The organism is Thiemannella venezuelensis, assembly GCF_014203605.1.
GTDB classification, from domain to species: domain Bacteria; phylum Actinomycetota; class Actinomycetes; order Streptosporangiales; family Streptosporangiaceae; genus Planomonospora_A; species Planomonospora_A venezuelensis.
In genome coordinates, this window is the sequence record NZ_JACHJJ010000017.1 from 113126 (window position 1) to 170796 (window position 57671).

The following is a 57671-nucleotide window of genomic DNA, read 5'->3' on the forward strand; positions in this document are numbered from 1 at the left end:
GAGTTCCCCGGCAGGGACGCGCTGTTCCTCGTGGTGGTCGCCCTGCTGGTGGTGCCGATCCAGATCGCGCTCATCCCGATCGCGAAGCTGTACGGCGCTCTCGGCATCTTCGGCTCCATCCCCGGCGTGGTGCTCTTCCACGTCGCCTTCGGACTCCCCTTCGCCATCTTCCTGCTCCGCAACTTCTTCGCGGGCATCCCCGCCTCGCTGCTGGAGGCGGCCCGGATGGACGGCGCGGGAGAGTGGAAGATCTTCTCGACCGTGGTGTTCCCGCTGGCCAAGCCGGCGGTCGCCTCGCTGGGGATCTTCCAGTTCCTCTGGGTCTGGAACGACCTGCTCGTCGCCCTGGTCTTCGCCAACACCGAGAACCAGCCGATGACCAAGGCCCTCCAGTCCCAGATGCGGCAGTTCGGCACCAACGTCGACATCCTCGCGCCCGGCGCCTTCCTGTCGCTGATCATCCCGCTGATCCTGTTCTTCGCCTTCCAGCGCTACTTCGTGCAGGGAATGATGGCGGGCTCCGTGAAGTGACCCGGTGGGCGAGGGAGGCGAGACGTGCCCGGCGGCGGGAACCGCACCCCCGCCGCCGGGCCTCCGCGGGGGCGGTTCCGGTACGGCGTGCCCGGCCCCGGCCGCGCACGCCGTACCGGAACCTCGGGTCTCCGCGCCCCGGGACGACCGGCCCGGCCGCCTGCCCGTTTCGGACGCGGACGCATCGGCGTCCGGTACATGATCCGGGGGGCGGACAGTCTGCGGAACCTTCGGTTAATGTCGGTAGATCCCGATAGGGTGCCGGGCATGGCCGCACGACCGCTGAACGAACTCGTGGAATCCGGGTGGGCCGAGGCCCTGGAACCCGTCGCAGGCAAGATCGCCGAGCTGGGCGACTTCCTCCGGAAGGAGGTGGCCGAGGGCAGGCAGTACCTCCCCGCCGGGGACAACGTGCTGCGTGCCTTCAAGCAGCCCTTCGACCAGGTCAAGGTGCTGATCGTCGGCCAGGACCCCTATCCGACGCCGGGGCACCCGATCGGGCTGAGCTTCTCCGTCGCCGCCGACGTGCGGCCGATCCCGGGCAGCCTGCGCAACATCTACAAGGAGCTCACCGAGGACCTCGGCCTGCCGATGCCGAGCAACGGCGACCTGACTCCGTGGGCCGAGCACGGCGTGCTGCTGCTCAACCGGGTGCTCACCGTCATGCCGGGCAAGCCCGCCTCGCACCGCGGCAAGGGCTGGGAGGTCGTCACCGAGCAGGCCATCAAGGCGCTGGTGGCCCGCGACAAGCCGCTGGTGGCGATCCTGTGGGGCAAGGACGCCCGTTCCCTCGTGCCGATGCTCGGCGACGTGCCGACCGTCGAGTCGGCCCACCCGAGCCCGCTCTCGGCGCGCAGCGGGTTCTTCGGCTCGCGCCCGTTCAGCCGCGCCAACCAGTTGCTGGAGAAGCAGGGCGCGACTCCGGTCGACTGGAAGCTGCCGTAGTCTGATCGCACTCGCCCGTGGCACTAGGATCCTTGACCATGAGCGATGAATTGGGCACCGAACGCTATCTCCGTCTCACGGTCGAGCTGACCGTGGAGGTCCAGGACATCGGCGCCCTCCAGGCCGCCGCGCTGAAGGAGATCGAGCACCCCGACGCCGATCTGGACGACGACGAGCGCAGGGAGCAGGCGGAGATGGTCTCCGCCGACGAGACCGGCGCGACGGCGCTGCAGTGGCTGATCGAGCCGGACCACGTGCTGGGCCTGATCGAGCACGTGGACCAGGTGGAGCCCCGGGAGGCCGTGCTGGGCGTGGAGCCTTCCGACGGCCCCTCGGACGAGGACGACGAGCATGAGCACGACCACGGGCACGGCCACGGACACGACCACTGACGCACCGCCGCTGGCACACAGCCACTGGCACACAGCGCTGACGCGCGTGCCCGGCCGCCGGCGTGGGCACGAAGGGCCGGAACCCGGACTCCCGGGTTCCGGCCCTCGCCGTTCCCGCGGCCGGGGAGCCGCGCATCGGTTCGCCCCGGCCGCCGCGCCTCGGGCCGGAGGCCGCGCCTCGGGCCCGAGGCCGGGGACGCCGCCCCGTGCCGGGGCGTGAGGACGGCTCCCGGCACGCTCAGTGCTTGCGGCCGACCCCGCCCCAGCCGAGGATCGCCATGCGCTCCAGCGCGCTGGGGGAGATGAAGACGCCGTTGTCCAGGATCTCGAAGTCGCCGAAGAACATCTTGATCTCTTCCACCGTCCGCGGGACCACGCCGGAGCTCGCCCGGGAGTAGACGCGCTTCACCGCGTCGGTGTCGCCGGCCCGCCGCTCGGCCATCGACAGGTGGGTGACCACCAGGAAACTGCCCGGCGCCAGCATCTCCCGGAGCTTGGCGACCTCGGCGTAGGGGTCGTCGAGGAAGTGCAGGAGCGCGACCATGAGCACGCCGACCGGTTCCTCGGGGTCGATCAGGCCGGTCCCCGTCACCCTGGCCCAGATCTCCTCCGGAGCGCGCAGGTCGCCCTCGACCATGGCGACCGTCGGGGCGCCGGCGAGCAGGGCCCTGCCGTGCACGCACACGATCGGGTCGTTGTCGACGTAGACCGTGCGGGCCTCCGGATCGACCTCGTGCGCGATCTGGTGCACGTTCTTCTGGGTGGGAAGACCCGCCCCGACGTCGACGAACTGGCGGATCCCCGCCTCCGCCGCGAGGTACCGGACCGCGTTGCCGAGGAACTCGCGGTTGAGCCGCACACCCTCGCGCGACTCGGGGAACGCCTTGAGGATCTGCTCGGCGGCCTCGCGGTCGGCGGCGAAGTTGTCCTTCCCGCCGAGCATGTAGTCGTAGATGCGCGCGACGTTGGCCGTGCTCACGTCGAGGCCGTAGGGGTTCCGCTCGCTCACTGCCGCCACCTCACCCTGACACCGCCCGTTCCCGCAGACCGGCCCGGTAGATCGTCCGTGCCGTGATCGTAGCCGACGGAGCGTCTCTCCGAACCCCATTCGGACGCCCCGTCCCCGGCCGGCGGAGAACCGCCCGCGGCTTGCGTACGGCGGCCGCCTGCGGTTGCATCCGCCGGCGGGCCCGTTCCGAAAGAATGTCCGGGGGGCGCACGCCCGCCCCGGACAGGCCCCGGCACCCCCGGCGCGGAGGACGAGAGCGGATGGACGAGCGACCGACCACGCAGGACGAACCGGGCTACGGCATCGGCGCCGTCGCACGGCGGCTCGGCGTGCCCGCCCCGACCCTCCGCACCTGGAACCTCCGGTACGGCCTCGGCCCGAGCCGCCGCAGTCCCGGCGGGCACCGCCGCTACGACGCGGGTGACCTGCGGCGCCTGGAGGAGATGAACCGGCTGATCAGGAGCGGCGTTCCGGCCGCCGACGCCGCGAAACTGGTCCTGGGCCCCGGCTTCGCCCGGAATGCGGCCGCCGCGCCCGCCCGGGAGGAGCCCGCCCACGAGGCGCCCGCCGAGGACACACCGGCCGCAGGGACAGCAGGGGAGGACGGACCTGCCGCAGGAGCGCCCGCCGAGGACACACCGGCCGCAGGAGCGTCCGGCCGGGGGGCGGAGGAGCACGGCGCACTCTCCCGGCACGCGCCCGGCCGGTTCCCCGTACCGGAGCCGCGGCACGAGGTCCCGAGCGCGGCGATGCTGGCCCGGTCCGCGATCGCCCTGGACAGTCCCGCCCTGTCCGGCTGGATCGGCGCCGCGCTGGACAGGCACGGGGTCGTGTGGACCTGGGAGCGCCTGGTGCTGCCGGTGTTCGAGACGATCTGCAGGCGCCAGGCCGCGACCGGCGCCGCCGTCGAGGTCGAGCACGTGTTCTCCGACCGGGTGCTGGCGGCTCTCATCCAGTTGGCCAGGCCGCCCCGGGCACCGGTCAACGACCGGCCGGTGCTGCTGGCCTGCGCCGAGGACGAACAGCACAGCCTGCCGATCTACGCGCTGGCCGCGGCGCTGACCGCCGACCACCGGATCGAGACCCGCGTCCTGGGCGCCCGGACGCCCTTCTCCGCACTGTCCGGGGCGATGCGCCGCCTCGGACCGGCGGTCGTGTTCGTCTGGTCCCAGCGGCCGGAGACCGGCGATCCCGGACCGCTCACCCGGCTGCCCGTCTCGCGCCCGGCGAGCCGCGTCATGGCGGGCGGTCCCGGATGGCAGGACGGGCTGCCGCCGTCGGTGCCGCACGTCACGTCGTTCCGCGACGCCCTCGACCTGATCTCCTCCGCCGTGCGCTGAGGGCCTCACCGGTCCCTTGTGATCATGAGCATGGACGGGTATGAATAAGTTTTGAATAGATTTCTGATCGAGGGGTCATCATGGCCGGGGGAACCCTGAACGAGCGGCTCGCCGCCGGGGACGAGGCCGCGCTCGCGGAGTGCCTGCGCGCCCACTCGGCTCTCATCCGCTCCTACCTGCGCCGTTTCGTGCCCGCGCAGGAGGTCGAGGACGTACAGCAGGTGGTCTTCACCGAGGTCTGGCGCTCCCGGCACCGCTTCGACGCGGGCAGGAGCCTGCCCGCGTGGCTGCTCGGCATCGCGCACAACCGGGCGGTCGACCACCTGCGCGGGCGCACGCCGCCGACCGTGCCGCTGGACGCGGTGGCCGACCCGGCCGGCGCGGACGGCCGCGCCGACGGCGAGGGCATCGCGGACCGGGACCGGATCCGCCGGGCGCTGGCCGAACTGCCCGCGCCGCAGCGCCAGGCCATCGAGCTGGCCTACTACGGCGAGCTGACCCAGCGGGAGATCGCCGAGCGGTTGCGCGTCCCCCTCGGCACCGTCAAGGCCCGCACCGCCCGCGGCCTGCGCCGGCTGTCGGGCATCCTGGCCCCCGCCGCATGAAGGAGGACGTGAGCGGTATGGACAGTCATATGAAAGCTGATGCGAACGACGAGGTCAGGCCCTGTGTCGCGGTCTCCGGCTGCCTGATCGGCGAGCTGGTGCGCTTCAACGGCGGGCACAGCCGCGACCGCTTCGTCAGCGGGGAGCTGGACCCCTACGTCGACTGGGTTCCGGTCTGCCCTGAGGTGGAGATCGGTCTCGGCGCACCCCGCGAGAGCCTCCATCTGGAGCGCTCGTCCGACGGCCCCCACCTGATCGGCCGGAAGACGCGGGCGGACCACACCGCCAGGATGGCGGCCCTCGCCGCCGAGCGGGCGCGCGGCCTCGACGTGGACGGCTACGTCTTCAAGGCCAAGAGTCCCAGCTGCGGGATCCACGGCGTCCCGCTCTACGACGGGCAGGCCCTCGTCGACCGGAAGAACCGGGGCCTGTTCGCGGCCCAGATCATGGACGCCCACCCGCTGCTGCCGGTGGAGGACGAGGGGCGGCTGAACGACCCGCTGCTGCGCGAGACCTTCGTCGAGCGGATCTTCGCCCACGCCCGGCTGCGCGCCTTCCTGGCGAGCGGCTGGAGCCCGCGGGACCTGGTCGCCTTCCACGCCCGCCACAAGATGCAGCTGCTCTCCCACGACCCCGTCGCCTACGCCGAGGCGGGCCGCGTGGTGGCCCTGGCCGGCGTCCTCGACCGCCGGGAGCTGGCCGACCGGTACGGCCGCGCGTTCCGCACGGCCCTCAGCAGCAAACCCAGCATCGGCCGCCACGTCAACGCGCTCCAGCACTGCGCCGGCATGATCGGCGACTCGCTGGACGCCGTCCGGCGGGCCGACCTGGCGGAGGCCATCGCCTCCTACCAGGCCGGCCTGGTGTCGCTCAGCGTGCCGGCCGCCCTGCTCCGCCATGACGCGCGGGGCGAGGGAGCGGACTGGGTGCGGGAGCAGACCTACCTCGCTCCGTATCCCGAGGCTCTCCGTCTCCGCAACCACGTTCCCGCGTGAGCCGCCGGTTCGGCCACCACATCCACCGCCCCGCGTCCAGAGTCAGGGCGGTGAGCAGGACCGAGCGGACCACGAAGGTGTCCAGCAGGACCCCGAAGGCGACGATGAACCCGAGCTCGGCCAGGACCACCAGGGGCAGCACCCCGAGGACGGCGAAGGTCGCCGCGAGCACCACGCCCGCCGAGGTGATCACACCTCCGGTCGCGGAGAGCCCGATGACCGCGGCCCGGCGGGTGCCGTGGGTCACGGCCTCCTCCTGGATCCTGGTGATCAGGAAGATGTTGTAGTCGACACCGACCGCGACCAGGAAGACGAAGGCCAGCAGCGGTACCCCGGTGTCCACGGCGGCGAAGCCGAACACCTCCGTGAAGATCACACCGCTCACGCCCAGCGCCGCCGCGAAGGAGAGCACGACGGTGGCCATCAGCAGCAGCGGCGCGACCAGCGCGCGGAGCAGGATCACCAGGATCACGAAGACGACCGCCAGGATCAGCGGGACGACCACCCGCAGGTCGCGTTCGGAGGCCAGCTTCCCGTCCAGGTTGACCGCCGCGGCACCGCCGACCAGCGCGTCCGGGATCTCCCGCAGCCGCTCGACCGTCTCGTAGGCGGCGGGGCTGTCCGGCGCGTCCTTCAGCGCCCCGCGCAGCAGGACGCGGCCGTCCACGGTCTCCGGCTGCCCGCCGCCCGGCCGGCCGGCTCCCGCGCCCCGCTCCCCGATCCGGTCCACGCCCCGGTCGGCGGCCACCGCCGCGGCGACCCGGTCGGCCTGGCCTGCGGGGGCGAGCACCACCAGCGACCCCTCCTGCCCGGTGTCGAAGGCCCGGTCCAGGATCTCCGCGCCGCGCACGGACTCCGGCGCGGTCCGGTAGGCGTCGGCGTCGGCCAGCGGGCCGACGGTCGTGAGCGGCAGCGTCAGCGCCATGGCGCCCAGGACCGCCGCCGTGCCGATCCAGACGATCCGGGGGCGGACGGCGACCGCCCGGCCGATCCGGTCCCACAGGCCGGAGCCGCTTCCCACCGCGCCGCCGTACACCGGGATCTTCGGCCAGAACACCCCGCGCGGGAAGACCACGAGCAGCGCGGGCAGCAGGGTCAGCATGGCGGCGAGCGCGCAGACGACGCCCACCGCGCAGACCGGGCCGAGACCGCGGGTGGCGTTCTGGTCGGCCACCAGCAGGCAGCAGAGACCGGCCACCACGGTGGCGGCGCTCGCCGCGATCGCCGGGGTGGCCCGGCGCAGCGCGACGGCCATCGCCTCGTGCCGGTCCTCGTGCACGGCCAGTTCCTCGCGGTAGCGGGCGACCAGCAGCAGCGCGTAGTCGGTGGCGATGCCGAACACCAGCACCAGCAGGATGCCGCCGCTCTGCCCGCTCACGGTCAGGCCGGCGTACTCGGCCAGCAGGTAGTTGCCCGCCCGCGAGCAGACCAGCGCCACACCCGCCGCGAAGAACGGGATCAGCCAGAGCAGCGGACTGCGGTAGGTGATGAGCAGCACCAGGACGACCACGGCGGAGGTCGCCGCCAGGAGGGTCGCGTCGATCGACCCGAAGACCTCGATCGCGTCGGCGCTCTGCCCCGCCGGGCCGGTCACCAGCGCCCGGTCCCCGGTGATCTCGCGGATCCGCTCGACCGCCGCGGTCAGCACGTCGTAGTCGCTCCCGTCGAGCGGCACGACCACCTGCACGGCCCCGCCGCCGGGGGCCGGGACCGGCGGCGGCACCTGGCCGGCGACGCCCTCCACCTCGGCGAACCGCTTCGCGTCGGCGGCCGCCTCCGCGACCGGCCGGCCCTCGTAGACCACGATCGCCGGGATCCGGTCACCGGCCGCGGAGCCGCGCTGCGCGTTCTGCACCACCGTGGACTCGGCCCCGGCGGGCAGGAACGACGACGGGTCGTTGCGCTGGACCTCCTCCAGTTTTCCGCCCAGCATCCCGGCCCCGGCGGCGACCAGCAGCCAGACCGCCACCACCACCCAGGCGCCCACCCGCCCGCACACCGCGGCGCTCAACGATCGCCTCATCGCCCGATTCCCCGCCTTCCCGGAGGCCTGCCTCTGCCTGTCGGGCATTCCTTCGGGCCTTCCCCGCCCTCCGGTTGCACGTCCATCGGAGAGATCTTCCGGCAGGGACGGGAACGGTCCGTGCTCCGGTCACCCTCGTCGAGGGCCATCAGAACGGCTGCCGCACTCATCTCCAACCAGACGAGCAGAAAGCAGTACGAACTGCCCTAAATCCGGCCCATCCCGAGAATCGGAAGGGTTCCCCGTCTCCGCTCCGTAAACCACAGTTCCCCCGGGAAGCAGCCCCAGGTGTCCTGGAAATCCTTTATAAAGATCAAAAAATCCTCGTATGTCATCTAGCATCGCCAGCAGAGCGATCAAGCAGTGCCCGAGGGAGAGCGTCATGGATGACGAGCAGGCGCCCGCGGGAATCGATCCGTCGATCCCCAGCGTGGCCCGGATGTACGACTACTACCTGGGCGGCAAGGACAACTTCGCCTCCGACCGCGAAGCCGCCGAGAAGATCATCGAACTCGCCCCCTACACCCGGGCCCTGACCCGGGCCAACCGCGACTTCCTCTCCCGAGCGATCACCGAGCTCGCCGGCCGGGGCGTGCGGCAGTTCCTCGACATCGGCTCCGGCCTGCCCACCCGGGAGAACGTCCACCAGGTCGCCCACCGGACCATCCCCGACGCGCGGGTCGTCTACGTCGACAACGACCCGATCGTCCTGGCGCACGGACGGGCCCTGCTGGCGGACAACCCGCACACCACCGTCGTCCAGGCCGACATGCGCGAACCCAAGGCCCTGCTCGACCACCCCGAGATCCGTGCGAACATCGACTTCGACCGGCCCGTGGGAATCCTCCTGCTGGCGATGCTGCACTTCATCCCGGACGACACCGACGCCTCGGCCATCGTCGCGGCGGTCCGCGAGGTGATGGTCCCCGGCAGCTACCTGGTGATCTCGCACGGCCATGTCGGAACTCTCACGGCAGAGTCCTACGCCAAGGCGACGGATGTCTACCGTTCCACCTCCGCCGGATCCGCCGTGCCCCGCACCCCCGCCCACCTGGCCGCCTACACCGAGGGCCTGGAGGTGCTCGACCCGGGGATCGTCCCGGTCCAGGCGTGGCGCCCGGAGTTCGAGGAGGACGCCGCGTACGACCTCAGCAAGCCCGGCATGCTCGGCGTGGTGGCCAGGATGCCGTAAGACCCCCGACGCTCATGCCTTCCGGTTCTCCGAGCGAGCCCAGGCTCTTCGGTCGGGCGCAGAGTGCCCGACCGGCTCACCTGGGCCGTTGCCGGTCACAGCAGATGCCCTGCTTCAGCGGCTCGCCGGAGCCATGCCCGCAATGTTCCGGTCAGCGATCCTGCTCGCCTGTCTCACCGAACAGATCATGCACGCTCTGGACGGTCGCCGCACGGGCCGCCCAGGACTCCAGCCGGGCCAGGTCGGTGCAGGCGGTGATCCGGTCACGGATCTCCTCCGGTACTTCCAGACCGCGGGCGGTCAGCACCAGCAGCACCATCCGGGCCGCTTCCTCGGCCTTGCCCTCAGCCTTGCCCTCTTCCAGGCCGCGGCCGAAGTGCTCGCGGGCGAAGGGGCTGTAGACGGGCCAGTCGGTGGACGTCATGATCTCCTCCAGGAGTCGCCGCACGTCGGGCGCGGACATGCTGTAGGCGTGTTCATAGTACTTCGGAGCGTGGTCGGCGGGCAGGTCCGCCAGCGCCGCGGCGAACGCCTCGACGACCTTGCGCTCACGGCCGTGGACCATGACCGCCAACGCCGCCAGCTCGGGCTGGGCGGCGGCCTGCCGGGGGTCGGTGATGGCCGGGATGTCGGCCGGTCCGAGCACGCACGCCTGCAGCCGGTAGCCGCTCAGGCCCGACTCGATCGGGCGGGCGTAGTGGGCGGCGGTGCGGGCGTCGGGGCAGACGACCAGGACGGTCGCGTCGCAGCGCAGCTGCAGCCACAGGGCGGCGGCGTAGCGGGCGAGCGATGAACGGCGCGAGCGTTTCATCCACCTACTGCGGCTGAGCCGGGGCCTGCTGCCGGTGGACCTGCCGGCGACCGCGTGGGGCCACCGCGGGGGCGACGGAGCGGACGGGACCGGCCGGGAGGTGCCCGCACCATCACCGTCAGGAGTCGATGAGGAGCCGTCGCCCGATCTCCCGGGGCACCGGGTAGAGGCGTTCCGGGGGCAGCAACCGCTGGGTCTTCGCCGGCTGCCCCGCCCGCACCAGGTCGGCGATCTTCCGGACCTGCGGGGTGATGTCGGTCAGGCCGACGACCCACTCCTCGGCGAACGCGCGGATCAGCCCGCGGCCGATGCCGGCCTGGATGCTGTAGTGGTTGAGCGCCGCTCCGCGCAACGAGCGCTCGGGGTCCCACTGGACATGGACCGCGGCCCGGTCGACGGCCCGGGGGTCGGCGGTCGTCAGCACCGCCCGGCAGAGGGCCTCGTGCCATCCTTCGCGGGTGACCCGTACCGCCAGGACGCGTTCCTGCCCGGACTTCTGCGCCCAGTTGCTGCGGTGCATGAGCCAGAGGAACGAGGGCTTGATCCAGGTCATCCGGTTGAAGGAGAAGGGCGGCACGAACCGTCCGGCGCGCAGCGCCGCCTCGGCCACAGCCACCGGGTAGGCCTGGTACATCACGATCGTCTCGGCGTCGTAGTCGGCACGCACCTGGTACTGGGATGGCACGCCGGACACCCTGACATCCCGCCGCTCTTCGACACAAAGCGTTTTCCCGCCCGGCTTCCCGGGTTCGTCTGAGCGATCCAGACGTCCCGGACGCCGTTCACGAGCGATCTCGTCGGTGGCGGCGCCTACACTCCCCGATCATGAGCACCGATGAGATCCGGACTGTACGCCTGACCGTCGAAGTGGAGGACTGCGGCGTCGCCGGGCTGGCAGATGAAGACCTCACCGGATCCGCCGGAACACCGGCCCAGTCCGCTGGGATCATCAAAGTCGAGGACGGCTTCGTCACCCTCGACATCACCCACCAGTGGGGACCGGCCGACTTCGCCGTGACGGTCGCCGACCGGGACCCGGGAGCGGATCTCGCTGCCTATGAGGACATCGTCGAGATCAGCTATGTGTCGACGTCAGGCCGCGTGGCGATCGCCGGGTTCAGCCACTACGGGGATGGGCTGTGCCCCCTTCCTCCTCTCCCCGCTGGGGCCGGGACCTACCGCATCCGGTACCACGTCAAAGGCATGGATTCCGAGGGCACGCAGGATGCCGTCGCCGACCATTACCTTCAGATCTGGCCCGCACCTCTCGGAGACCCCGTCTTCGTCAAGACGACGACTGAATATTTCCGGTACTCGCTCGACCCCAAGAACCACAAGTGGAGCCGCGGAGAACGGTGACCGCCGGTGACGGGGCCGATCCGGCTAACCGGCCAGTCTGAGCACGGCCAGGGAGCGGGCGGGCAGGGTGAGGTCGTCGCCGTCGAGGTGGGCGCCGGGGTCGGAGGCGAGGACGATCTCGGCGGGCTGGACCCGGAGCGCGACCGGCGAGCGGCCGAGGTTCGCGGCCACCCGGAAGGCGCCCCGGTGGACGACCAGCCACGCCCCCTCGTGCTCCACCCGGACCCGGTCGAGCCGGGGATCCGACAGGTCGGGGTTGTCGCGGCGCAGCGCGATCAGTGCCCGGTACCAGTCGAGGTGGGCGCGGTGGGCGTCGTCCTCCAGCTCGCTCCAGTCGAGCTTGGAGCGCAGGAACGTCATCTCCTCGCCCGGGTCGGGCGCCTTCTCCGCCCAGTCGTCGTAGCCGAAGCCGACGAACTCGCGCCGCCGCCGGTCGGCCTCGCCGTCGCGCAGCGCCGGTTCGACGTGGTCGGTGAAGAACAGGAACGGCGTGCGCGCCCCCCACTCCTCTCCCATGAACAGCATGGGCGTGAACGGCGAGGTCAGCAGGAGTCCGGCGGCCAGCCGGAGCGCCTCGGGGTCCATCCGGTCGCCCTCGGCGCGGTTGCCGATCTGGTCGTGGTTCTGCGCGCAGACGACGAACCGGTGGCCGGGGACGTGCCGGGCCGGGCGGCCGTGGCCGCGGCGGCGGAAGGCCGAGTAGGTCCCGTCGTGGTAGTAGGCCGAGGTCAGCACCTTGGCCAGGGTCGCGGCCGGGTCTCCGGCGAAGTCGTCGTAGTAGCCGTGCCGCTCGCCGGTCACCGCCGTGTGCAGCGCGTGGTGCACGTCGTCGTCCCAGGCGGCGGCCAGGCCGTACCCGCCGGCCTCCCGCGGGGTCATCAGCCGGGGGTCGTTCAGGTCGGACTCGGCGATGAGCGCCAGCGGGCGGCCGACGGCGGCCGACAGCGCGTCCACCTCGGCGGCCAGCTCCTCCAGGAAGTGCACGGCGCGCTTGTCGTGCAGCGCGTGCACGGCGTCCAGCCGGAGGCCGTCGACGTGGTAGTCGCGCAGCCACTGCAGCGCGTTGCCGATGAAGTAGCGGCGCACCTCGTCGGAGCCGGGGCCGTCCAGGTTGACCGCCTGCCCCCAGAAGGACGAGGCGGAGGAGTGGAAGTAGGGGCCGAAGGGGGCCAGGAAGTTGCCCGAGGGGCCGAGGTGGTTGTAGACGACGTCGAGGATCACACCGAGCCCCTGGCGGTGGCAGGCGTCCACGAAGCGCTTGAGCCCGTCGGGGCCGCCGTAGTTGTCGGTGACCGCCCACAGGTCGACCCCGTCGTAGCCCCAGTTGCGCCCGCCGGGCACCGGCGGCACCGGCATGATCTCCACGAAACCGACACCCAGCGCGACCAGGTGGTCCAGCTTCTCGACCGCCGCCTCGAAGGTCCCGGCCGGGGTGAAGGTGCCGATGTGCAGCTCGTAGACGACCGAGCCGGGCAGGCTCCGGCCCGCCCAGAGCCCGTCGCTCCAGGCGAACCGGTCGTGCTCGTAGACCCGGCTGGGCCCGAAGATCCCCTCCGGCTGCCACCGGGTCCGCGGGTCGGGCAGCGGCTCGCCGCCGTCCAGCCGGAACCGGTAGTCCGTGCCGTGCCCGGCCCCCGGCACCTCGGCCCGCCACCAGCCGCCCTTCCCGGCCCGCATCGGGTGCCGGGTCCCGCCGGCCTCCACCTCGACGGCCGCCGCCTCCGGCGCCCAGACCTCGAACATCGGCTATCCCCTCTCCAGAAGCGCGACCGGGTGGTGCGAGAGCAGGTGGGCCAGGGGGACGCGCCCGGTGTGCTCGGCGCCGGAGAGCAGGTCCCGCCAGCGCCCGTGCGGCAGGGTCAGCGTGCGGCTCCCCCAGCCGCCGCGCCGTTCGAGCCCGACCGGGAGCCGGGTCGCCACCGCCACCGCCCGCTCCCCGCGGGCGAAGGCGACCGCGTGCTCGTCGGCTTCCAGCGGGATGTACGGCGCCGCGGGGCCGAGCCGTCGCCGCAGGTTGAGCGCCTGCCTGGTGACGAGCAGCTTGGCCGCGTCCCAGGAGGAGCCCGCGCCGTTCCCAGGCCCGCCCGCCGTACCGGCCTGCCCGCCGGCGAGCAGGCGGCGGCGGAGCGCGAAGTCGACCGGGCGCCGGTTGTCCGGGTCCACCAGGGAGAAGTCGGTGATCTCGTTGCCCCAGTAGACGTCCGGCACGCCGGGGATCATGAGCTGGACGAGCTTCTGGCCCAGCGAGTTGGCCCGCGCGTAGGGCTCGATCGAGGCGGTGAACTCCGCGATCGACGGCCCGCACTCGCCGATCGCCCGGTTCACGAAGGACCTCAGCCCCTCCTCGTAGGCCGGGTCGGGGGTGGCCCAGGAGATGGAGGTCTTGGCCTCGCGGGCCGCCTTGAACAGGTAGTCGAAGAACCGGTCGGCCCCGATCGGCCAGGCTGCCATCAGGTTCTGCCAGGCCAGGTAGTCCAGGAGCGGGTCGAAGGAGACCTTGGCCGACCACTCCCCGACCGCCTGCGCCCACCGGCCGGGCAGTTCCGACAGCACGGCGAGCCGGGCCCGGACGTCCTCCGAGCGCTTGGTGTCGTGGGTGGAGAGCGTGGTCATCGTGCCCGGCGGCATCTCCCGGCAGAACGCGTGGAACTCCTCCACGCTCCCGCCGAACCGGTCCGGCTCGCCGCCCACCTCGTTCAGGCACGACAGCGGGTACCACCGGTAGAGCGCGGTGTCCTCCACCCCCTTGGCCATCACCGGGCCGCAGATCTGCTGGAAGCGCACGACGGCGTCGGCCGGGCCGCGCAGCACCGCCTCCACCGCCTCCGCGACCGGTGCGCCGTCCGGGAGCCGGACGGCCGCGACCGCCGCCGCCTCCTCGACGATCGCGGACGAGGCCTCGGGCACGGGTTCTCCGGGCACCGCGTAGGCCCGGTAGACGGGCATGGCGGCCAGCAGCTCGGCCAGCACCTCCCGCCCCGCCCCGGCCACCGCGCTCAGCCGGTCGAGCTCGGCGCCGAAGAACAGGTCCATGACGTATCTCTTGGACGTGTAGACGACCTCGGCGTAGTCGCGCGGCGCGCCGGTCTCCCGGACGAACAGGTCGGTCAGCGGCCCGGCCGCGGACGGCTCCACGAACAGCCCGGTGATCCGGTTGAGCACGTCGTAGCCGGTGGTGCCGTCGCAGTCCCAGTCGGCCGGGAGCCGCTCCTCACCGACCAGGATCTTCTCCGCGACCGTCCACACCCCCGACGCGGCGCGCAGCCGGGACAGGTAGCCGCGCGGGTCGGCCAGCCCGTCGGGGTGGTCCACCCGGAGGCCCTGGACGAGGCCCTCCCCGACCAGCGAGAGGATCACGGCGTGGGTGGCGTCGAACACCTCCGGGTCCTCCACCCGCACCCCGATCAGCGAGGACACGTCGAAGAACCGGCGGTAGCCCGGCCCGTCGCGCCAGTCGACCAGCCGGTAGTGCGTGTCCGGGAGGGGGAAGGCGTGGTCGTGGTAGCGGAGCACGCCGCCGTCGGCGACGGGTTCGGTGTCGTCGCCGATCACCGGCATGTTCACCTTCCCGTCCGACCAGTCGATGTCGAACCACCGCGCGTACGGCGAGGCCGGCCCTTCGGCGAGCACCGACCACAGCTGCGCGTTGCCCGACTCCGGGACCGGGACCGTCATGTGGTTGGGCACGATGTCCAGGACGATCCCCAGTCCGTGCCGGGCCAGCTCGGCGGCCATCGCCCGCAGTCCGTCGCCCCCGCCGAACTCCTCCCGGACCCGGGAGTGGTCGGTGACGTCGTAGCCGTGCCGGGACTCGGGCACGGCCTGCAGGACGGGCGAGAGGTAGACGTGGCTGACGCCGAGCTCCCGCAGGTAGGGGGCGAGCCCGGCGGCCTCGGCGAAGCCGAAGTCGGGGGTCAGCTGGAGGCGGTAGGTGGCCGTGGGCCGGCCCGCGGGCACCGGCGGGAGGTCGGGCGCGGGGTCCGGCGCGTGCCCCGTCGCCGGGTCCGCCGCGGTGCCGAAGGCGGTGCCGGGGACGGTGTCAGACACGGCGCATCACCCGCATCGAGCGCCCGGCCACCGGCACCCTCTCCCCCGCCCGGCAGAGCCGGGTGTCGACCGTGATCGGCATCGCCGTGTCGATCTCCGTCAGCCACATCTCGCCGTAGTCCTTCGGAATCGTGAACTTGATGACATCGTGGTGCGCGTTGATCAGCAGCAGGAACGAGTCGTCGGTGATCGGCCGTCCCCGCCGGTCCGGCTCGGTGATGGCGTCGCCGTTCAGGAAGACCGCCAGCGACTTGGCGTAGCCCACGTTCCAGTCGGAGTCGGTCATCCGCTTGCCCTGCGGGGTGAGCCAGGCGATGTCGCCCAGCTTGTCCTCCGAACCGCGCACCGGCCTGCCGTAGAAGAAGCGCCGCCGCCGGAAGACCGGGTGGTCGGCGCGGAGCCTGGCGAGCTTGCAGGTGAACTCCAGCAGCAGCCAGTTCTCCCTGATGTCGGACCAGTCGACCCAGCTGATCTCGTTGTCCTGGCAGTAGGCGTTGTTGTTGCCCCGCTGCGTGCGGCCGAGCTCGTCGCCGTGCGAGAGCATCGGCACGCCCTGGGACAGGAACAGCGTGGTCAGGAAGTTGCGCTTCTGCTGCTCGCGCAGCGACTCGACGGCGAGCGTCGCCGGCCCCTCGGCTCCGCAGTTCCAGGAGCGGTTGTCGTCGCTGCCGTCCCGGTTGCCCTCGCCGTTGGCCTCGTTGTGCTTGCCGTTGTAGGAGACGAGGTCGGTGAGGGTGAACCCGTCGTGGCAGGTGACGAAGTTGATCGAGGCGGCCGGACGGCGGCTGTCGTCCTGGTAGAGGTCGCTGGAGCCGGTCAGCCGGGAGGCGAACTCGGGCAGCGAGGCGGGCTCGCCCCGCCACAGGTCGCGGATCGTGTCGCGGTACAGGCCGTTCCACTCGGTCCACCGGGCCGGGAAGTTGCCGACCTGGTAGCCGCCCGGTCCCACGTCCCACGGCTCGGCGATGAGCTTGACCTGCGAGAGGACCGGATCCTGCTGGACGAGGTCGAAGAAGGCGCTCAGCCGGTCCACCTCGTGCAGCTCCCTGGCGAGCGTGGCGGCCAGGTCGAACCGGAACCCGTCCACGTGCATCTCGGTCACCCAGTACCGCAGCGAGTCCATGATCATCTGGAGCACGTGGGGCGAGCGCATCAGCAGGCTGTTGCCGGTGCCGGTGGTGTCCATGTAGTAGCGCTTGTCGTTCTCGACGAGCCGGTAGTAGTGGTCGTTGTCGATGCCGCGCATGCTCAGCGTCGGGCCGAGGTGGTTGCCCTCGGCGGTGTGGTTGTAGACCACGTCGAGGATGACCTCGATGTTCGCCTCGTGCAGCGCCTTGACCATGGCCTTGAACTCCAGCACCTGCCCGCCGCGCTGCCCGCTCGAGGAGTAGGCGTTGTGCGGGGCGAAGAAGCCGATGGTGTTGTAGCCCCAGTAGTTGCTCAGCCCCCGCTCCAGGAGGTGCTGGTCGTTGACGAACTGGTGGACCGGCATGAGCTCGAGCGCCGTCACGCCGATCGCCGTCAGGTGGTCGATGATCTCGGGGTGCCCGATGGCGGCGTAGGTGCCCCGGATCCGCTCGGGGATCTTCGGATGGTTGATCGTCAGGCCCTTGACGTGCGCCTCGTAGATCACGGTGTCGTGGTACGGCGTGCCCGGCGGCCGGTCGTGCCCCCAGCCGAAGAAGGGGTTGATCACGATGGAGCGCGGCACGAACGGGCCCGAGTCGGCGTCGTTGCGGCTGTCCGGGCGGCCGAAGCGGTAGCCGTACACCGCCTCGTCCCACCGCACCGCCCCCTCGATCGCCTTGGCGTAGGGGTCGATCAGGAGCTTGGCGGGGTTGCAGCGCAGCCCGCGGGAGGGTTCGTAGGGGCCGTGCACGCGGTAGCCGTACCGCTGCCCGGGACCGACGCGCGGCAGGTAGCCGTGCCAGACGTATCCCTCGCACTCGGTGAGGACGACGCGGGTCTCCTCGTCGTCGTCGTCGAACAGGCACAGCTCGACGCGTTCCGCGGCCTCGGAGAAGATCGCGAAATTGGTCCCCGCGCCGTCGTAGGTCGCCCCCAGCGGGTAGGGGTCTCCAGGCCAGATTTCGATCATTTCACCGCCCTTCAGCGGTGTGGAGATATGCCCACTGATCTCCGGGCCATGCCTGCTTTCGCGGCCCGGGCGCGCGGGACCCTCCCGGGATGTCCGCCGCCGTCGCCGGAACCCCGGGACCGCGTTCAGGGAACCGGGGTGGAGACGTCCACGAGCAGGCCGTTCGGATCGAGGACCAGGCAGCTCCGCTGCCCGTAGAACCGGTCGCGGGGCGGGGAGACGACCGTGGCGCCCATCGTCACGGCGCGCTCGTGGACGGCGTCCACGTCGTCCACGACGAAGGTCAGGATCGTGCCGCGGGGCGCCTCGCGGTAGGCCTCCGGGATCAACCCGTGGTCGCGGCGCCAGACGGCGACCTCGAGGGCGGGGTCGCCCGGCGCGGACAGGTGGACGTACCAGTCCTCCTCGAAGTCGGCCTGGAGGCCCAGGAGGCCGGTGAAGAAGTCCCTGGTCTCGGGGAGCCGGTCGGACAGGATGTTGGTGAGGATGCGGTTCACGGCCATGGCCTTCCCTTGACCGGACCGCCCCGCCCCAAACCCGCCCCCGCCGGCCCTGCCGCGGCCGGCGGATCAGCCCGCGAGCTCCCGCTCCAGTTCGCCCAGGACCGGCTCGTGGACCCGCAGCCCGGCGCGGTGGACGAACGCCTCGGCCGCCCGCAGGTGCTCCCCGGCCCGCTCCCGGTCGCCGAGCAGCAGGGCCAGCCGCGCCAGGCACAGGTCGGCCGCGGACCAGCCCAGCAGGCGCCCGGCGTGCGGGACCAGACGGCGGTAGAGGACCCGGCCGGCGGCCTCGTCCCCGAGCCGGGCGCAGGCCTCGCTCAGGGCGTCGGCGACGAACCGGTAGCTCAGGTCGGGCAGGGCCGCCGCGAAGCCGTCGCGGGCGAACGCCGCGAACACGGACCGCGCCTCCTCGGACCGGCCGAGGTCGGTCAGCGCAAGGCAGCGCAGGATCCGCCAGGGCCGCTGGCCGGGGCGCAGGGCGAGGATCTCCTCGGCCAGGGCCAGCGCCTCGGCCGGGCGCCCCTCGGCCCGCAGCGCCAGGAAGCGGAACGTCTCGCGGCGCAGGTGCGCGTCGCCGCGGCCCAGCGCCCCCTCCGGGTAGACCGCGCCGGACTCCTCCGCCGCCGCGAGGGCGTCGTCGGACCGCCCGCCCAGGTAGGCGTGGACCGCGGTCTGCCAGGCGGCCAGGCTGATCATCGAGGGGAGCCTGAGCCGCTCCGCGGTCTGCCGCAGCCAGGCCAGCGTCCGCTCCGCCCCTCCGGTCACGCCCCGGGCGGTCAGCTCGACGTGCTCGGCCTCCCGCCCGACCCACTCGGTCACCAGGTCTCCGGTGCGCGTCCCGATCTCGATGATCCCGGCGACGGCCTCCCGCCTGAGGTCGTGGTCGTGACCGGTGCGCAGCAGCAGCTCCTGCACGATCAGCGTCCGGGACAGGGCCGGGTCGTCCCCGGTGCGGCGGGCCAGCCGCACCGCCTCCGCCGCCAGTTCCCGGCTCCGCTCCACGGGCCGCCCGGTGGAGCCGATGAACGCCGAGGCGGCCATGAGCCGGGCCCGCCAGGGCGAGTCCTCCGCCAGGTCCGAGGCGAGCGCCCGGTCGATGCGCTCGGCGAGCCGCTCGACCTCGGTCACCTCCTCGTACATGGCCAGGTAGATCTGGTCGGACAGGCCCAGCGCCGCCCGGGCCAGCCGGTTGTCGTCGCCGAGCCCCTCGGCGATCTCCGCGGCGCCCTCCAGCGAGGCGTGCGCGGCGCCGCTCATGCCCGCCGCCGCCTGCGCCTCGGCCAGGTCGAGCAGGAGGTCGCAGCGGAGCGCGTCGTCGGACCTGGGCAGCCGGTCGATCAGCTCGATCGCCCGCTCCAGGTGCTCCACCGCGGCCTCGTGGGCGAACTGGGCCGTCGCCTGGGCCGCGGCGCGGCGGGTGTAGCCGATGGCCTTGCCCGTCATGGACGCGCTCAGGATGCCCTCACGGTAGTGGTGGGCGATCTCGGTGAGCCGGGTGCCGCTCCGCTCGGCGAGCACCTCGGCGATCCGGGCGTGCAGGCGCCGCCGGCGCAGCGGCGGCAGCGCCTCGCGCAGCGCGTCGCGGACGATGTCGTGGACGAACCGGCTGGACAGCCCGTCGCCCTCGGCCAGCAGCCGGGCCCGGACCGCGGCGTCGAGGACGTCGAGCACCTTCTCCTCGGGCGCCTCCACCACGCGGAGCAGGATGTCGGTCGGCGCGTCCCTGCCGAGCAGGGCCGCGACGGTCAGCACCTCCTCGGTCTCCGGCGGCAGGCCGGTCAGCCGGCCGCGCACGACGTCCGAGAGCGCCCCGGGGGTCTCGCCCAGTTGCAGGACCTCGCCGAGGAAGAACGGGTTGCCCGCGGTCAGCCTGGCCATCTCGGCCGCCCGGCCGGGGTCGCCCCCGGCCCGCCCGAGGTACTCCCGGATCTCGCCCTCGCCCAGGCCGCGCAGGAGGAGACGGCGCACGTGCGGGAGCCGTACCAGCGCGCCGAGGGAGTGCTCCAGCGCGCCGCCGGGCCGTACGTCGGTGTCGCGGTAGGTGGCGACCACGGTCAGCCCGGGGCAGAGCCGGGTCGTGGCGAGGAACTCCAGCAGCCGCAGCGAGGAGGCGTCGGCCCACTGGAGGTCGTCGAGCACGACCAGGACCCGGCCGTGCTCGTTCAGCAGGGCGGCGAACGCCTCGTAGAGCTGGAACCGGCCGCTCCCGGCGAGCGCTCCCAGCCCGCCGCCGGTGCCCGCCAGGTCGGCCGCGGCCTGCGTCCACGGCCAGAACGGCGGCGCGCCCGTCCCGTCCCAGCACCGGCCCCAGACCACCCGGTGCCCCCGGGCCCCGGCGTACTCGGCCGCCTGCTCGGCCAGGCTCGTCTTGCCGATGCCGGGCTCCCCGGCCAGCAGCACCACCCGGTGGCCGTCCGCCGCGACCGCCTCGCGGAGCGCCTGCTCCTCGGCCTGCCTGCCGACCAGCCGGGAGTCCCGCTCCCCGGCCGGGGTCCGGGGCGTGAGGGCGGGGTCCTGTTCGAGGATGCGCCGTTCCATCTCCCGCGACCGGAGGTCGGGGTCGAGCCCGAGGTCCTCCACCAGCAGCCTGCGCCCCTCGGCGAGCACCCCCAGCGCGTCGGCCTGCCGTCCGGCCTGGTAGAGCGCGTGCGCGGCGAGCGCGCGGAGCCGTTCCCGGAACGGGTGGGCGGCGACCAGCCGGCCCAGCCTTCCGGTGAGCGCGGCGCCGCGCCCGAGCGCGAGGTCGGCCTCGGCGAGGTCCTCCTCCAGCGTGAGCCGGAGCTCGGCCAGGTGGGCGATCTCCTCCTCGGCCCAGGACGCGCCCGCGAAGTCGGCCAGCGGCTCCCCGCGCCACTCGCCGAGCGCGAGCCGGAACTCCTCCCCCGCTCCCTCGTGGTCCCCGGCGGCGGCCCTGCGCCTGCCCTCGGCCGCGTGCCCGCGCGCCCGGGCCAGGTCGAGCGCCGTCTCAGGGATGTCGAGGGCGTACCCGCCGGGCCTGCTGACCAGGATCGACGGGGGCGTGTTCCGGCTCCTGCCCGGTTCGAAGACCCGGCGGAGCTTGGAGATGTAGGCCTGGACGGTGTTGGACGCGCCGGGCGGAGGCGCGTCCTCCCAGAGCACGTCGATCATCCGGTTCGGCGAGACGGGGCGGGGCGCGGCGAGCATGCACAGGGCCAGCACCGCCCGCTGCTGGTAGGGGCCGATGTCCAGCGGCGCCCCGTCGTCGGCAGCCACGCCCACCGGCCCCAGCACCCGAAAGTCCATCCCCGTCCCTCACTCCCGAACTGCGCCGATGGTAGCCGCCCACCCGCCTTGCCCGGTCCTGTCCCCGCCCTCTGCTCAGCGGCGGGGGTCGTTCGCCCACGCCTTCTCGTCGCGGATCACGTCGACGACCACGAGCGCGGGGTGGCTGGGGTGCACCCTCATCCGCGCCGCTGACGCCGGAGCCCAGGCCGACCGCAACGGTTGACCCGGGCTCTTTCACCGCGGCTTCGCCGCGGCGGCGGACCGCACGACGGCGGGCGGCTCTCCGGGGCTCAGCTCCGGCCGGGCGGGTTCCAGTTTCCGCCCTGCGGCGGGACCGGGGCGTTGCCGTACGGCGTGCTCGGCGGCGGCACGGGCGTGCCGTACGGGTACGGGGCCGGCGGGACCTGGGAGGGGGCCGGGGGCGCCGGGGGGACGGGGCCGGCCTGGCCGGGCCCGGGCGGGGCCGCGGGGAAGGCGGGAGCCGGGGCGGCGAGGGCGCGGTTGATCCGGCGGCGGCGGGCCATGAGCAGGGCACCGGCCAGCAGTCCCGCGGCCAGGATGCCGGCGGAGGTGGCGGTGATCACCATCGGGTCGCGCAGCAGGCTCTCGGAGGCGACCGGCTCGGCGTCGAGGGAGGCGTCGGGCTGAGCCGAGGACCCGGCCGACGACCGGGGCGACGGCGACTGGGCGGCTCCGGCGGTCCCGGGGGCCGGGGTCGCGTTCGCCGGGGCCCCGGTCGCGGTCGCGTCCTGCTTCACCGAGGCGGGGGACCTGTCCCGGCCGGCGGCGATGGCCTCCTTGGCCTCGGCGATGTAGCCGGCGGCGTACGGGTGCAGCGGGTAGAGGTTGAGCGTCTCCTGGAAACCGACCAGCGCGGCGCTGTGCCGGTCGGCGAAGAAGTCGGCCAGCGCGGTGTTGTAGGCCCGGGTGGCCGGCGACTCCTGGGGGGTGACCCCCTTGGCCGCGAGGAACTCGCTGATCTGGCCGACCGGGAAGAACACGCTCTGGTTCTCCTGCCGGTCGGTCCCGCTCTCGTTGAGGTAGGTGGCGGAGACGAGCGCGATCACCTTGCCCTCGGCGTCGAACACCGGGCCGCCGGAGTTGCCGCCGTAGATGGGGGTCTGCGCCTGGATGTAGGGGACCTTCTCGGTGGTCTCGCGGCGGGCGCTGTAGACGCCCTCGGTGATCGCGGGGTACAGCCGGGACTTCTCGGTGAGCCCCGTGTCGCGGTTGACCGTGCCGGGGAAGCCGACGGCGTAGAGCGTGTTGCCGACCCGCACGTCGCCGTCGACGCCGAGCGGCACGGTGGGCAGGTTCCGGGCGCCTGCGAGCTTCAGCAGGGCGACGTCCTTGCCCGGGCCGCCCACGCCCTCCGCGCCGACGAGCTCGACCGGCAGGCGGGTGGAGGTGACGTTCATGCCGCCGCCGGGGAGCGGCAGGACCACCTGGTACTTCACCTGCACGTCCGCCACCTGGAAGTTGTCGGCGAGGAAGGTGGTGAAGACCTTGGTCACCAGCTCGGTGAGCTCCTTGTCGGGCTCGGTCGTGCCCATGAGGCCTTTCAGCTCGGCCTTGACGTCCTTCTCGACGGTCTCGGCCAGGCCGTACTCCGCGAAGCCCGCCTGGAGGTCGGCCTGGCCGCTCTGCACGCAGTGCCCGGCGGTGACCATGTAGCCGTCCGGGGTGATCCACCAGCCGGTGCACGTCCCGGAGAACGACACGTCGTCGGTGCGCTCCGGCTTGCCCGCGCCGATGTACTTGCCGGGGTCCGCGGCGAGCTTGCGGTACAGCCACTTGGCGATGCTCAGCTCGTCGGAGGGGATCCGCCCCTTGGCCGCCTGCTTCTTCCCCTCCTCGTACAGGTCCCGGAACACCTTCTTCGGAACGGCGGTGGGCGCCGTGACCCGGCCCGAGTAGACCGTCTCGATCAGCTGCACGGCGGGGTTCGCCTGCGCCGCGATCAGGGTCGCCGTGGGCGCGGGATCGGTCTCGGCCGCCGCACCGCCGAGCGACGCCACCGTCCCCGCCACGGCCAGCGCCGCCACCGCGGCCACTCGCCGCACCAAATCTCCGCCCACTTCTCCCACCTCGTCCGTATCCCTCCAGCCTTGTCTGGAGCAGCCACGCCAGAGTGTGCGGCAACGGACTTGACCGCCACTTGGAGACCGGTGAACCCGCAGCTCAGCGCGGTCCGCGAGGGGGAGGGTCCCGGCCGGCGCCGCCGCCGTACGCCCGGGCGGGACCCTGTAGGACGATGGAGCCGTGAGTTTCGAACTGGCCGTATGGCACGAGCCCCAGCCGATCACCAAGGAGCGCGCGGAGGACGTCTTCCGGGCGCTCCGCCGAGGCGAGTCCGGAATCGTCGCGGCCCATCCCGGGGTGGCCGCGTTCGCCGGGCGGCTGGCCGGGGCCGAGCGGCCCTCCCCGGAGTACGCCCTGGTCACCGTGGCCCTGGAGCGGTCGGACGAGGTGGCGGGCGAGGCCTTCGCGCTCGCCAGGGCCTGCGGGCTGGTCTGCTACGACCCGCAGCGCCGCCTCGTGCACAACCTCGCCCCGCTGGGGGTCTACCCCGGGATGCAGATGCACACGGGCGACGGGATGATCCTTGCCGACCCCGACCTCCGGCTCGTCCACGACGTCCTCGCCACGATGGCGCCGCAGAACCCCTTCACCGCGCTGGTCGTCTTCGGCGAGCACTTCGTGCAGTCGTCCCCGGAGATCACCGGTTACGAGCTGGAGTACAAGGACAGCGTCCGGAACCTGATGTTCCGCACCCACGTCCCGGACCTGGAGGCGGTGCAGCGGGCCTTCGCCGAATACGCCACCGGCGCGCGCGACTTCCTCGACCGCCACGACTGGAAGCAGGTCTGACCCTCTCGCACCTCACGCGGGCGGATCCTGCCACCGCACGGGTCGTGATCGATGCCTGCGTCATGGCGGACGTCGAACGTGGAGTCCTCGGCCCTCCCCGCCTCGGCCCTCCCCGCCTCGGTCCTGCCGGAAGGCCCGGCCGCCGGGGCGGGGGTCATTCGCCGGGGAAGCGGACCCCGATCCGAGCGCGGACCTCGTCCATGACGCCCATCACGTCCAGCGTGGCCTGCCAGGGCACGAGCGGGCTCTCCAGCAGTCCCTCGCGCAGGCAGCGCATGGCCTCGGCCGCCTCGTGGTTCATGCCGTTGCCCGTGTAGGGGACATGGAAGGTCTCCGGCTCGCCCTCCGTCCGGTACAGGGTGAAGGTCTCGGGGCGGAAGAACAGGTGCGGCAGCTCGATCCGGCCGAGCGGCCCGGAGACCGACGCCGTGACGGGGCTGTGCGTGGTGATCCCGCAGGAGAGCATCGCGACCGCGCCGCCGGGGTGGCCGAGCAGCATGCCGGTGTTCTCGTCCACGCCCTCGGGGGTGAGCCGCGCCCACGCCTGCACCTTCTCCGGCGCGCCGAGCACCATGTGGGCGAAGGAGAGCGGGTAGACACCGAGGTCGAGCAGGGCCCCGCCGCCCAGCTCCGGGTCGCGGAGCCGGTGCCCCGGTCCGACGGTGACGGAGATCCCGAAGTCGGCGTGGACGGTGTTCACCGGGCCGAGCGCGCCGCCTGCGACCAGCTCCACGATCTTCCGGATGGCCGGGTTGCACCGCATCCACATGGCCTCCATGAGGAACAGCCCGCGCTCCCTCGCCAGGTCCACCAGCTCGGCGGCCTGGGCCCGGTTGAGCGTGAAGGCCTTCTCGCACAGGACGGCCTTGCCCGCCTCCAGGCAGAGCCTGACCGCGTCGTAGTGGGCGTTCTGGGTGTTGGCGACGTAGACGATGTCCACGTCCGGGTCGGCGGCCAGCTCGGCCCAGCTCCCGTGTGCCCGGGGGATGCCGTACCGGCCGGCGAAGGCCTCGGCCGCCTCGGCCGACCGGGACCCGACCGCGGCCACCTCGGCGTCCGGAAGCAGTTTCAGGTCCTCGGTGAAGGTCGCGGCGATGCCGCCGGTCGCCAGGATGCCCCACTTAATCGTGCTCATAGGGACATATCTCATCATGCTCGGCGACCTGGTGGGAACGCTCCCACGCCACGCGGCGGGCCGGCGCCGCGCCGTACGGTCCCTGCTTCCGTGGTTTGTACGGCGCGGCGGAGCGGTCAGCCGCGGGTGTCGGCGAGCAGCGCGTTCAGCACCAGGTCCGGGTGCTCGCGCAGCACCCCGCGCATCCGCCACTCGTCGGTGAACAGCGCCAGCAGCGCCCCGTCGAGCGTGCGGGTGAAGACCTCGACGCCGCGCTGGCGGGCCAGGACCGGCGCCGACTCGGCGTCGGTGAGCCGGGCCAGGCTGAAGTCGAGGCGGTCCAGGACGATCTCGGTGTTGAACTCCCCGGCCAGCCGGTGCTTGACCACGTCGAACTGCATCGGGCCGACCGCCGCCAGCACCGGCGACTGGTCTCCGCGGATGTCGGAGCGGAGCACCTGGACGACGCCCTCGCCCTCCATCTGCTCGATGCCCTTGCGGAACTGCTTGGTCCTGCTGGAGTCGCGGACCCGTGCGGTCCAGAAGTGCTCGGGCGCGAAGCTCGGGATCTTCGGGAACTCGACCGCGGGGCCGTCGTAGAGGGTGTCGCCCGGCCTCAGGGCCGTGGCGTTGACCAGGCCGATCACGTCACCGGGGAACGCCTCGTCGATCGTGGCGCGCTCCTGCCCGAAGACCGACTGGGCGTACTTCGTGGCGAAGGGCCGGCCGGTCGACGCGTGGGTCAGCACCATGCCGCGCTCGAAGCGGCCCGAGCAGACCCGCACGAACGCGATCCGGTCGCGGTGCGAGGGGTCCATGTTGGCCTGGACCTTGAAGACCAGACCGGAGAAGGGCTCCTCCAGCGGGCGCGGGTCGTCGTTCACGTCGGGGCGGGGCGCGGGCGCGGGCGCGATGTCCACCATCGCGTCCAGCAGGCGGCCGACGCCGAAGTTGGACAGGGCCGCGCCGAACAGCACGGGGGTCGACTCGTGGGCCTCGAACGCCTTCTGGTCGTGGTCGGAGCCGATCGCCGAGAGCAGGTCGGCCTCGTCCCGGGACCGCTCCCAGTCCTCCCCGATCTCGGCGAGGGCCTGCTCGGGGGTGAGCTCGGTCTCCAGCGCCTTGGTGGCGCCGCCCGGGGTGCGGGTGTAGCGCACGGCCCGGTCGGCGAGGCGGTCGATCACCCCGTGGAAGAAGCCGCCGGTCCCGATCGGCCAGGTGATCGGGGTGGGCCGCAGGCCGGTCTTCTCCTGGATCTCGTCCAGCAGCTCCAGCGCCTCGCGGCCGGGCCGGTCCCACTTGTTGACGAACGTGATCACCGGGATGCGGCGGTGCCGGCAGACTTCGAACAGTTTCAGGGTCTGCGGCTCCATGCCCTTGGCCGCGTCCAGCAGCATGACCGCGCAGTCGACGGCGGCCAGCACCCGGTAGGTGTCCTCGGAGAAGTCGGCGTGACCCGGAGTGTCGACCAGGTTGAACATGTGGCCGCGGTACTCGAACCGCAGGGCCGCCGAGGTGATGGAGATGCCCCGGGCCTTCTCCATGTCCATCCAGTCGGAGGTCACCCCGCGCCGCCCCGCCTTGCCGTGCACCGCCCCGGCCTCGGTGATCGCCGAGGCGTGCAGCGCCAGCGCCTCGGTCATGGTGGACTTTCCGGCGTCGGGGTGGCTGATCACCGCGAACGTGCGGCGCCGTGCCGCCTCCTGCGCGATCGCGGTCATGCGGTCTCTCCTCGCCGTGCCATAGGGTGTGCCCGTGCGGTGTCCGGGATGCCGCAACAGCTTACGCGCCACAGAGCGGTCAATTGATGTGGCAACACTTTCTCAGGCCGCTTGCGCCACCACGGCGCACAGTGGATCGTTGGAAGATCTCGGTTCGACCGTGTCCGTATCGCCTGTCCGAAAGCGACTCGCTCGTGCAACTCGATGTTCCAGTGGTGTGCAGGACCCCGGTGGAGTGCGGATGATCACGCTCCGCTACGCCGCCGGTTCCGATGTCGGCAAGGTCCGCCAGGGCAACGAGGACGCCGCGTACGCCGGCGCCCGGCTGCTCGCCATCGCCGACGGGATGGGCGGGCACGTGGGCGGGGAGGTCGCCAGCTCGGCCGCGGTCGCCGCCGTGGCCCCCCTGGACCACGAGTGCCCCGCCGACCTGGCCGCCGCCGCCGAGGGCGGGGTCCGCCGGGCCAACCAGCGCCTGCGCGAGCTCGTCGAGCAGGATCCGAGCCTGACCGGGATGGGCACCACGCTGACCCTGATGCTCTGGGACGGCCCGCGCTTCGCGCTGGCCCACATCGGCGACTCGCGCGCCTACCTGCTCCGCAACGGCGACCTCTACCAGATCACCTACGACCACACGCTCGTCCAGACCCTGATGGACGACGGGCGGATCACCGCCGAGGAGGCCGCCCGGCACCCGCACCGGTCGATCCTCCTGCAGGTCCTGGACGGCAGCGAGAACATCGAGATCGACCTGTCCCTGCGGGACGCCGAGGTGGGCGACCGCTACCTGCTCTGCTCCGACGGCCTGTCCGGCGTGGTCGAGGCCGCGCAGCTCCGCGACGTGCTGGCCACGGTCGACGACCTCGGCGCCGCTGCCGGCAGGCTGATCGAGCTCGCCTGCGAGGGCGGCGGCCCGGACAACATCACCTGCGTCGTGGCCGACGTGGTCGACGAGCCCGGCGCGGTCCAGGACACCCCCGTGGTCGTCGGCTCGGCCGACCCCTCCTCCTGACGCGCTCCCCGGCCCGAGGGCCGGGGCGCTGCAGGCGATCTCGGGGGCCGCTCTCCCCTGGGGGCGCGCGATCGCCCGAATCCTGGCCGCGGCGGGGTCACGCCGCTATCGTCGGTGGTCCGTGCTCCTCGTCGATCCCCGCTCCGGAGGGACGCCGTGTACAAGGAATTCGCCATCGAAGTGGTCGTGTGGCTCATTCCCGTCGCCATCCTCATCGGCCTCGCCTACATGATCACTGCCACGTAGGGTCCGCGACGCCGCGGACGGCCGGGGAGGCGGGCCTCCCCGGCCTCTTCATCCCCCCGGTCCGTCCGGCCCCGCCCCCCGGCCGGTACGGCTCCGCGCTCCCGGCCTGCGCGGCCTGCGCCCCCGGCCTGCGCCGATCCCGGTAGAAGCACCCCCGAAAGAACGTTTCTTTAGATATCGGGAACTATCTTCTTTACTCGCGCTTTATCTATACAAAGCCAGGTACATGCGCTCGGGGGAGCGCGCTTCACCACGCCACAGGGGGATTCCACACGCCGATGGGCCGGTTCGTCGACGTCGCCTCAGCCTTTCCCACCGTCCTGTTCAGCTTTCCGCTCGTCGTGGTCGCCGCCTACTGGATCCTCGCCCTCTCCGGCGTGATCGGGCTCGACGGCGACGAGGCCGCCGGCGGCGCGGAGGCGACCGGCCTGGCCGGCCTCCTGGCGGGTCTCGGGCTCGGCGGCGTACCCGTCACCGTGACCGTCTCGCTGCTGGTCGTCATCGCGTGGTTCACCAGCCTCGCGGGCTCCACCCTGGTCACCGGGACCCCCGCCCTGACCGCCGTGCTCGTCGCCGCGCTCGCCTGCGCCTGGCTCGGTACCCGCCTGCTGACGCTGCCGCTGCGCCGCGCCGTACCGAAGGAGCGCGTCCCCTCCCGCGCCGACTTCGTGGGCCGCACGTGCGTCATCCGCACCGGCCGGGTGTCCGGGACCTTCGGCCAGGCCGAGGCCACCTCCGCCGACGGCTCCTCCGCCCTCATCCAAGTCCGGCAGACCGGTGACGAGACCTTCCTCGCCGGCGGCACCGCCCTGATCTTCGCCTACGACGACGACGGCGAATTCTTCTGGGTGACGCCCTACGACGCGGAACTCGACCCCGACCGTCCTCTCTAGCGAAGGACCACATGGACGTCATCTCCACCGGTTTCGGCATCCTGCTCGCGCTCGCCCTGCTCATCGCCGTCGCACTCGCGATCATGGTCAGCCGCCTGTTCAACAAGGTCGAACAGGGCAAGGCGCTCATCGTCTCCAAGATCAACAAGGTCGACGTCACCTTCACCGGAGCGATCGTGCTGCCCGTGCTGCACAAGGCGGAGGTCATGGACATCTCGGTGAAGACCATCGAGATCGAGCGGACCGGCCGCGAGGGGCTGATCTGCCGGGACAACATCCGCGCCGACATCCGGATCACCTTCTTCGTCCGGGTCAACAAGACCGCCGAGGACGTCGTCAAGGTCGCCCAGGCCATCGGCACCGCCCGGGCCAGCGACTCCGAGACGCTGCAGGAGCTGTTCAACGCCAAGTTCTCCGAGGCGCTGAAGACCGTCGGCAAGCAGCTCGACTTCGTCGACCTCTACACCCAGCGCGACCGGTTCCGCGACCAGATCATCCAGGTCATCGGCACCGACCTGAACGGCTACAGCCTGGAGGACGCGGCGATCGACTACCTGGAGCAGACCTCGCTGCTCTCCCTTGACAAGAACAACATCCTCGACGCCCAGGGCATCCGGAAGATCACCGAGCTGACCGCGATCGAGCACGTGCGGACCAACGACTTCCAGCGGCGCGAGGAGAAGGAGATCACCCGCCAGAACGTGGACGCCCGCGAGGCGATCCTCGAACTGCAGCGACGCCAGGTCGACGCGGAGATCAAGCAGAAGCGCGAGATCGAGACCCTGCGGGCCCGCGAGGAGGCGGAGATCGCCCGGGTCCAGGCCGAGGAGCGGCTCAAGGCGCAGGCCGCCGACCTGCGCACCCAGGAGCAGCTCGGCATCCAGCAGGAGAATCAGGCCCGCGAGATCGCCGTGGCGGCCAAGAACCGCGAGCGGGTCATCGCCATCGAGAGCGAGCGCATCGAGAAGGACCGCATGCTGGAGGTCATCTCCCGCGAGCGCGAGACCGAGCTGTCGCGCATCTCCAAGGACAAGGAGGTCGAGGGCGAGAAGCGCTCGATCGCCGAAGTGGTCCGCGAGCGGATCGCGGTCGAGAAGACCGTCGCCGAGCAGGAGGAGAACATCAAGCGCCTGCGGGTGGTCGAGGAGGCCGAGCGGACCCGCCAAGCCGTGATCATCCAGGCCGAGGCCGAGGCCCAGGAGAACCTGGTCAAGGACATCAAGGCCGCCGAGGCCGCCGAGGCGGCCTCCAAGCACAGGGCGCGCGAGGCGCTGGTGCTCGCCGAGTCGCGCCAGCAGGCCGCCGAGCTCGACGCCCGCGCCAAGATCCGGCTGGCCGAGGGCATCCAGGCCGAGGCCGCCGCGACCGGCCTGGCCGAGGTGCAGGTGGCCGAGCGCAACGCCGCCGCCATCGAGAAGGTCGGCCGGGCCGAGGCCGCGGTCGAGCGGGAGAAGGCACTGGCCGCCGCCGAGGGCGAGCAGGCCAGGGCGCACGCCGCCGCCACCGCGATCCGGGAGAGGCTCAAGGCCGAGGCCGAGGGCGAGCGGGAGAAGGCACTGGCCGAGGCCGCGCTGATCGGAGAGAGGCTGAAGGCCGAGGCCGAGGGCCTCACCGAGAAGGCCGCGGCGATGGCCGCGCTGGACGACGCGAGCCGCGGTCACGAGGAGTACCGCCTGCGGCTGGACGCCGAGAAGGAGATCCGCCTGGCCGGCGTCACCTCCCAGGTCAAGCTCGCCGAGGCGCAGGCCGCGGTGCTCGCCGCCGGCCTGGAGAAGGCCAACATCGACATCGTCGGCGGCGACAGCGTGTTCTTCGACCGGCTGGTCGGCGCGGTCACGATGGGCAAGGCCGTGGACGGCTTCGTGGAGGGCTCCGGGGTGGTCCGCACGCTCGCCGGGCCGTACCTGGACGGGTCGCAGAGCCTGCCCGCCGACCTCTCCCGGGCCCTCGGCTCGCTGGGCAGCGGCGACGTGCGGGACCTGTCGCTCTCGGCGCTGCTGGTCAGGCTGATGGGCGAGGGCGGCCCCGAGGGCGCCCGGCTGCGCGAGCTGCTCGGCACCGCGACGTCCGCGGGGACCTCCCCGGCGGCGTCCACGGCGGCGTCCACGGTGACCGCGACGGCCGTGGCCCCCGCCACAGTGACCCCCGCCGCCGCGGTCGTGACGGTCCCGGGCAACGCCGCCAACGGCCCCGCCCCGGTCCTCGACGCGGGCCGGGAGTGACACCCGCGGTGACCCTCACCGAGACCACGAGCACGACGGAGCAGCCGCTGGACGCGGGCACCTACGAGGTGCTCCGCGCCCGGCTCGCCGAACAGGCCGCGGAGCTGGCCCGGCGGGCCGAGGCGCTCAACGCCCGGCGCCTGGACGTCTTCGGCGGGACCGAGCTCCGCCTGATCGGCACCGAGCGGATCCGCACCGAGAACAACTGCGTGCCCCGCGACATCGTCTCCATCGGCGACCTGATGCTCTTCGGCTACAACGTGTTCATCGGGCTGAAGCCGGAGACCGCCGTCGACGACGTCTTCTCCGTGCACCGGTTCAGCCGGGACGGCGACGCCGTCCGCTTCGACACCGATCCCGGCGCCGAGCGGCTCCTGCGCCATCCGCAGTTCGAGCGGGACTTCGCCGAGCTCTACCGGTACTACCGGCAGACCCGGCTGCTCCAGCTCCGCCGGGTCGAGGGCAGGCTGCTGGCCGTCTTCCGGACCGGCCCGCAGGACATCCGGGTCCTGCGCTGGCAGATCGGGGCGGACGGCTCGCTCGCCTACCTCGACGATCGCGGCGAGCGCGACCACGTCTTCCCCGCCTCGCACGACTTCGAGTGGACCCGGACCACCCGCGACGACCACGTGCCCGGCCGCCACCCGCACATCTCGATCCAGGGCGAGGTGTTCGTCGAGACCGTCGGCGGCGACCTCACCATCAAGGTCGAGAACAACACGGAGACCGGCGAGGGCGTCTACCGGGAGCCGGTCGACGAGCCGCTGCAGAGCCTCGCCGACGCCGAGGTGCTGCACGCCAGGGTCGGCCCGCTGATCCTGCTGCGCATCCGGCCCTACAACGAGACCGGATGGCGGCACCTGGTCTTCAACACCCGGACCAGGGACGTCGTACGGCTGGACGGCATCGGCCAGGCCTGCCGCCGGCTCCCCGAGGACCAGGGGATCATCTTCCCCGGCGGCTACCACCTGTCCACCGGGGTGAGCAAGACCTTCGACACCGACGTCACCGGCCTGGAGTTCGAGCGGGTCGTCCGCTCGGCCAACGGCGAGGACGTGCTCTACGTGTTCCACGCGCGGGCCGACGGCCGGTCGCTGCTGCTGCCGTACAACGTGATCCGCAAGCAGGTCGCGACGCCGATCCCCTGCCACGGCTACTCGCTGTTCGACGACGGCACGCTGGTGGTGTTCCGGGCCACCTCGGAGGAGCCGGCCCGGGTGCACCCGATGCAGGTGTGGCAGACGCCGTACACCTCCGACGTCTACGCCGCCGCCCGGCCGGCGGGGACCGGGCCGCTGGAGCGGATCGGCAACGCGGAGCTGGTGCGCGGCATCTCCGACTGCCTCTCGGTGGCCCGCATGGTCGAGGAGACGGCGCCGTCGGCCTCCGTCTTCGAGGCTCTCATCGCGGCCTGCACCCGCGTGTTCGACCACTACCACTGGCTGGGCGACCACGACCTGCGCGGGCCGGTGACCGAGGTCAGGGCGACCGCCGAGCAGGTGCTCGACGAGTTCGAGAAGGTCCGCTCGCTCACCGGCCAGGCCGCGGAGGCGCTGGAGGCCGCCGCCGGGGAGATCGCCTCCCTCATCCGACGGTCGCACGGCGAGCCGGCCCGCTCCGCCGCCGAGTGGGTCACCCGGATCTCCGAGCTCCGCCGGGCCCAGGGGCACCTGGCGGGCCTCCGCGAGCTGCGCTACGCCGACACCGGCCGGATCGACCGGCTGGACGCCGAACTGACGGCGGAGCTCGGCACCGCGGCACGGCGTGCGACCGGCTTCCTGCAGGGCGCGGACGCCTTCACCGGCTACCGCTCCGAGGTCGAGACGCTGGCCGCGGAGGCCGGGACCGCCGCCACCACGGCCGAGGCGGCGGGAGTCGCCGAGCGCCTGGCCGTGCAGGCCCGGGGCCTGGAGGTCGTGATCGAGGTGGTCGGCACACTCGACATCGCCGACGCGGGAGCGCGCACCGCGGTCCTGGAGCGGATCGGCGAGGTCCTCGGCGGGGTCAACCGGGCCCGGGCCGCCCTGGACGCGCGCCGGCGCGAGCTGCTGGCGACCGAGGGACGCGCCGCCTTCGCCGCCGAGTTCGCCCTGCTGGGGCAGGCGATCACCGGCGCCCTGGCCATGGCCGACACCCCCGACCGGTGCGACGAGCAGCTCGGCCGGCTGATGCTGCAGCTGGAGAACCTGGAGTCGCGCTTCGCCGAGTTCGACGACTTCCTCACCCAGCTGGGCACCAGGCGCGAGGACGTCTACGAGGCGTTCTCCTCCCGGCGGCAGGCGCTGCTGGACGAGCGTGCCCGCCGGGCCGACCGGCTGGCCGGCTCGGCGGACCGGATCCTCCTCGGCGTGCGGCGCCGGGCGGCCTCGTTCGGCTCGGCGGACGAGGTCAACACCTACTTCGCCTCCGACCCGATGGTGGCCAAGCTGCACGCGGTCGCCGGGGAACTGCGCGAGCTGGGCGAAGCGGTCCGCGCCGAGGAGCTGGAGGGGTGGATCAAGTCCGCCCGCCAGGAGGCCGGGCGCGCCCTGCGCGACCGCCTCGACCTCTACGGCGACGGCGGCGGGACCATCCGGCTGGGCCGGCACCGGTTCGCGGTCAACACCCAGGCCGCCGACCTGACGCTGGTCCCGCACGAGGACCGGATGGTGTTCGCCGTCACCGGGACCGACTACCGCTCCCCCGTCGGCGATCCCGCGTTCGAGGCGAGCCGGCCGTTCTGGTCCCAGCTGCTGGTCTCGGAGTCGCCGGAGGTCTACCGGGGCGAGTACCTGGCCGCCTCCATCCTGGCCTCGGCCGAGGCGGGGGCTCCGGCCGCGGACGGCTCCCCCCTCTCGCTCGACGCGCTGCACGAGGCGGCGGTGGCGGAGGGCGGACTGCTCGCGATCGTCCGCCGGGTCGCGGAGAGCCGCTACGACGAGGGCTACGAGCGGGGCGTGCACGACCACGACGCCGCCGCGATCCTGGAGGTCCTGCTCCGCCTGCACTCCGGCGCCGGGCTGCTCCGCTATCCGCCGGACGCCCGGGCGGCGGCCCAGCTCTTCTGGGCCTTCGGGACCGGCGAGGCCGAGCGGGCGTCCTGGACCACCAGGGCGGTCTCGCTCGCGCGGGCCCGCTCCCGGTTCGGCCGCGTGGCCGCGGTGGACGAGATCCGCCGCGACCTCGGCTCCGCCGTCGCGGCGTTCCTGTCCACCCTGTCGGCACCGTCCCTACCGTCCGCGCCGTCCGTACCCTCTGCGCCGTCCGTACCCTCTGCGCCGTCCGCGCCGGATGGCGCGGACGTCTCCGGGATCGCCGGGGAGTACCTGTTCGAGGAGCTCGCGGGGGCTCCTGCCGGATTCGTGACGAGCTCCGGCGCCCGGGGGCTGCTGGAGCGCTTCGGCCGGGCGCTGGGCGCCGCGCGCGCGGAGTTCGAGGACGACCTGCGCGCCCTGGCCGGCGACCTGCCGGCCCGCAGGCGGCTGGCCGAGGCGTGGCTGGGGGCGTTCGAACGCGCACCCGAGCTGCCGGAGGCGGTGGCCGTGCTCCTGTGCGAGCTGCCCCGCTACGACTCCTCTGCGGCGCTGGGCGCGACCGCCGAGGGCCTGCTCGGCGCGCATCCGCGCGTCACCGGCCGGAGCCTGGCGGTGCGGCTGGACGAGTTCCTCGCCAGGACCCGGCGGTTCGGGACCGAGCGCGTGCCCGCCTACCGGGACTACCTGCGGCGGCGCAACGAGCTGGTCGCCGCGGAGCGCGAGCGGCTGCGGCTGGAGGAGTACCGGCCGAAGGTGATGAGCGCCTTCGTCCGCAACCAGCTGCTCGACGAGGTCTACCTGCCGCTCATCGGCGACAACCTGGCCAAGCAGCTGGGCGCGAGCGGCGACGCCAGGCGGACCGACCAGATGGGCCTGCTGCTGCTCGTCTCCCCGCCCGGCTACGGCAAGACGACCCTGATGGAGTACGTCGCGAGCCGTCTCGGCCTGGTCTTCGTGAAGGTCGACGGTCCGGCCCTCGGCCGCCTCGTCACCTCGCTGGACCCGGCCGAGGCCCCCGACGCGACCTCGCGCCAGGAGGTCGAGAAGATCAACTTCGCCCTGGAGATGGGCAACAACGTCCTGCTCTACCTCGACGACATCCAGCACACCTCCCCCGAGCTGCTGCAGAAGTTCATCTCGCTCTGCGACGCCCAGCGCCGGATGGAGGGGGTCAGGGACGGCCGGAGCCGCACCTACGACCTGCGCGGCAAGCGCTTCGCGGTCTGCATGGCGGGCAACCCGTACACGGAGTCGGGCGGCCGGTTCCGCATCCCCGACATGCTCGCCAACCGGGCCGACGTCTGGAACCTCGGCGACGTACTCTCAGGCAGGGAGGAGGTGTTCGCACTGAGTTACGTCGACAACGCGCTCACCGCCAACCCCGTCCTCGCCCCGCTCTCCACCCGGGACCGCGACGACGTCCGCCTGCTCGTACGGCTGGCGCAGGGCGACCCCGCCGTCCGCGCCGACCGGCTCTCCCACCCCTACTCGCCGGTCGAGCTGGAGCAGGTCCTCGCGGTCCTGCGCAAGCTGCTCCGCGTCCAGCGGGTGGTGCTGGCCGTCAACCAGGCCTACATCGCCTCGGCCGCCCGGTCCGACGGCTCCCGGACGGAACCGCCGTTCCAGCTCCAGGGGTCCTACCGGAACATGGCCAAGCTCGCCGCGCGGATCGTCCCCGTGATGAACGACGCCGAACTGGAGGCGGTCATCGACGACCACTATCTCGCCGAAGCCCAGACCCTCGCCTCCGGCGCCGAGGCCAGCCTCCTGAAGCTGGCCGAGCTGCGGGGGACGCTCACCGCCGCGCAGGCCGCGCGGTGGGCCGAGGTCAAGGCCGCCTACGTGCGCTCGGCGGCGCTCGGCGGCACGGAGGACGACCCGGTGACCCGGGCCGTCGGCGCCGTCGGGCTGCTCGCCGACCGGGTCAGCACCGCCATCGGGCAGGCCGCCGACCGGCTCGCGCCGGAAGGGCCGCGCCGGTGACGGCCGGACGGGTCGGCGGCGCGGTCCTGTCCGCGATCCTCGCCGGGGCCGTCCTCTCGGGCGCCCCCGGCACCGCCGGGACCGCCCGCGCCGCGGCGGGCTACCCGGTCGGGAACGCTCCCGTGCTCACCCACAACCCGCTCTACGGCAGGAGCGTCTTCACGCAGGTCGCGTGCGAGGAGCCGGCGGCCGGGAAGGGCGGCGCGGCCTCCGCCAGGCGCTACACGCTCGCGGTCGTGAAGTGCCTCGACCGGGTCTGGTCCACCGAGCTGCGCAGGCGGAACCTGCCGTTCCGCAGGCCGGTGGTCAGGTTCGTCTCCACGAGGAGCCGCGTGTGCGGGGAGAAGTGGCCGAAGGAGACGATCGCGCTCTACTGCAGGGCCGAGCGGAGCCTGAACTTCCCCGTCGGCTCCGGCCTGCTCGACAACGATTCGGACCTGTTCCTGCTGATCGTGGCCGCCCACGAGTACGCCCACCACGTGCAGAACCTCTCCGGGATCATGAAGGGCAACGACGGGCTGGCCTACCGGAACAAGAAGGAGCTGAACGAGCAGGCCCGCAGGCAGGAACTGCAGGCCGAGTGTCTGGCCGGGGCCTTCGCCGGCTCCGTCTGGACGTCGCTGGCGCGCACCGCGGCCGACTGGCGGCTGCTCCTGAGGAGCCAGAAGGCGACGGGCGACGACTCCGGCGGGCGCGGCGTCCGCGACCACGGGAAGGGATCGAGCATCGTCTACTGGACGAACCGCGGATTCAGGGCGGCCTCGTCGTCGGCGTGCAACACCTGGACCGCCGCGTCCGCCCGGGTGTCCTGACCGGAGGTCCTCCCGGGCGGCGGCCCGGCCGGGCTCAGGGTGTCAGCCGCCGCTCGGTCGCGGCCCCCACGACGAACCTCTCGGCGCCGGCCGGGTAGGGCCCGAAGTCGGCCACGACGCAGGTGATGTTGTCCGGGCCGCCGCCGCGGTTGGCCAGGTCGATGAGCCGGTGGGCGGTCTCGCCAGGGTCGTCGACCTCGGTGAGGATGGTGAAGAGGGTCTCCGGGCCGACCACGGCGGTCAGGCCGTCGGAGCAGACGAGGTAGCGGTCGCCCGGCTGGGCCTCGCGAAGCGTCAGGTCGAGCTCGCCGTCGCCGGTGCCCTCCAGCACCCGCAGGACCATCGAGCGGCGCGGGTGCTCGGCCGCCTGCTCGGGGGTGATCCGCCCGTCGTCGACCAGCGACTGGACCAGGGTGTGGTCGTGGGTGATCTGGTAGAGGGCGCCGTCGCGCAGCATGTAGGCGCGGGAGTCGCCGACGTGGGCCAGGGCGAACATGTCGCCGTCCCAGAGCAGGGCGGTGAGGGTGGTGCCCATCCCGCGCAGCGCGGGCTCCTGCTCGCTCATCTCGCGGATCATGCGGTTGACGTCTCTGGCCACGGTTTTCAGCGCCGCCTTGAGATCGGCGCCGGTCTCCGGAAGGCTTTCGTCCAGCGCCGCCACGGCGGTGACCGCGAGCGAGCTGGCGATCTCCCCGCCGGCGTGGCCGCCCATGCCGTCGGCGATGGCGAGCAGGCGCGCGCTCGCGTAGCCGGAGTCCTCGTTGGACTCGCGACGGACTCCGACGTCGGAGCGGGCGGCGTAGCGCAGGGCCGGTCCTTCGTTTTGTGCCATGAAGGCAGTAAAGCACTGGTTGAAGCACTTCACAAGCAAATCTCTTGTAGACCATTTCAGCACAGTCAACTACTGTGGGCCGGTATGGAGGAGAGCCAGGAGATCACCGTGAACGCGGGCGACATCGCCCGGTTCGCCGATGTGGGCCGGGCGGCGGTGAGCAACTGGCGCCGCCGCCACGAGGACTTCCCCCAGCCCGTCGGCGGAACCGCCTCCAGCCCGCTCTTCTCCCTGTCCGAGGTCACCGCCTGGCTGCGGGGCAACGGCAAGTCCTTCGAGGTCTCCCTGGGCGACCTGGTCTGGCAGCGGATGCGGACCACCGTCGACGACCTGCGCCTGGGCGAGCTGGTCGGCCGGGTCGGCGCCTTCCTGCTGTTCCTGCACCGCGACCCCGGAGGCTGGCGCGAGCACGGCACGCGGTCGTTGTCCGGCGATCCCGGCGCGCGCCCCCTCGCCGAGCTGGTGGCCGACGCCACGCCCGACCTGCCGGGTCCGCCCGGGTTCCGGCTGGAGGACCGCACGCTGATCCGGCTGGTCGCCCGGCTCGCCGCCGAGAACGGCCCGCTGGCCGCGTTCGAGTTCCTCTGCGCACGCTACGTGGAGGCCCACTCCCGGCAGCTCTCGGTCACCAGGGACGACGTGGCCGCGCTCATGGCCCGGCTGACCGGCGGACACCTCCGGGACGGCGGGGGCCCCGTGCTCGACCCGGCCTGCGGGGTCGGCACCCTGCTCCTGCACGCCGCCGCCCCGCTCGGCCAGGAGCTCAGCGAGACGAACGCCCTGCTCACCGCGGTACGGCTGCTGCTGCGCGGGACGCGCGCCCGGATCGTGGCCGGCGACTCGCTCCGCGAGGACGGCCTGGCCGGCGAGCTCGCCGCCGCGGTGGTCTGCGACCCGCCGTTCAACGAGCGGGCCTGGGGCTACGAGGACCTGGCCGGAGACCCCCGCTGGGAGTACGGCCTGCCGCCGCGCGGCGAGCCGGAGCTCGCCTGGGTGCAGCACTGCCTGGCCCACGTGCGGCCGGGCGGCCTGGTGGCGATCCTGATGCCCGCCGCGGCGGCCAGCCGGCGCCCCGGCAAGCGGATCCGGGGCAACCTGCTGCGGGCCGGGGCGCTGCGGGCCGTGATCGCCCTGGCCCCCGGCGGGCCGGACCTGTGGCTGCTGCGCCGCCCGGACGGCGGTCGGCCCCCGTCGCAGCTGCTGATGGTGGACGCGAGCGAGGACCTGTCGATCGTGGAGTCGGCCTGGCGCGCCTACACGGCCGACCCCGAGGCCGAACCGCCGGGCGAGAGCCGTACGGTGCGGATCATCGACCTGCTCGACGACGAGGTCGACCTCGCGCCGGGGCGGCACCGCCCGCAGCAGGGCGGGATGGACTTCGCCCGCGACCTCACCGGCGCGCTGGACCGCTTCAGGGAGGTCTCGGCCGCGCTGCCGGACGCGCCTCCCGCGCTGGAGACGCTCGCCGAGCGGCAGGAGCTGCCCACCACGACCGTCGGCGAGCTGGTCAGGGCGGGCCTGGTCACGATCCTGCAGGCCCCGCCCAAGATGACCGCCGGCTCAGGACCCGTCCCGGTCCTGACCGCCGAGGACGCCGCCGCGGGCGCCGAGCCCTCGGGAGGGACGGTCTTCGACCCGGCGCTGGTCATGGTCAGGCCGGACGACGTCGTGGCCACCGCGCTGGGCGCGGTCCGGGTCGTCGAGCACTCCGGCGCGGCGCTCGGGCCGCAGCTCACGCTCTACCGCGTCGACCCCGAACGGCTCGACCCCCACTTCCTGGCCGGGTTCCTCCGCTCCGCCGAGGCCTCCCGCGTCCATCCCAGCTCCAGCCGGCTCGACGTGCGGCGGGCCCGCGTGCCGGTGCTGCCCGTGGCCGAGCAGCGGCGGTACGGCGCCGCCTTCCGCGAGCTGACCGCGCTGGAGGACAGATTGCGTGAGACGGCGGCACTGGGAGAGACCTTGATCCGGCTAGGCTTTGACGGACTGGTCGACGGTCATCTGAGACCGTGCGACCAACGGGTGTAGCGCCCGCGGGTCCGCAGGGAGGGTCATGGTCATCGGCGACCGCTACGTGCTCGACGACCTTCCCCTGGGGCAGGGCGGGATGGGGGCGGTCTACGCCGGTCACGACAGGCACCTCGACCGCAGGGTGGCGGTCAAGTTCCTGCGCCTGCTCACCGGGCCCGACGAGGAGCTGAAGCGGCGTTTCCTGCGCGAGGCCCGCATCCTGGCCAAGCTGGAGCACCCCGGCGCCCCGGTCCTGTACGACTTCGGCACCTTCGAGCAGCGGCTGTTCCAGGTGATGCAGTTCATCGAGGGCGTCACCGTGGCCGACCTGGTCAGCGAGCACGGCCCGCTCCCGGTCCCGTGGGCCGCCGCGATCGCCGCCCAGGCCTGCGCGGTGCTCTCGGCCGCGCACACGCTCTCCATCTACCACCGCGACCTCAAGCCGACCAACCTGATGCTCTGCCCGGACGGCAGCGTCAAGGTCCTGGACTTCGGCCTGGCAATGCTCCGCGAGGCCGACTCCACCCAGTTCACCCGGATCGGCCAGATCCTCGGCACCCCGTCCTACATGGCCCCCGAGCAGATCCAGCGCGGCCTGGCCGGTCCGCGCAGCGACCTGTACGCGCTGGGCTGCGTGATCCACGAGATGCTGACGGGCGAGCAGCTGTTCACCGGCCCCACCGAGTACGTCGTGTTCGAGCGCCAGGTCAAGGAGCTCCCGCCCCCGGTCCCCGGCATCCCCGACGGCTTGAACCGCCTCCTCGCCGAGCTGCTGGAGAAGGACCCCGACCGGCGCCCGGCCGGCGCCGACGCCCTCTACGAGCGGCTGCAGCCCTTCGCCGTGGACCTGCCCATGCTCCCCGGTTTCCTCACCCCGCCCTCGGTCCCCAGTCCCGGCCGGATGTACGCCCGCGTCCTCGGCCGCATCCTGGCCTGATCCCCGCCGGCCGGTTCCCGCGGCGCCGGCGTCGGGCGCGGTCAGACCGCTCCGGTGAGTCCGCGCAGGGCGAGGCCCAGTCCGAGCAGGACGACGACCGCGGCGGTGCCGACCGGGGCGAGGGCCGACGCGCGGGCCGCGAAGCCCCGGCCCGCCGCCGCGAACCGGCCGGCCCTCCCGGCGAGCCTGACCAGGAGCAGCCCGGCGGCGGTGAGGGTGGCGGCCATGCCCAGGCCGTACGCCAGGACGAGGGCGACCCCGAACCAGGTGCGGCCGAGCGCGATCGAGCCGAGCAGGACGACCAGCGCGGAAGGGCTGGGCACCAGCCCTCCGGCGATCCCCATCCCCACCAGCCCGCGCCGCGAGGCCGCGGGCCGGGTCTCCGCCCCGCGGTTCCCGGCGGCCGACGCGCCGGGAGGTCCGGCGTCCGGTTCCAGCAGCGCCACGCCGCCCTCCGGGCGGGCCGCGTGCCCATGGCCGAGGTGACCGGAACCGGAATGACCGTGGCCGTGACCGTGGCCGTGCCCGTGGCCGTGCCCATGCCCGTGGCCGTGGCCGTGCCCGTGGCCGTGCCCGGGCGCCTCTCCGGTGCGGTGGGCGCGCCAGGCCGTCCGGAGGAGGCCCGCGCCGACGGCGGTGATCAGCAGGCCGCTGACCAGGCCGAGCCAGGCCAGTACGGCCTCCCCGGTGAGGAAGGAGAAGACGCTCAGCAGCAGCCCCACCACCAGGACGCCCAGGGTGTGGGTGACGGTCACGGTGGCGCCGACGACCAGCGCGTCCCGGGGGCGGCCCCGCCGCCCGGCCAGGTAGGCGGCCATGATGGTCTTGCCGTGGCCGGGGACGAGCGCGTGCCCGGCGCCGAGGAGCACGGCGATGCCCACCGCGAGCAGGCCGAGCGGGACCGTCGGCGAGCCGGTGCCGATCAGCCCGGTGAAGGCCCGGTCCAGCGCGGCCAGCGCGTCCCCGGCCGGCCCCGGCAGGCTCGGCCGGGGCACGGCCGGAGACGGTCCGGTGCCGGGGCCGGTTCCCGTTCCGGCCCCGGCCGCGGAGCCGCTCCCGTCCCCCGGCCCGTCCCCCGGCCCGGTCCCGGGCCGGACGACCAGCCGCGCCGTCCGCTGGTCGAGCGGAGCGGCCAGCAGGTCGTCCGGGTAGCTCCGCAGCCGCCCGCTTGTGCTCGTCTCCGGCGCCGACGACTCCGCCAGCCGTACCCCGCCGCCCGCGACCGCGGTGATCTCCCGCCAGCCGAGCCGGTCGGCGAGGAAGCCGTCCTCGAACCCGACCGTCTCCGGCCCGGTCACGGGCGCGGCGAGGGAGCAGGTCAGGCGGCTGGTCTCCAGGCCGCCCTGGCCGGGCTCGTAGCCGAACTCCGAGGAGGCGACCCGCCAGGCGACCGCCGTCCCGTTCACGGTCAGCCGCTGCGCGGCGGCCAGCTCCGCGCAGCGGGCGGCGCCGTACGCCGACCGCTCAGGCGGCGAGACCGTCCCCGACCGGTCGCCGTCCACCGCGGGACGGGTCTGCAGGGTGGGCAGTTCGGCGCTGTCGACGACGGCGAGGTTCTCCACCCGGTCCGGGGCGACCGTCAGGCCGTTGTAGTGGTTGACGGTGAAGTTGCCCAGCGGGTGCGCGGCGACGGGCGGGAGCACGGCGCTGACGTGCGAGGACACAGCGGCGAGCGGGAGCACAGCGGCGGGCCGGAGCACAGCGGCGGCGCGGGGAGGCCCGGCGGCGGCCTGCGACGCCGGGGCCGCGAGCGCCGTGCACAGCGCCGCGAGGCCGGAGGCCGCGACGAGGCGGAGGACCGTTCTGCGGATCATGAGAACCTCGCGAGGGCGGGCAGGCGGGGGGAGAAGGCCGGGTCCGCGGCGCGGGCCGCGGCGGCGGAGCGCTCGGCCCGCCGGGTGAGGCCCAGGGCGCGCTCGATCTCGGCGCGGTGGTGCAGGAGCAGCGCGTGGCGCCAGCCGGTCGCGGTGGCCTCGCGCGCGTACGGCAGCGCCTCCCGGCTCCGGCCGTCCCGGTGCAGGGCCCAGGCCAGCGCGTCGGCGGCGACCGCGCCCGGCGCGCGGGCGTACTCGGCCCTGGCGTGCTCGACGGCCCGGGCGGGAGAGCCGTGGTCGGCCTCGTACTCGGCCCAGGTCAGGTCGTCGCGCACCCCCGCGCCCGCCATCAGGTCCCGCTGCGCCCGCAGCAGCGCCCACTGCCCGGACGGGTCCCCGCCCGAGGCCATGATCACCTCGGCGTACTCGACCGTGTACTGGGGCAGCGGGAGCCGCTCGACCACGGTCGCGTACAGGTCGAGCGCCTCGGCCGTCCTGCCGCCGAGCGCGGCGGCCCTGGCGGTCCCGGCCAGTGCGGGGGTGAACTCCGGCGCCGCCCGCAGCGCCAGGCGGTACTGCTCGGCGGCGCCGGCCAGGTCGCCGGAGTGCAGGGCGAGCTCGCCCAGGTGGTAGTGGCAGTAGGCGACGTCGGCGGGGGCGAAGGCGTCGTCGAGGGCGTGGACCAGCAGGCGGCGGGCCCCGTCCCGGTCGCCGCGGAGCTCGGCCGCGTAGGAGGCCCTCGTGAAGGCCGCGACGCCCGGCCGCAGCTCCGTCATCCGCTTGATCGCCCGCTCCGCCTCGCCGTACCGGCCGAGCTGGATGTAGGCGTCGGCCAGCACCGCCTGGGCGCCCGCGCCGTAGGGGTTCGCCCCGGCCGACAGCCGCGCCAGCCGTACCGCCCCGGTGAAGTCGTGCCGGGCGGCGGCGAGCGCGGCCTGGCCGGTCAGCGCGGCGGAGTTGCCGGGGTTCAGCGCGGCGGAGCGGGCCAGCGCCTGCTCGGCCTTCGGGTAGAGGGACGGGTCGGCGGTCAGGCGGGCCTGCTGGACGTAGGCGGCGCCGAGACTCGCCCAGGCCTGGTCGTCGCCGGGCAGGCGGCGGAGCCTGGCGGTCAGCGCGGCGATCGCGTCCCGCAGCGAGACGGCCGAGACGGGCGTCTCCACGGGCTCGCGGACGGCCGCTCCCCTGGCGGGCGCGGTGGCGGGAGGCGGCACCGGCTCGCCGGGGACCAGCGCGGCCCCTGCGGTCAGCGCCCCGGCCAGCGCCAGGGCGGCGATCCCCGCCCTGGCGGAGGGCCTCGTGGAAAACCTCATGGAAGTCCTCGTGGAAGTCATCGCAGTGATCTCCACCGGCTCCGGGGGCGGGACCGGGCGGGCCCGCCCCCGGAGGCGGATCAGTTCTGGTTGACCGAGGTGGTGCCGGGCAGCGGGATGTACGGGAACGTCGCCCCGGACGGCTTGTCGTTGGCGTCCACCTTGTCCCCGGCGGCCAGCGCGTCGACGAGCCTGCCGGTCAGCGCGGCGCCCGCCACCGCCTGCAGGGAGATGTCGACCACGTCGTCGCCGAGGCGGCGGCCGTTCGGGTAGCCCTGCGGGTCGCCGCCGATCACGCCGAGGCGGCTGGGGTCCTTGCTGAGCGGGACGGACATGTTCAGCCGCAGCATCTCGGAGGGGCGCAGCCTGCCCGCGTCCTTGTTGAGGGTCTGCGAGTTGAGGTCCGCCTTGATCGGGCCGTTGGCCTTGGCGATGCCGGTCAGGAAGATCTCGACCAGGTCGTCGCGCGGGGTCGCGGGCGCCTTGATGCCGTAGACGGACTCCAGGAGCCTGGCCACCTCGGGGTCGGTGACCCGCTTGACGACGGCGGGGATGCCGGCGTCCTTGTCGGGGCCGATCGCGTTGAAGGCGTCCTTCAGCCCGGCCGGGACCACGAGCTCGTTGACCAGCGGCTGCCCCAGGCGGGAGACCTGGACGAAGCCCTTCGGGCTCCACTTGTCCACGGTGGACCAGACGCCGATGACCGGGTTGCGCTTCGCGTCGCCCTTGAGGGCGAGCTCGTCCTTGGGCAGCTGGAGGCCGAGGGTGTGGACGTTGTAGCCCTTGAGGGTGTCCTGGCCGACCTCGGACAGGTCGCCGCCGTAGAGCAGGTCGAAGACCCGCAGGTCGAGGAAGAACGCCTCGTCCGACTGGCCGGCGAAGGTCCTGCCGCCGCCCTTGAGCCCGACGACGGCCTGGGCCCGCAGGGTGGCGTAGTCGGGCATCGAGGCGGGGCCGACGTTGCTCGGGGCCACGGTCCCGTTGGAGACGAGCGTCTCCGTGCCCCTGGAGGTGGTCCTCGTGAGCGTGTAGCGCTGCCTGAACAGCAGGTTCTCGTCGTTCAGCGAGGTGACGGGGCCGTTGTTGTACAGGAAGGTGGTGTTCCCCCGCCGGTCCTGGTCGCGGAACCTCCACTGGTAGGTGATGTCGGGTTTCGCGTCGCCGTCGCTGTCGATCTTGATGTTGTACCGGGAGTTGCTGTCGAACTGGTAGAAGTTCGGCCCGCCGTTCGGTTCCTCGAAGGGGATGAAGTTCGCCAGCAGCGTCACGGTGTCGGGCTTGTCGGGGCTGACGAAGGCGTAGACGTCGGTGTTGTCGTTGCGGGGGTCTCCCGCGGTCATCGGGGCCTCGCGGTGCGAGGACGCCGTGCCGGTGCCGGCTTTCAGCAGGGTGAACGAGGAAGCGACCAGCGCTCCCGCCACACCCAGGCCGACCAGGGCGCGCCGGGTGGTCCGGAGCTCCATGTCAGGGGTCCTTTCGGCCGCCGGCCACGGGCGTGACCGGCCTCGGGATGGGAGAGGAAGGATCCGGCCGGGGTTCCTCGACGTGTTGTTCGTCGCCGGAGCGCCACCGGATTGCCCCGACTTTCCGCGGGCGCGGTCATCGGCGGCCGGGCCGGGTCCGGCCTCGCGCGGATCCCTCCGGCGCTCTAGGTTCGAGGTGTCACCCAGTGGAATGTCCGGGAGGGCCAATGACCCCCGCTTACCTGCAAGGGCACTACGCACCGGTCGCCGACGAGATCAGCGCCGTCGGCCTGCCGGTCACCGGCGAGCTCCCCGCGGAGCTGTCCGGGCGCTACTTCCGCAACGGCCCCAACCCGCTGCCCGGCCAGGACCCCGGCCACTGGTTCCTCGGGCACGGCATGCTCCACGGGATCCGGCTGCGCGACGGCCGCGCCGAGTGGTACCGGAACCGGTGGACGAGGACCACCCTGTTCACCGACGGCGCCCCGTTCATCGGCGACGCCGGCGTCGACCTGGCCGCCGTCAGCGCCAACACCAGCGTCGTCCGGCACGGCGGCCGCATCCTCGCCCTGGTCGAGAACGGCCTGCCGTACGAGGTCGGCCCCGGCCTGGAGACCGTCGGCCCCTGCGACTTCGGCGGGAGGCTGGCGACCGCCATGACCGCGCATCCGAAGCAGGACCCGGTGACCGGGGAGCTGCTCTTCTTCGGGTACGGCTTCGCCCCGCCGTACCTCACCTACCACCGGCTGTCCGCCGCCGGCGAGCTGGTCGAGAGCCGGGAGATCGAGGTCCCCGGGCCGACCATGATGCACGACTTCGCGATCACCGAGAACCACGTCGTCTGGCTGGACCTGCCGGTGGTCTTCGACCTGGAGGGGGCCCTGCGCGGCATCCCGTACCGGTGGGACGACGCCTACGGCGCGCGGCTCGGCGTCATGCGCAGGGACGGCGGGGACGGCGAGCGGGTGCGCTGGCACGAGATCGACCCGTGCTACGTCTTCCACGTCGGCAACGCCCACGAGGACGCGGAGGGCCAGGTCGTGCTGGACGCGGTCCGCTACTCCCCCGGTTCCTTCGCGCAGGCGTGGGAGGCCATCGGCGGCGCGGCGGACCCGGCCGTCGCCGCGGCCTCCGCCGCGGCGATCGGCGGGGCGACCCTGCACCGGTGGACCCTCGGCGCGACCGCGAAGCAGGAGCAGCTCGACGACCTCGGGATCGAGTTCCCCAGCCTCAACGGGGAGCGCACCGGCCTGGCCAACCGCTACCTCTACGCGGTGACCGGCGACGCGGTCGTCAAGTACGACACGGTCACGGGCGCGAGCCTGGTCCGGGCGGCCGGCGGCCCGGCCGGGGAGGCCGTGTTCGTGCCCGCGGAGGGCGCGCGGAGCGAGGACGACGGCTGGCTCATGTCGATCGTCGGCGCCGGGGACGGCTCGGAGCTGCGGGTGCTGGAGGCCGGTTCCCTGGAGCAGGTGGCGGCGGTACGGCTGCCGCGCCGGGTCCCGGCCGGCTTCCACGGCGGCTGGTTCGCCGACGACCGGTGAGGGGAGGCCGCGTGCGCCGCACCCGCGCACGCGGCCGTCCCCCCGGGACGGCTCCGGCCGCCTCGGGAGGACAGGGGCCTTTCAGGGACGCACTTCGTAGACCATGTTGAACGGGTTCTCCGCCACCTTCCGGAAGCGGGTGAACCCGGCCTCGGTGGCGAGCCGCCGGATCGGGGCCTCGCCTGCCTGCGCGCCGAGAGAGTACCCGCCGGCCTGCGACAGCGCGTTGGGCACGCACAGGAACGTCGAGAACGAGTAGTAGGCCCGCCCGACCGGGTTGAGGTTGGCGGCGGGGCTGTCGCCGGCGGCGGGCTCGACCACCATCCAGGTGCCGTCGGGGGCCAGCGACTCCCGGACGCGCCGGGCCGCGCTGATCGGGTCGCCCATGTCGTGCAGGCAGTCGAAGGAGGTGACCAGGTCGTACGGCCCGCCGCCGAACGTCTGCGCGGAGGCGGTCTCGAACCTGACCCGGTCGCCCAGGCCCGCGTCGGCCACCCGGGTCTCCGCCTGCCTGACCGAGTCGGCGTGGTAGTCGGAGCCGACGAACGTGGAGTTCGGGTAGGCCTGCGCCATCAGCACCGTGGACGCGCCGTGCCCGCATCCGACGTCGGCCACGCGGGCCCCGGAGCGGAGCTTGTCCTGGACGCCGTCCAGCGCGGGGATCCAGTTCCCCACCAGGTTGGCGGCGTACCCCGGGCGGAAGAACCGCTCGCAGCCGGTGAACACCTCGGGGTGGTGCTCGTGCCAGCCGACCCCGCCGCCGGTGCGGAACGCCTCGGTGATCCGGTCCAGGCCGTGCAGCGCGCCGACGACGAGCTGGAAGGCGCCCGGGGCGAACACCGCGCCGTCGGGATCGGTCAGCGCGAACGCCTGCTCCTCGGTGAGCCAGTAGGTCCCGCTCGCGGCGTCGTACTCCACGTAGCCGCCGGCGGCCTGGCCGCGCAGCCACTCCTCCACGTACCTCGGGTGGGTGCCGGTCTGCTCGGCGAGCGTCTCCGGCGGCATGGGCTTGCCCGCCAGCGCCCGGTAGAGCCCCAGCCGGTCGCCCACGAGCACGTTGCCCGCGGCCATCGCGGCGCCCACGTCGCCGACGAACTTGTTCAGGAATTCCATGAGTCTGTCCTGGTCGATCGCCATGATCGGTCTCCTGTCCGCTTGGATCTCCGTGGATCGCCGTGGGTCTCCCCGGATCTGCTGGGATCACCACGGGTCACCCCAAGGTTTCTCAGAGCGGTTGCCGGAATGTTGCCGGTCGGAGCGGACCGCGGGGGGGCGACGGGCCGTCTTAAGATGATTCTCACGCTCCCCTCGTAGCTTTCCGGCAGAGCAACGGAATCCGAAGGGGACGGCATGGGACACGACCACGAGGGGCAGCGGGTCAGCCGCCGCACGGCGCTGGCCGGGATCGGCACGATCGGGCTGGGGGCGATCCTCGCGGCCTGCGGCGGGGAGGCCGGGACGCCGTCGACGGTCACCACCTCCACGGGGTCGACCGCCTCGATCACCCCGACGACCGGCGCCGCCTCCGGGCTGGCGGACCTGTTCGCCGGCGCCAACACGTGCGTGCTGACCGAGTCGACGACGCAGGGGCCGTACTACTTCGACGCGGACAAGATCCGCAGTGACATCCGCGAGGACCGGGAGGGCGTCCCCCTCCGGGTCGCGATCAAGGTGCAGGACAGCGAGACCTGCAGACCCCTGTCCGACGCGGTGGTCGAGATCTGGCACTGCGACGCCGGGGGCGTCTACTCCGGCGCCGAGGCGCTGTCGTCCGGGCAGGGCGGCCCGGGAGAGGGAGGTCCCGGCCAGGGCACCCCTCCCTCCGGCGGCCCGTCCGGCGGCCCCGGCCGGGGCACTCCCCCTCCCGGCGGCCCCGGCGAGGGCGGGGGCGACATGGGCGATCTCACCCCGGTCGACGACAAGCGCTACCTGCGCGGTGCGCAGGTCACCGGCACCGATGGGATCGTGCAGTTCGTCACGGTCTGGCCGGGCTGGTACCGGGGCCGGACGGTGCACATCCACGCCATGGTGCACGTCGGTGAGGCCCGGGTGCTGACCACGCAGGTCATGTTCGACGAGGCCCTCAACGGCAAGGTGTTCGAGGCCCAGCCGTACGCCCGGCGCACCGGGCGGGACACCTTCAACGACGGCGACACCATCTACGAGCCGAGCATGCTGATGAAGGTCTCCGAGGAGGGCGAGGGCTACGTGGGCGCCATCGTCTTCTCCGCCGACTCCGACCAGGACAAGGCGTGACCTCGCGGCGCCCGCCTCAGGTGCCGGTCCGCCGCGGCTCCGGCTCTGCCGGGACCGCTCCGATGTCGCGCACGTCGCGCACGAGCAGCAGGGCGAGGGAGGGCAGCAGCTGGCAGAGGAAGGCGACCCACAGCGCGTTGTGCAGGCCGAGTCCCGTGTGCAGCGCGGGGACGAGGAGCAGCCCCAGCGGGTAGCCCGCGTAGGAGCCGAGCCACTCGTAGGAGCTGACCCTGGAGAGCCGGTCCTCCGGGATGTGCCGCTGGAGCGTGGTCTCCCACAGGGTGTTGGAGACCATCAGGGAGACGCCGCCCAGGAAGGCGACCGCGGCGACCCCGGCCGCCGGTGCGCCCAGCGCGAGCAGGAGGAGCTGGAGCGGGAAGACCAGGTCCCAGCAGACGGCGGTGCGCAGCGGATGGACCGGCTTGACGGCCAGGGCGAGCGCGCCGCCGGCGATGGACCCCGCCCCGAAGCAGGCGAGGATCAGCCCCCAGGCGCCCGCGCCGCCGAGGGCCGCGGTGGCGGCCACGGGGCCGAGCACGTGCAGCGCGGCCTGCCACATGTTGACCAGGGAGGCCGCCCCGATGAAGCTCCAGACCCAGCGGCGCGCCCGGAACTCCCGCCACCCCTCGGCCAGGTCGCGCAGCATCCGGGTGGCGGGCAGCGGCTTGGCCGGGAGCCGGAGCAGGCCGAGGAAGGCCGCGCTGGCGGCGAAGGTCGCGGCGTCCACCGCGATGGCCCAGCCCGCTCCGGCGGTGGCGACGAGCAGGCCGGCCAGGGCCGGTCCCGCGACGTAGGCCGCCGACTGCGCGAACCCGCGCAGCGCGTTGGCGTCCTGCAGGCTCTCGGTGCCGACCGTCTCCCGTATCAGCCCGCTGACCGCGGGGGTGAACAGCGCGGAGGCGCCGCCGTGGACGAACTGCAGGGCCGCGAGCATCCACACCTGGGCATGGCCGGTGAGCAGGAGCGCCGCCATGACGCCCTGGCAGGCGAGACGCGCGAGGTCCGCGCCGATCATGACGGCGGTGCGGGGCAGCCGGTCGGCGAGCACCCCGCCGAGGAGCATGAACGCGATCAGCGGGACCGTGCGCGCGATCAGGACCAGGCCGAGGTCCGCGGCCGAGCCCGTCAGGCCGAGCACGGCGAACGCGAGCGCCACCGGGGCCATCATGTCGCCGAGCTGGGAGGCGGACTGCCCCAGCAGGAACCAGCGGAAGTTGCGCTCGCCCAGGACCCGGAGTCTCTGCTTCATGCTTCCCCGCGTACGGTCGGCCAGCGTTCCCCGTCGGAGGTGTGCAGTTCCTCAAGGCGCAGCACGAGCGGGCACACGTGGGCCGGGAGCAGCCGCAGCAGGCCGCCCGGGTGCGGTGAGGCGGCCGAGGGCGCCTCACCGGGGAACGCCCGCCCGTCGGGGAACGTCGCGGTCTCCGGGCTCCAGGGCTGGTGCAGCCCCTCGGTCAGCTCCGCCGCCGCGGCGGCGGGGACGTCGATCCCGACGGCGACGTCCTCGAAGCGGCAGACGCCCAGGCGGGCCAGGCCGGCGTCGCACAGCGCGTAGGCTCCCGCGCCGATCTCGGTGACGCCCGCGACCGTCATGACCGCGCGGGCGGCCGGTGTCCCGCCGACGGCCACGACCGGGCACTCCAGGCCCTCGGCCCTGAGCGCCTCGGCCGCCGAGACGGTGCGGGCCGCCGCCGTACGGCCGATCCGGTCGCGGTCCCGGGCCTCCTCGGGACCGGTGAGGTCCGCGTACCCGCTGACTCCGCCGAGCCGCAGCCCCGCGGTGCAGGCCGCCCGCCGGGCGATGCCCGCGGTGTCGACGCCCGGTTCCACGACGGCGCGGACGCCGATGACGGCGCCGTGCGCGCGGGCGGCGCGGCCGAGCTCCGCCACGGTGTCCACGTCGTCGACGTGCAGGGAGAGCCTGCAGGAGCCTGCCACGCGGGCCAGCGCCGTCAGCCGCTCCCGGTCCCGCCAGGGCCAGGCCACCACGATGTCCTCGAACCCGGCCCCGGCGTAGTGCCGGGCCTCGCCCACCCTGGTGACGGCGATGCCGCCGGCGCCCGCCCGGACCTGGCGTCCGGCGATGCGCGGAGTGCGGTGCCCCTTGACGTGGGCGCGCACCGCCACGCCCGCGGCGGCGGCCGCGTCGTGCAGCCGCCGGATGTTGGCGTCGAGGCGGGCGACGTCCACATGGGCCGAGATCACCGGGCTCACCCGAGCCCGTCCCAGGCGTCCGCGGGCGAGGAGAAGGCCGCCGGACCGCCGTCGGCCATCGCGCGCTGCCGCCGTGCCTCCTCGTCCGTCAGGACCCCCACCCCGGTGAGACCGAGGAAGACCTCCTCGGTCCAGGAGACGCCCAGCGCCTCCTCGACGAGGGCGTCCCGGGTGGCGGCCGTGAAGAACACGCCGAGGCCCAGGGCCGTACCGACGAGGTAGGCGTTCTGGCTGACGTGCCCGAGGTCGAGGTGGAGGCTGCCGTAGCTGCGTCCCGTCGGGTACTTCCAGGCCGTGCGCTCCAGGACCGCCGTGTACAGCAGCAGTACTCCGGCGTTCGCGACGAAGGTCTGGTCCCCGCACCAGCGCAGCAGCTCGTCTCCGGCGGGCGGCGCCGCGGGGAGCGCTTCGAGGGCGTGCTCCCCGGGCGCGTAGCGGTAGATTCCCGGCTCGATCCCGGCCACGTTCACGACCAGGGGATAGACCTCGATCGGATGGCACGAGCCGGCGGAGGGCACGGCCTTCAGGACGGCCGTGCCGAAGTCCCCCAGCCCGACCCGGTGGAGCGGGCGGGCGGTCCAGTGCAGCAGGGCGGCGAGCGCGGCGAGGGGAACCGGCCGTCCCGGATCCAGGCGGCGTCCGGTACGGCGCCGCCGCAGCGCCTCGGCCAGGTCCATCACCGGCGGGGGCGGCTCGGGCAGCGGGAGGAGCGTGCCGGTGGCCGGTCTGCAGGGCGGGGGGCGGACCGCCGCGTGGTCGCGGAGCCGGAGCGTGTCCTCCGCGGCCGACAGGTACCTCGTCGTCTCGTCGGTCCGGGCCGCGAGGTGGTAGTGGGTGGCGGCCGCGCCCCAGCGGCGCCACACGTTCCGCTCCTCCTCCACGCGGTGCTCGGCGGAGCCTTCCACGACCAGGATGCGCCTGCCGAGGAGCTGCTCGGCCAGGGTCCGCCGCGGATCGTCGAGGGTGCCGGGGTCGACCCAGTCGCGGAGCCGCTGGAGGAGCTCCCACGCCGGCTCCCGCAGCGCCACCTGGCGGCCGTGCAGCGGGATGTCGCAGATGAGCTGGCCGTCCCGCCACTGGAAGAAGACGTACCGGGAAACGCGTAGGCGCACCTTTTCCGAGGCCCTCCTCTTCACCCGGCCACCGTCCGGACCGGGTGCTCCCCGACGGGGCGAACGGCGGAACCGGGTGGAGAGCGCCGACGGCCTCCGCCCGGAGTCAGCACCGTCCTGCCCCGACCGGTGAAGAGGGTCCCGGAAGGGATCGGCGGCGGAAACGCCCTCCGGCTGCCGCCGGACCTACGACGGGGCGACGATCAGAGCGATCTTGCAGCTCTCGGGCATCGCGTAGTCGTCCTCGTACGGAGCCTCGAAAGCCGGGACGTCGTTGTGCTCTGCCACAGGCACGGTGTGCCTCCTTCGCATCGAGCGCGCAATACTCCCTGAATAATGCCACCCACCCGAACAGAGTCAACGGTAACTATTAGCGGCCAATAACAACACAGCGCAACAAGCGCATTTTCCAATAGTCATAGCGGCCATTTCGGTACGCCCGGATCCCGTCCCGCCGCGCACGGCCCGGCGGGGGCCCGCCCGTCCGAGGACCGGGGCGGGCTCAGGCCTCGCGCACCGGCAGGAGCGCCGGCCGTTTGGCCACGCGGCCGTCGCCCGACGAGCGTCCCCGCAGCCGCCGCACCAGCCACGGTGTCAGGAACGTCCCGGCCCAGGACAGCTCCGTCCACGCACGCCGCCACGGCGGTGGCGGCGGCAGCGGCGGCAGCGCGTCGCTCCAGGAGGCGTCGCTGCCGGGCAGTTCCAGAGCATGGGCGACGGCCGCCGCGATCCGGGCGTGGCCCAGCGGCGTGGCGTGGATGCGGTCGGTGCTCCACAACCGGGCGTCCGCGGTGACCTCGTAGGCGAAAGCGTCCACGACCAGGACGCCGTGCCGGGCCGCCGCGCCCCTGATCCGCTCGTTGAAGTCCAGCAGGCGCGGCCGCAGGTGCCGGACGAGCGGCGCGATCCGCGCGATGTCGGGGAAGGTGAAGGCGACCACCCTGGCGCCGGAAGCGGTGAACGCCTCGAACATCGCCTCCAGGTCCGCCGTCACCGCCTCGACGTCGAACCCGGGCCGGACGAGGTCGTTCATCCCGGCCATGACCGTCACCAGATCCGGCTCCAGGGCGAGCGCCGCCGGCAGCTGACCGGCCCGGATCTGCCCGGCGCGCTGGCCGCGCACGGCGAGGTTGGCGTAGAGGAGACCGGGATTCCGCACGGCCAGCGACTCGGCCAGCCGGTCCGCCCAGCCCCGGTAACCCGCCCGGTCGTCACCGTCGTTCAGGCCCTCGGTCTGACTGTCCCCGACCGCCACGTATCTCAGGAACCCCATCGGCCGCCTCCACCCATCCATAGTCAATTATATGAATATTACCTGGTATGACTAACGAACGTCCTCCATGACCGCGTCGATCCTGCGAGTGCCCGTCCACGTTCGAGATACCATAGGGGGGTACCGTGTTATGATGGGAGAGGCCGAGCCGAGGGGGAGAGACATGGCGGGATACACCCACAACAGGCAGGACCACCTGCGGCGGCTGCGCCGCATCGAGGGCCAGGTGCGCGGCCTGCAGCGGATGGTCGACGAGGACAAGTACTGCATCGACATCCTCACCCAGGTCTCGGCGGCCAACCGGGCCCTGCAGTCCTTCGCCCTGGCCCTGCTGGAGGAGCACATGGCGCACTGCGTGGCCGACGCCACCGCCAAGGGCGGCGCCGAGGCCAAGGTCAGGGAGGCCGCCGACGCCATCGCCCGCCTCGTCCGCTCCTGAGACGACACCGGGACGCTCCGCGTCCCGGGTTCACCGGCCGGACCGCGGGAGGACCGTACGATGGGGCCGGTAACGGGGCCGGCAGGCGTGATCGGCCCCGGGGCGCCGGGGGCGGCGGCGCACGCGCCGGGGCGGCTGGACCGCGGGCGGGGACACGGACGAACCGGAGAGAGACCACGATGTTCACCGATCGATCCACCGTGCGCAGGATCGCGCTGACCGCCGCGGCGGGGGCCGGCGCCCTGACGCTGCTCGCCGCCTGCGGCGGCGGTGATCGGCCGGCGGCCGACGGCGGTCCCACCGCGAGCGTGCAGCCGTCGGCCTCGTTCAACGACACCGACGTCGCCTTCGCCCAGATGATGATCCCGCACCACCGGCAGGCCGTGGAGATGGCCGAGCTGGCCGGCACCCGGGCGGCCGACGCGGAGGTCAAGGCGCTGGCGGCGAAGATCAAGGCCGCCCAGGACCCGGAGATCGCCACCATGACCGGCTGGCTGGCGGCGTGGGGCAGGCCCGTCGAGCCCGGTGAGGGGCACGGCGGCCACGGCGTGGCGGGCATGACGTCCGAGGACGACATGGCCGCGCTGGAGCAGGCCAGGGGCGCGGCCTTCGACCGCATGTTCACCGAGCTGATGACCGCCCACCACCAGGGCGCGATCGAGATGGCCAGGACCGAGCAGGCCCGGGGCGCCAGCCCCGAGGCCAGACAGCTCGCCAAGACCATCGAACTCGCCCAGCAGGCCGAGGTCGATCAGATGAGCCAGCTCATCGACCGCCTCTGAACGCTCCCACCGGCCGGGGCGCGCATACGGACGGCACGGCGTCCTCGCACTCCCCACCCGGACGGGACCGACGGAGACGGTCCCGACACCCCCGGACCCGGAGGCGCCATGCTCGTGGCTGGTCGCCCCGTATCCGACGACCGGCGGTGAGGCTTCCCCGGGGCGCCGCCCCCACCTGGCCGTCTCCGAGACCGGCCGTGGATCCCGGCCCGCTCCCGGCTTTCAAGATCTTGATTTTTACCCAGGAGCACTATACTTCGCGATATGTCGGGTGATCTGGTGCCGGAGCGCCGCGACCTACGCGTCTCGCACGAAGAGCGCGATCAGGTCGCGGAGCAGCTCAGAATGGCCGCGGGCGACGGCCGTCTCACGATGGAGGAGCTCGACCAGCGGCTCGAGGTGGCGCTGGGAGCACGCACGTACGGCGAGCTCGAAGCCGTCCTGCGAGACCTGCCGCCCGCCGCCGGCGCGGCCCGGGTGCCCGCCCCGGCGCCCAAGGAGCTCATCCGGCTGAAGGCCACCAGCGGCCAGATCCGGCGGGACGGGGCGTGGGCGGTGCCGAGCCGCCTGGAGGTGGAGATCGCCAGCGGGTCCGCGGTCCTCGACTTCACCCAGGCCCTCATCACGCAGCCGGCCTTGGACCTCTCGGTGGCGGTCGGCAGCGGCCAGTTGTCGCTGATCGTGCCGCCCGACGTGGCGGTGGACGTCGGCAGCGTCACGGTTCGCAGCGGCAGCGTCCGGCAGCGCGTGCGGCTCGACCCCGGCACGCCGGTCAGACTGATGGTCACCGTTTCGGGCTCGGTGAAGAGCGGGAGCGTCGTCGTCCGGCGACCGCGCCGCAGCTTCTGGGACTGGCTGCGCCGCCGCCCGCTCCCCTGAGGGTCCGCACCGGCCTGCGAGCGGGATTCCGCGGAGCGCCGCACGGGAGAGGGACTCCGCCCGAGGATTGACGGCGCCCAGGGATTGACGGCGGCCGAGGATTGACGGCGGCCCGAACACATCTGGCATGCTGGGGAGGCATGACCATGGATGTCAGGTACAACCCCGTTGTCGGCTGGCTGTTCATCGTCCTGGGCGGTGTGGGTGCGGTTCTCCAGGTCTGGCTGCTCCTCCTCGGAAGCTTCTCCGTCTTCATCATCTTCTCGGTGTTCTTCCTGATCGCCGGCGCCGTCTCACTCCGCAGGACGTACTTCTCCGTCTATCCCGGCGGAGCCACGACGTACGCCATGATCGGCCCGGCCAAGCGCGACTTCTCCGTCGGCGACCGGCAGCCGCTGACCCTGGAGGGCGGCCGCCTGGTCGTCCGGCTGGAGAACGGCAAACGCAGGACGGTCGGCTCCCGCGCCATGTCCCACCCCGCCGACTGGAAGAGGCTGGCCGCCGCCATGAACGGGTGAATCAGGCCAGGGCGTACATCCGGATGGCGACGACGTCGCTCGCCGCCTCGCGGGCGAGACCGACGAAGACGGTCTCGGCGAGCCACCGGTGCGCCGGCGCGTCGGTGCGGAAGGCCGGCGACGTGCGGTAGTACACGCCGGCGCGGGACACCTGGAGGTCACCGTCGTACTGGTCGGGACACTGCGTGCCTTCGTGGTAGTACCCGCGGTTGACGATGTCGATGACCGCGCCGTCCTCCGCCTGGAGGAGGTAGCGGGCGTCCAGCTCGCAGACGCGACCGCGCATGTTCGACCAGTCGCCGCCGCCGGGCAGGACGGTCCCGCGCAGCAGCGGGCCCTCGACGGTGCCGCCGACGATCGGGGTGAACTCGGTCCTCTCGCCGTCTCCGTGCCCGACGTGCAGGGTGGGGGCGAGATGGGCGCGGATCTCGAACGCGAAGGTCAGCGCGGGGGCGAACGGGGCGCGGCCCTCAGGCGCGTTCGGCTCCGTGGAAATGGCGTCGGACATGTTCGGCTCCATGGGTGTGTGCGGATTCGAGGAGTTCCCCGGGACGGACGACGGCGGCCGCGTCAGGGATTGCCGCTGCGGCGCTCGCGCGCCTGGCGGAGCTGGTCGGGCTGCCACCTGCCGATGCGCAGGCAGGAGGGCCGGGAACCGCCCAGGATGATCTCCCTGGTGACCGGCTCGCCGGGCAGGCTGCTCCACGGATCGGCTCCGGCGGGGCACTCGGCGACGTACTCGGGGAAGTCGCTGCTCATGACGTCGAGCGCGAGGCGGTGCCCGGCACGCAGCCGGTAGGCGATGCTCTGCAGGTCCACGACGGCGTCCTCGCCGTCCAGCGGCACGTCGAGCCGGATCTGTCCCTTGGCGACGAGGAACGCGCCGCCGCCGGGCGCCACGTCCAGCAGGCGCGCGTGGACGTGCGCGCCCGCGGGGGCCCTGAGCCGCAGCAGCAGGGTCACCGCGCCGACCAGGTCGGCGTCCTCGCCGGTGGCGGGCCCGGTGAAGCGGAGCACGTCCCCGCGCCGCCCGACGGCGCTCAGGTCGGAGCGGTCGAACAGGGCCGCGAAGGGGTTGGCACCGACCGAGGGGACCAGGTCGGACGGGTCGTGGGTCCACCGCAGCGAACCCGCCTCCGGGGCCGCCTCGGTGGCCAGGACGGGCACGGGGTCCGAGGACAGGTGGTACTCCAGGTCGGACGCCTGCCGGGGCGGCCAGACGTCGCTCTCGCCCCACCCGCCGTGGCAGACCTCGTAGCGCACCCGGGGCAGCGCCGCCAGGTCGCCGGAGCGGCCGAGGACGGCGTCGA

At 73.2% G+C, this 57671-nt stretch carries 45 protein-coding genes and 1 pseudogene (2 of these 46 running past the window's edge); 22 read left to right on the forward strand and 24 right to left on the reverse strand.

Annotated elements, in window-relative coordinates:
* The 3 genes from FHS22_RS23695 to FHS22_RS23705 form a co-directional block, all read left to right on the forward strand.
* Nucleotides 1-531, forward strand: partial view of a carbohydrate ABC transporter permease gene (locus FHS22_RS23695; protein ID WP_184944957.1) — the 3' portion only. Its footprint begins 345 nt before the window's first position; 531 of the gene's 876 nt are visible here — the last part of the coding sequence; the start codon falls outside the window, past its left edge; the stop codon is at nt 529-531.
* Between the two features lie 267 nt (nt 532-798).
* Complete coding sequence (locus tag FHS22_RS23700; RefSeq protein ID WP_184944959.1) at nt 799-1476, forward strand: uracil-DNA glycosylase; 678 nt, start codon at nt 799-801, stop codon at nt 1474-1476.
* A gap of 38 nt (nt 1477-1514) precedes the next feature.
* Nucleotides 1515-1868, forward strand: a complete 354-nt coding sequence (locus FHS22_RS23705) for a hypothetical protein (protein ID WP_184944960.1) — start codon at nt 1515-1517, stop codon at nt 1866-1868.
* A 238-nt stretch (nt 1869-2106) separates the two neighbouring features.
* Here FHS22_RS23705 and FHS22_RS23710 read toward each other — a convergent pair whose 3' ends face one another.
* Nucleotides 2107-2877 carry an SAM-dependent methyltransferase gene (locus FHS22_RS23710; RefSeq protein WP_338047902.1) on the reverse strand — a complete coding sequence of 257 codons (771 nt, stop codon included), beginning with the start codon at nt 2875-2877 and terminating at the stop codon, nt 2107-2109.
* A 260-nt stretch (nt 2878-3137) separates the two neighbouring features.
* On the opposite strand from FHS22_RS23710, the gene FHS22_RS23715 reads away from it, so the two are divergent.
* From FHS22_RS23715 to FHS22_RS38300, 3 genes are all read left to right on the forward strand, one after another.
* A complete protein-coding gene (locus FHS22_RS23715) occupies nt 3138-4217 on the forward strand; it encodes a MerR family transcriptional regulator (RefSeq protein WP_184944964.1) in 1080 nt (359 codons plus the stop codon).
* 80 nt (nt 4218-4297) lie between these two features.
* Nucleotides 4298-4822 (forward strand): RNA polymerase sigma factor, encoded by a 525-nt coding sequence (locus tag FHS22_RS23720; protein WP_184944966.1) that lies wholly within the window; start codon nt 4298-4300, stop codon nt 4820-4822.
* Nucleotides 4823-4851: 29 nt separating this feature from the next.
* A complete protein-coding gene (locus FHS22_RS38300) occupies nt 4852-5817 on the forward strand; it encodes a YbgA family protein (RefSeq protein WP_184944968.1) in 966 nt (321 codons plus the stop codon).
* Between the two features lie 49 nt (nt 5818-5866).
* On the opposite strand, the pseudogene FHS22_RS23730 reads toward FHS22_RS38300, so the two are convergent.
* A pseudogene (locus FHS22_RS23730) lies at nt 5867-7888 on the reverse strand (MMPL family transporter); the annotation flags it as partial.
* Between the two features lie 334 nt (nt 7889-8222).
* Here FHS22_RS23730 and FHS22_RS23735 point away from each other — a divergent pair.
* On the forward strand, nt 8223-9032 hold the full coding sequence (locus tag FHS22_RS23735; protein ID WP_184944969.1) for an SAM-dependent methyltransferase: 810 nt from the start codon (nt 8223-8225) through the stop codon (nt 9030-9032).
* Between the two features lie 151 nt (nt 9033-9183).
* On the opposite strand, the gene FHS22_RS23740 is transcribed toward FHS22_RS23735, so the two are convergent.
* Nucleotides 9184-9843 carry an RpnC/YadD family protein gene (locus FHS22_RS23740; RefSeq protein WP_184944971.1) on the reverse strand — a complete coding sequence of 220 codons (660 nt, stop codon included), beginning with the start codon at nt 9841-9843 and terminating at the stop codon, nt 9184-9186.
* Nucleotides 9844-9961: 118 nt separating this feature from the next.
* Complete coding sequence (locus FHS22_RS23745) at nt 9962-10528, reverse strand: DUF4291 family protein (RefSeq protein ID WP_184944973.1); 567 nt, start codon at nt 10526-10528, stop codon at nt 9962-9964.
* Nucleotides 10529-10668: 140 nt separating this feature from the next.
* Between FHS22_RS23745 and FHS22_RS23750 the strand changes: the two genes are divergently transcribed.
* A complete protein-coding gene (locus tag FHS22_RS23750) occupies nt 10669-11202 on the forward strand; it encodes a hypothetical protein (protein ID WP_184944975.1) in 534 nt (177 codons plus the stop codon).
* 24 nt (nt 11203-11226) lie between these two features.
* Here the strand turns inward: FHS22_RS23750 and treZ are convergent, their stop codons facing one another.
* The 7 genes from treZ to FHS22_RS23780 form a co-directional block, all read right to left on the reverse strand.
* On the reverse strand, nt 11227-12945 hold the full coding sequence (gene treZ, locus FHS22_RS23755; protein ID WP_184944977.1) for a malto-oligosyltrehalose trehalohydrolase: 1719 nt from the start codon (nt 12943-12945) through the stop codon (nt 11227-11229).
* Between the two features lie 3 nt (nt 12946-12948).
* Nucleotides 12949-15159: a malto-oligosyltrehalose synthase gene (gene treY / locus FHS22_RS23760; protein ID WP_184945074.1), complete on the reverse strand. Its 2211-nt coding sequence runs from the start codon at nt 15157-15159 to the stop codon at nt 12949-12951.
* Between the two features lie 82 nt (nt 15160-15241).
* Complete coding sequence (gene glgX, locus FHS22_RS23765) at nt 15242-17347, reverse strand: glycogen debranching protein GlgX (RefSeq protein WP_184944979.1); 2106 nt, start codon at nt 17345-17347, stop codon at nt 15242-15244.
* 125 nt (nt 17348-17472) lie between these two features.
* The gene (locus FHS22_RS23770) at nt 17473-17850 is read right to left on the reverse strand and encodes a VOC family protein (protein ID WP_184944981.1); all 378 of its coding nucleotides are present in this window, start codon (nt 17848-17850) and stop codon (nt 17473-17475) included.
* Nucleotides 17851-17916: 66 nt separating this feature from the next.
* On the reverse strand, nt 17917-21111 hold the full coding sequence (locus FHS22_RS23775) for an ATP-binding protein (protein ID WP_184944983.1): 3195 nt from the start codon (nt 21109-21111) through the stop codon (nt 17917-17919).
* Nucleotides 21112-21186: 75 nt separating this feature from the next.
* Nucleotides 21187-21309, reverse strand: a complete 123-nt coding sequence (locus tag FHS22_RS38305; protein ID WP_260408207.1) for a hypothetical protein — start codon at nt 21307-21309, stop codon at nt 21187-21189.
* 74 nt (nt 21310-21383) lie between these two features.
* Nucleotides 21384-23156: a trypsin-like peptidase domain-containing protein gene (locus FHS22_RS23780; RefSeq protein ID WP_184944985.1), complete on the reverse strand. Its 1773-nt coding sequence runs from the start codon at nt 23154-23156 to the stop codon at nt 21384-21386.
* A 199-nt stretch (nt 23157-23355) separates the two neighbouring features.
* On the opposite strand from FHS22_RS23780, the gene FHS22_RS23785 reads away from it, so the two are divergent.
* The gene (locus tag FHS22_RS23785; RefSeq protein ID WP_184944987.1) at nt 23356-23964 is read left to right on the forward strand and encodes a hypothetical protein; all 609 of its coding nucleotides are present in this window, start codon (nt 23356-23358) and stop codon (nt 23962-23964) included.
* Between the two features lie 154 nt (nt 23965-24118).
* Here the strand turns inward: FHS22_RS23785 and FHS22_RS23790 are convergent, their stop codons facing one another.
* Both FHS22_RS23790 and FHS22_RS23795 read right to left on the reverse strand, forming a co-directional pair.
* Entirely contained in the window at nt 24119-25099 is a 981-nt protein-coding gene (locus tag FHS22_RS23790) for a Gfo/Idh/MocA family protein (protein WP_260408208.1), read from the reverse strand.
* Nucleotides 25100-25215: 116 nt separating this feature from the next.
* Nucleotides 25216-26799, reverse strand: coding sequence for a peptide chain release factor 3 (locus FHS22_RS23795; RefSeq protein ID WP_184944991.1), 1584 nt, complete (start codon nt 26797-26799; stop codon nt 25216-25218).
* A 241-nt stretch (nt 26800-27040) separates the two neighbouring features.
* On the opposite strand from FHS22_RS23795, the gene FHS22_RS23800 reads away from it, so the two are divergent.
* The 5 genes from FHS22_RS23800 (at nt 27041) to FHS22_RS23820 (ending at nt 36981) form a co-directional block, all read left to right on the forward strand.
* On the forward strand, nt 27041-27811 hold the full coding sequence (locus FHS22_RS23800) for a PP2C family protein-serine/threonine phosphatase (protein ID WP_184944993.1): 771 nt from the start codon (nt 27041-27043) through the stop codon (nt 27809-27811).
* Between the two features lie 524 nt (nt 27812-28335).
* Nucleotides 28336-28950 carry a hypothetical protein gene (locus tag FHS22_RS23805; RefSeq protein ID WP_184944995.1) on the forward strand — a complete coding sequence of 205 codons (615 nt, stop codon included), beginning with the start codon at nt 28336-28338 and terminating at the stop codon, nt 28948-28950.
* An 11-nt stretch (nt 28951-28961) separates the two neighbouring features.
* Nucleotides 28962-31172, forward strand: coding sequence for a flotillin family protein (locus tag FHS22_RS23810; RefSeq protein ID WP_260408209.1), 2211 nt, complete (start codon nt 28962-28964; stop codon nt 31170-31172).
* Nucleotides 31173-31180: 8 nt separating this feature from the next.
* Nucleotides 31181-36169, forward strand: coding sequence for a DNA repair ATPase (locus FHS22_RS23815; protein ID WP_184944997.1), 4989 nt, complete (start codon nt 31181-31183; stop codon nt 36167-36169).
* The gene (locus FHS22_RS23820; RefSeq protein ID WP_184944998.1) at nt 36166-36981 is read left to right on the forward strand and encodes a neutral zinc metallopeptidase; all 816 of its coding nucleotides are present in this window, start codon (nt 36166-36168) and stop codon (nt 36979-36981) included. Before FHS22_RS23815 ends, FHS22_RS23820 begins: the two co-directional genes overlap by 4 nt.
* 34 nt (nt 36982-37015) lie before the next feature.
* Here FHS22_RS23820 and FHS22_RS23825 read toward each other — a convergent pair whose 3' ends face one another.
* Nucleotides 37016-37813, reverse strand: coding sequence for a PP2C family protein-serine/threonine phosphatase (locus FHS22_RS23825; protein ID WP_184945000.1), 798 nt, complete (start codon nt 37811-37813; stop codon nt 37016-37018).
* 84 nt (nt 37814-37897) lie between these two features.
* Here FHS22_RS23825 and FHS22_RS23830 point away from each other — a divergent pair, with 84 nt between their 5' ends.
* Nucleotides 37898-39838 (forward strand): N-6 DNA methylase, encoded by a 1941-nt coding sequence (locus tag FHS22_RS23830; protein WP_184945002.1) that lies wholly within the window; start codon nt 37898-37900, stop codon nt 39836-39838.
* Between the two features lie 25 nt (nt 39839-39863).
* Nucleotides 39864-40757, forward strand: a complete 894-nt coding sequence (locus FHS22_RS23835; protein ID WP_184945004.1) for a serine/threonine-protein kinase — start codon at nt 39864-39866, stop codon at nt 40755-40757.
* Nucleotides 40758-40798: 41 nt separating this feature from the next.
* Here the strand turns inward: FHS22_RS23835 and FHS22_RS23840 are convergent, their stop codons facing one another.
* From FHS22_RS23840 to FHS22_RS23850, 3 genes are all read right to left on the reverse strand, one after another.
* Nucleotides 40799-42571: a High-affinity nickel-transporter gene (locus FHS22_RS23840; protein WP_184945006.1), complete on the reverse strand. Its 1773-nt coding sequence runs from the start codon at nt 42569-42571 to the stop codon at nt 40799-40801.
* Nucleotides 42568-43881, reverse strand: coding sequence for a tetratricopeptide repeat protein (locus tag FHS22_RS23845; protein WP_184945009.1), 1314 nt, complete (start codon nt 43879-43881; stop codon nt 42568-42570). Before FHS22_RS23845 ends, FHS22_RS23840 begins: the two co-directional genes overlap by 4 nt.
* Nucleotides 43882-43961: 80 nt before the next feature.
* Complete coding sequence (locus FHS22_RS23850; protein ID WP_184945011.1) at nt 43962-45344, reverse strand: DUF4331 domain-containing protein; 1383 nt, start codon at nt 45342-45344, stop codon at nt 43962-43964.
* A 227-nt stretch (nt 45345-45571) separates the two neighbouring features.
* On the opposite strand from FHS22_RS23850, the gene FHS22_RS23855 reads away from it, so the two are divergent.
* On the forward strand, nt 45572-46888 hold the full coding sequence (locus tag FHS22_RS23855) for a carotenoid oxygenase family protein (RefSeq protein WP_184945013.1): 1317 nt from the start codon (nt 45572-45574) through the stop codon (nt 46886-46888).
* Nucleotides 46889-46969: 81 nt separating this feature from the next.
* Here the strand turns inward: FHS22_RS23855 and FHS22_RS23860 are convergent, their stop codons facing one another.
* A complete protein-coding gene (locus tag FHS22_RS23860; RefSeq protein ID WP_221474008.1) occupies nt 46970-48025 on the reverse strand; it encodes a class I SAM-dependent methyltransferase in 1056 nt (351 codons plus the stop codon).
* Between the two features lie 213 nt (nt 48026-48238).
* Between FHS22_RS23860 and FHS22_RS23865 the strand changes: the two genes are divergently transcribed.
* Entirely contained in the window at nt 48239-49144 is a 906-nt protein-coding gene (locus tag FHS22_RS23865; RefSeq protein WP_184945015.1) for a peptidase associated/transthyretin-like domain-containing protein, read from the forward strand.
* Between the two features lie 16 nt (nt 49145-49160).
* Here FHS22_RS23865 and FHS22_RS23870 read toward each other — a convergent pair whose 3' ends face one another.
* The 4 genes from FHS22_RS23870 to FHS22_RS23885 form a co-directional block, all read right to left on the reverse strand.
* Nucleotides 49161-50393 (reverse strand): MFS transporter, encoded by a 1233-nt coding sequence (locus FHS22_RS23870; protein WP_184945017.1) that lies wholly within the window; start codon nt 50391-50393, stop codon nt 49161-49163.
* The gene (locus tag FHS22_RS23875; protein WP_184945019.1) at nt 50390-51349 is read right to left on the reverse strand and encodes an alanine racemase; all 960 of its coding nucleotides are present in this window, start codon (nt 51347-51349) and stop codon (nt 50390-50392) included. Before FHS22_RS23875 ends, FHS22_RS23870 begins: the two co-directional genes overlap by 4 nt.
* Nucleotides 51350-51354: 5 nt before the next feature.
* Nucleotides 51355-52470 (reverse strand): SagB family peptide dehydrogenase, encoded by a 1116-nt coding sequence (locus FHS22_RS39335; protein ID WP_184945021.1) that lies wholly within the window; start codon nt 52468-52470, stop codon nt 51355-51357.
* Between the two features lie 502 nt (nt 52471-52972).
* A complete protein-coding gene (locus FHS22_RS23885; protein WP_184945022.1) occupies nt 52973-53743 on the reverse strand; it encodes an SGNH/GDSL hydrolase family protein in 771 nt (256 codons plus the stop codon).
* Between the two features lie 163 nt (nt 53744-53906).
* On the opposite strand from FHS22_RS23885, the gene FHS22_RS23890 reads away from it, so the two are divergent.
* From FHS22_RS23890 to FHS22_RS23905, 4 genes are all read left to right on the forward strand, one after another.
* Complete coding sequence (locus tag FHS22_RS23890) at nt 53907-54182, forward strand: metal-sensitive transcriptional regulator (protein ID WP_184945024.1); 276 nt, start codon at nt 53907-53909, stop codon at nt 54180-54182.
* Nucleotides 54183-54361: 179 nt separating this feature from the next.
* A complete protein-coding gene (locus tag FHS22_RS23895; protein WP_184945026.1) occupies nt 54362-54964 on the forward strand; it encodes a DUF305 domain-containing protein in 603 nt (200 codons plus the stop codon).
* Between the two features lie 264 nt (nt 54965-55228).
* Nucleotides 55229-55843: a DUF1707 SHOCT-like domain-containing protein gene (locus FHS22_RS23900; protein ID WP_184945028.1), complete on the forward strand. Its 615-nt coding sequence runs from the start codon at nt 55229-55231 to the stop codon at nt 55841-55843.
* Between the two features lie 140 nt (nt 55844-55983).
* Entirely contained in the window at nt 55984-56361 is a 378-nt protein-coding gene (locus FHS22_RS23905) for a hypothetical protein (RefSeq protein WP_184945029.1), read from the forward strand.
* A gap of 1 nt (nt 56362) precedes the next feature.
* Here FHS22_RS23905 and FHS22_RS23910 read toward each other — a convergent pair whose 3' ends face one another.
* Complete coding sequence (locus tag FHS22_RS23910; RefSeq protein ID WP_184945031.1) at nt 56363-56869, reverse strand: DUF3237 domain-containing protein; 507 nt, start codon at nt 56867-56869, stop codon at nt 56363-56365.
* A 62-nt stretch (nt 56870-56931) separates the two neighbouring features.
* A protein-coding gene (locus FHS22_RS23915; RefSeq protein WP_184945033.1) for a CocE/NonD family hydrolase crosses the window boundary here: on the reverse strand, nt 56932-57671 show its 3' portion. Its footprint extends 961 nt past the window's final position; 740 of the gene's 1701 nt are visible here — the last part of the coding sequence; its start codon lies off the right edge, out of view — the gene reads right to left on this strand; the stop codon is at nt 56932-56934.

Excerpts from the sequence above, each read along its gene's own strand:
- FHS22_RS23890 (WP_184945024.1), top strand. The coding sequence starts at position 53,907 with ATGGCGGGATACACCCACAACAGGCAGGACCACCTGCGGCGGCTGCGC.
- FHS22_RS23860 (WP_221474008.1), bottom strand. The coding sequence starts at position 48,025 with ATGGCGATCGACCAGGACAGACTCATGGAATTCCTGAACAAGTTCGTC.
- FHS22_RS38300 (WP_184944968.1), top strand. The coding sequence starts at position 4,852 with ATGAAAGCTGATGCGAACGACGAGGTCAGGCCCTGTGTCGCGGTCTCC.
- FHS22_RS23855 (WP_184945013.1), top strand. The coding sequence starts at position 45,572 with ATGACCCCCGCTTACCTGCAAGGGCACTACGCACCGGTCGCCGACGAG.
- FHS22_RS23735 (WP_184944969.1), top strand. The coding sequence starts at position 8,223 with ATGGATGACGAGCAGGCGCCCGCGGGAATCGATCCGTCGATCCCCAGC.
- FHS22_RS23885 (WP_184945022.1), bottom strand. The coding sequence starts at position 53,743 with ATGGGGTTCCTGAGATACGTGGCGGTCGGGGACAGTCAGACCGAGGGC.
- FHS22_RS23770 (WP_184944981.1), bottom strand. The coding sequence starts at position 17,850 with ATGGCCGTGAACCGCATCCTCACCAACATCCTGTCCGACCGGCTCCCC.
- FHS22_RS23900 (WP_184945028.1), top strand. The coding sequence starts at position 55,229 with ATGTCGGGTGATCTGGTGCCGGAGCGCCGCGACCTACGCGTCTCGCAC.
- FHS22_RS23840 (WP_184945006.1), bottom strand. The coding sequence starts at position 42,571 with ATGATCCGCAGAACGGTCCTCCGCCTCGTCGCGGCCTCCGGCCTCGCG.
- FHS22_RS23835 (WP_184945004.1), top strand. The coding sequence starts at position 39,864 with ATGGTCATCGGCGACCGCTACGTGCTCGACGACCTTCCCCTGGGGCAG.
- FHS22_RS23850 (WP_184945011.1), bottom strand. The coding sequence starts at position 45,344 with ATGGAGCTCCGGACCACCCGGCGCGCCCTGGTCGGCCTGGGTGTGGCG.
- FHS22_RS23870 (WP_184945017.1), bottom strand. The coding sequence starts at position 50,393 with ATGAAGCAGAGACTCCGGGTCCTGGGCGAGCGCAACTTCCGCTGGTTC.
- FHS22_RS23795 (WP_184944991.1), bottom strand. The coding sequence starts at position 26,799 with ATGACCGCGATCGCGCAGGAGGCGGCACGGCGCCGCACGTTCGCGGTG.
- FHS22_RS23825 (WP_184945000.1), bottom strand. The coding sequence starts at position 37,813 with ATGGCACAAAACGAAGGACCGGCCCTGCGCTACGCCGCCCGCTCCGAC.
- FHS22_RS23740 (WP_184944971.1), bottom strand. The coding sequence starts at position 9,843 with ATGAAACGCTCGCGCCGTTCATCGCTCGCCCGCTACGCCGCCGCCCTG.
- FHS22_RS23830 (WP_184945002.1), top strand. The coding sequence starts at position 37,898 with ATGGAGGAGAGCCAGGAGATCACCGTGAACGCGGGCGACATCGCCCGG.
- FHS22_RS23910 (WP_184945031.1), bottom strand. The coding sequence starts at position 56,869 with ATGTCCGACGCCATTTCCACGGAGCCGAACGCGCCTGAGGGCCGCGCC.
- glgX (WP_184944979.1), bottom strand. The coding sequence starts at position 17,347 with ATGATCGAAATCTGGCCTGGAGACCCCTACCCGCTGGGGGCGACCTAC.
- FHS22_RS23800 (WP_184944993.1), top strand. The coding sequence starts at position 27,041 with ATGATCACGCTCCGCTACGCCGCCGGTTCCGATGTCGGCAAGGTCCGC.
- FHS22_RS23805 (WP_184944995.1), top strand. The coding sequence starts at position 28,336 with ATGGGCCGGTTCGTCGACGTCGCCTCAGCCTTTCCCACCGTCCTGTTC.
- FHS22_RS23865 (WP_184945015.1), top strand. The coding sequence starts at position 48,239 with ATGGGACACGACCACGAGGGGCAGCGGGTCAGCCGCCGCACGGCGCTG.
- FHS22_RS23895 (WP_184945026.1), top strand. The coding sequence starts at position 54,362 with ATGTTCACCGATCGATCCACCGTGCGCAGGATCGCGCTGACCGCCGCG.
- FHS22_RS23750 (WP_184944975.1), top strand. The coding sequence starts at position 10,669 with ATGAGCACCGATGAGATCCGGACTGTACGCCTGACCGTCGAAGTGGAG.
- FHS22_RS23905 (WP_184945029.1), top strand. The coding sequence starts at position 55,984 with ATGACCATGGATGTCAGGTACAACCCCGTTGTCGGCTGGCTGTTCATC.
- FHS22_RS23845 (WP_184945009.1), bottom strand. The coding sequence starts at position 43,881 with ATGAGGTTTTCCACGAGGCCCTCCGCCAGGGCGGGGATCGCCGCCCTG.
- FHS22_RS23720 (WP_184944966.1), top strand. The coding sequence starts at position 4,298 with ATGGCCGGGGGAACCCTGAACGAGCGGCTCGCCGCCGGGGACGAGGCC.
- treZ (WP_184944977.1), bottom strand. The coding sequence starts at position 12,945 with ATGTTCGAGGTCTGGGCGCCGGAGGCGGCGGCCGTCGAGGTGGAGGCC.
- FHS22_RS23775 (WP_184944983.1), bottom strand. The coding sequence starts at position 21,111 with ATGGACTTTCGGGTGCTGGGGCCGGTGGGCGTGGCTGCCGACGACGGG.
- FHS22_RS23715 (WP_184944964.1), top strand. The coding sequence starts at position 3,138 with ATGGACGAGCGACCGACCACGCAGGACGAACCGGGCTACGGCATCGGC.
- FHS22_RS23705 (WP_184944960.1), top strand. The coding sequence starts at position 1,515 with ATGAGCGATGAATTGGGCACCGAACGCTATCTCCGTCTCACGGTCGAG.
- FHS22_RS23810 (WP_260408209.1), top strand. The coding sequence starts at position 28,962 with ATGGACGTCATCTCCACCGGTTTCGGCATCCTGCTCGCGCTCGCCCTG.
- FHS22_RS23790 (WP_260408208.1), bottom strand. The coding sequence starts at position 25,099 with ATGAGCACGATTAAGTGGGGCATCCTGGCGACCGGCGGCATCGCCGCG.
- FHS22_RS23700 (WP_184944959.1), top strand. The coding sequence starts at position 799 with ATGGCCGCACGACCGCTGAACGAACTCGTGGAATCCGGGTGGGCCGAG.